Source organism: Bacteroides sp. OF03-11BH (assembly GCF_003604005.1).
Classification (GTDB): domain Bacteria; phylum Bacteroidota; class Bacteroidia; order Bacteroidales; family Bacteroidaceae; genus Bacteroides; species Bacteroides ovatus.
Window position 1 is genome coordinate 1 of record NZ_QTMW01000018.1, and the last position, 57,671, is coordinate 57,671.

General features: G+C 41.3%; 46 protein-coding genes and 2 tRNA genes (1 of these 48 running past the window's edge). 23 read left to right on the forward strand and 25 right to left on the reverse strand.

What is annotated here, in order from left to right; translation table 11 throughout:
* Positions 1–162: 162 nt before the first annotated feature.
* Positions 163–957, forward strand: coding sequence for an NAD(+) diphosphatase (nudC, locus tag DXA54_RS14490; protein WP_255342290.1), 795 nt, complete (start codon positions 163–165; stop codon positions 955–957).
* Positions 958–1,063: 106 nt separating this feature from the next.
* On the forward strand, positions 1,064–2,239 hold the full coding sequence (locus tag DXA54_RS14495; protein WP_007749594.1) for a DUF418 domain-containing protein: 1,176 nt from the start codon (positions 1,064–1,066) through the stop codon (positions 2,237–2,239).
* Between the two features lie 389 nt (positions 2,240–2,628).
* Here DXA54_RS14495 and DXA54_RS14500 read toward each other — a convergent pair whose 3' ends face one another.
* The 3 genes from DXA54_RS14500 to DXA54_RS14510 form a co-directional block, all read right to left on the reverse strand.
* The gene (locus DXA54_RS14500; RefSeq protein WP_120079835.1) at positions 2,629–4,374 is read right to left on the reverse strand and encodes a phospho-sugar mutase; all 1,746 of its coding nucleotides are present in this window, start codon (positions 4,372–4,374) and stop codon (positions 2,629–2,631) included.
* Between the two features lie 159 nt (positions 4,375–4,533).
* On the reverse strand, positions 4,534–6,177 hold the full coding sequence (locus DXA54_RS14505) for a C69 family dipeptidase (RefSeq protein ID WP_032849015.1): 1,644 nt from the start codon (positions 6,175–6,177) through the stop codon (positions 4,534–4,536).
* A 28-nt stretch (positions 6,178–6,205) separates the two neighbouring features.
* Entirely contained in the window at positions 6,206–7,858 is a 1,653-nt protein-coding gene (locus DXA54_RS14510) for a M23 family metallopeptidase (protein ID WP_032849014.1), read from the reverse strand.
* 198 nt (positions 7,859–8,056) lie between these two features.
* On the opposite strand from DXA54_RS14510, the gene DXA54_RS14515 reads away from it, so the two are divergent.
* From DXA54_RS14515 to ald, 5 genes are all read left to right on the forward strand, one after another.
* Entirely contained in the window at positions 8,057–10,690 is a 2,634-nt protein-coding gene (locus DXA54_RS14515) for a zinc-dependent metalloprotease (protein WP_004321434.1), read from the forward strand.
* Positions 10,691–10,722: 32 nt separating this feature from the next.
* Positions 10,723–14,070, forward strand: coding sequence for a SusC/RagA family TonB-linked outer membrane protein (locus tag DXA54_RS14520; RefSeq protein WP_120079837.1), 3,348 nt, complete (start codon positions 10,723–10,725; stop codon positions 14,068–14,070).
* 10 nt (positions 14,071–14,080) lie between these two features.
* Entirely contained in the window at positions 14,081–15,418 is a 1,338-nt protein-coding gene (locus tag DXA54_RS14525) for a RagB/SusD family nutrient uptake outer membrane protein (protein WP_004304248.1), read from the forward strand.
* A gap of 440 nt (positions 15,419–15,858) precedes the next feature.
* Complete coding sequence (locus DXA54_RS14530) at positions 15,859–16,542, forward strand: WG repeat-containing protein (protein WP_004311339.1); 684 nt, start codon at positions 15,859–15,861, stop codon at positions 16,540–16,542.
* Between the two features lie 129 nt (positions 16,543–16,671).
* On the forward strand, positions 16,672–17,778 hold the full coding sequence (gene ald / locus DXA54_RS14535; RefSeq protein ID WP_120079839.1) for an alanine dehydrogenase: 1,107 nt from the start codon (positions 16,672–16,674) through the stop codon (positions 17,776–17,778).
* A 148-nt stretch (positions 17,779–17,926) separates the two neighbouring features.
* Here the strand turns inward: ald and DXA54_RS14540 are convergent, their stop codons facing one another.
* The 7 genes from DXA54_RS14540 to DXA54_RS14570 form a co-directional block, all read right to left on the reverse strand.
* Complete coding sequence (locus DXA54_RS14540; RefSeq protein WP_120079841.1) at positions 17,927–18,865, reverse strand: NAD(P)H-dependent flavin oxidoreductase; 939 nt, start codon at positions 18,863–18,865, stop codon at positions 17,927–17,929.
* A gap of 169 nt (positions 18,866–19,034) precedes the next feature.
* A complete protein-coding gene (locus tag DXA54_RS14545; RefSeq protein WP_120079843.1) occupies positions 19,035–19,760 on the reverse strand; it encodes a DUF4858 domain-containing protein in 726 nt (241 codons plus the stop codon).
* Positions 19,761–19,937: 177 nt separating this feature from the next.
* Complete coding sequence (locus DXA54_RS14550) at positions 19,938–20,462, reverse strand: DUF4943 family protein (protein WP_004304253.1); 525 nt, start codon at positions 20,460–20,462, stop codon at positions 19,938–19,940.
* 11 nt (positions 20,463–20,473) lie between these two features.
* Positions 20,474–21,523, reverse strand: a complete 1,050-nt coding sequence (locus DXA54_RS14555) for an outer membrane beta-barrel protein (RefSeq protein WP_004304254.1) — start codon at positions 21,521–21,523, stop codon at positions 20,474–20,476.
* Positions 21,507–22,058 (reverse strand): RNA polymerase sigma factor, encoded by a 552-nt coding sequence (locus tag DXA54_RS14560; RefSeq protein WP_004300758.1) that lies wholly within the window; start codon positions 22,056–22,058, stop codon positions 21,507–21,509. Before DXA54_RS14560 ends, DXA54_RS14555 begins: the two co-directional genes overlap by 17 nt.
* Before the next feature lie 249 nt (positions 22,059–22,307).
* Positions 22,308–23,156: a carboxylating nicotinate-nucleotide diphosphorylase gene (gene nadC / locus DXA54_RS14565; RefSeq protein WP_008648774.1), complete on the reverse strand. Its 849-nt coding sequence runs from the start codon at positions 23,154–23,156 to the stop codon at positions 22,308–22,310.
* On the reverse strand, positions 23,149–23,541 hold the full coding sequence (locus tag DXA54_RS14570) for a DUF4783 domain-containing protein (protein WP_004326554.1): 393 nt from the start codon (positions 23,539–23,541) through the stop codon (positions 23,149–23,151). The genes nadC and DXA54_RS14570 overlap by 8 nt, the downstream gene beginning before the upstream one ends.
* A 127-nt stretch (positions 23,542–23,668) precedes the next feature.
* Between DXA54_RS14570 and rlmH the strand changes: the two genes are divergently transcribed.
* Positions 23,669–24,142 (forward strand): 23S rRNA (pseudouridine(1915)-N(3))-methyltransferase RlmH, encoded by a 474-nt coding sequence (rlmH, locus tag DXA54_RS14575; RefSeq protein ID WP_008648776.1) that lies wholly within the window; start codon positions 23,669–23,671, stop codon positions 24,140–24,142.
* 60 nt (positions 24,143–24,202) lie between these two features.
* On the opposite strand, the gene DXA54_RS14580 is transcribed toward rlmH, so the two are convergent.
* The 5 genes from DXA54_RS14580 to DXA54_RS14600 form a co-directional block, all read right to left on the reverse strand.
* Positions 24,203–24,838 carry an HD domain-containing protein gene (locus tag DXA54_RS14580; RefSeq protein ID WP_004321440.1) on the reverse strand — a complete coding sequence of 212 codons (636 nt, stop codon included), beginning with the start codon at positions 24,836–24,838 and terminating at the stop codon, positions 24,203–24,205.
* Between the two features lie 37 nt (positions 24,839–24,875).
* The gene (gene queF / locus DXA54_RS14585; RefSeq protein WP_004321441.1) at positions 24,876–25,331 is read right to left on the reverse strand and encodes a preQ(1) synthase; all 456 of its coding nucleotides are present in this window, start codon (positions 25,329–25,331) and stop codon (positions 24,876–24,878) included.
* Between the two features lie 580 nt (positions 25,332–25,911).
* Positions 25,912–26,571 carry a 7-cyano-7-deazaguanine synthase QueC gene (gene queC / locus DXA54_RS14590; RefSeq protein ID WP_004300765.1) on the reverse strand — a complete coding sequence of 220 codons (660 nt, stop codon included), beginning with the start codon at positions 26,569–26,571 and terminating at the stop codon, positions 25,912–25,914.
* 8 nt (positions 26,572–26,579) lie between these two features.
* The gene (locus DXA54_RS14595; RefSeq protein WP_004304261.1) at positions 26,580–27,260 is read right to left on the reverse strand and encodes a queuosine precursor transporter; all 681 of its coding nucleotides are present in this window, start codon (positions 27,258–27,260) and stop codon (positions 26,580–26,582) included.
* A gap of 238 nt (positions 27,261–27,498) precedes the next feature.
* Entirely contained in the window at positions 27,499–28,005 is a 507-nt protein-coding gene (locus tag DXA54_RS14600; RefSeq protein WP_004300768.1) for an RNA polymerase sigma factor, read from the reverse strand.
* A gap of 163 nt (positions 28,006–28,168) precedes the next feature.
* Here DXA54_RS14600 and DXA54_RS14605 point away from each other — a divergent pair, with 163 nt between their 5' ends.
* Positions 28,169–29,458, forward strand: a complete 1,290-nt coding sequence (locus tag DXA54_RS14605) for a DcaP family trimeric outer membrane transporter (RefSeq protein ID WP_004321443.1) — start codon at positions 28,169–28,171, stop codon at positions 29,456–29,458.
* Between the two features lie 83 nt (positions 29,459–29,541).
* Here DXA54_RS14605 and DXA54_RS14610 read toward each other — a convergent pair whose 3' ends face one another.
* Positions 29,542–30,987, reverse strand: coding sequence for an OmpP1/FadL family transporter (locus DXA54_RS14610; RefSeq protein WP_008648779.1), 1,446 nt, complete (start codon positions 30,985–30,987; stop codon positions 29,542–29,544).
* A gap of 208 nt (positions 30,988–31,195) precedes the next feature.
* On the opposite strand from DXA54_RS14610, the gene DXA54_RS14615 reads away from it, so the two are divergent.
* The 6 genes from DXA54_RS14615 to DXA54_RS14640 all read left to right on the forward strand — a co-directional run bounded on the left by DXA54_RS14615 (position 31,196) and on the right by DXA54_RS14640 (position 35,991).
* The gene (locus tag DXA54_RS14615; RefSeq protein WP_004300772.1) at positions 31,196–32,197 is read left to right on the forward strand and encodes a 2-hydroxyacid dehydrogenase; all 1,002 of its coding nucleotides are present in this window, start codon (positions 31,196–31,198) and stop codon (positions 32,195–32,197) included.
* Positions 32,198–32,260: 63 nt separating this feature from the next.
* Complete coding sequence (locus tag DXA54_RS14620) at positions 32,261–32,965, forward strand: pirin family protein (RefSeq protein ID WP_120079845.1); 705 nt, start codon at positions 32,261–32,263, stop codon at positions 32,963–32,965.
* A 43-nt stretch (positions 32,966–33,008) separates the two neighbouring features.
* Positions 33,009–33,656 (forward strand): pyridoxamine 5'-phosphate oxidase, encoded by a 648-nt coding sequence (gene pdxH / locus DXA54_RS14625; RefSeq protein ID WP_120079847.1) that lies wholly within the window; start codon positions 33,009–33,011, stop codon positions 33,654–33,656.
* A gap of 67 nt (positions 33,657–33,723) precedes the next feature.
* The gene (locus tag DXA54_RS14630; protein WP_120079849.1) at positions 33,724–34,455 is read left to right on the forward strand and encodes an MBL fold metallo-hydrolase; all 732 of its coding nucleotides are present in this window, start codon (positions 33,724–33,726) and stop codon (positions 34,453–34,455) included.
* Positions 34,456–34,468: 13 nt separating this feature from the next.
* Entirely contained in the window at positions 34,469–35,599 is a 1,131-nt protein-coding gene (locus tag DXA54_RS14635) for a DUF4468 domain-containing protein (protein ID WP_120079851.1), read from the forward strand.
* A gap of 14 nt (positions 35,600–35,613) precedes the next feature.
* Positions 35,614–35,991: a VOC family protein gene (locus tag DXA54_RS14640; protein ID WP_004304308.1), complete on the forward strand. Its 378-nt coding sequence runs from the start codon at positions 35,614–35,616 to the stop codon at positions 35,989–35,991.
* Between the two features lie 218 nt (positions 35,992–36,209).
* Here the strand turns inward: DXA54_RS14640 and DXA54_RS14645 are convergent, their stop codons facing one another.
* Complete coding sequence (locus tag DXA54_RS14645; RefSeq protein WP_004300779.1) at positions 36,210–36,395, reverse strand: hypothetical protein; 186 nt, start codon at positions 36,393–36,395, stop codon at positions 36,210–36,212.
* 95 nt (positions 36,396–36,490) lie between these two features.
* Between DXA54_RS14645 and DXA54_RS14650 the strand changes: the two genes are divergently transcribed.
* Positions 36,491–37,222, forward strand: coding sequence for a class I SAM-dependent methyltransferase (locus tag DXA54_RS14650; RefSeq protein ID WP_022200195.1), 732 nt, complete (start codon positions 36,491–36,493; stop codon positions 37,220–37,222).
* A gap of 144 nt (positions 37,223–37,366) precedes the next feature.
* Here DXA54_RS14650 and DXA54_RS14655 read toward each other — a convergent pair whose 3' ends face one another.
* Positions 37,367–37,969: a TlpA family protein disulfide reductase gene (locus DXA54_RS14655; protein ID WP_004300781.1), complete on the reverse strand. Its 603-nt coding sequence runs from the start codon at positions 37,967–37,969 to the stop codon at positions 37,367–37,369.
* A 94-nt stretch (positions 37,970–38,063) separates the two neighbouring features.
* On the opposite strand from DXA54_RS14655, the gene DXA54_RS14660 reads away from it, so the two are divergent.
* Positions 38,064–38,137, forward strand: a tRNA-Thr gene (locus DXA54_RS14660).
* Positions 38,138–38,196: 59 nt separating this feature from the next.
* On the opposite strand, the gene DXA54_RS14665 is transcribed toward DXA54_RS14660, so the two are convergent.
* The 6 genes from DXA54_RS14665 to feoB form a co-directional block, all read right to left on the reverse strand.
* The gene (locus DXA54_RS14665) at positions 38,197–39,075 is read right to left on the reverse strand and encodes a DMT family transporter (protein WP_120079853.1); all 879 of its coding nucleotides are present in this window, start codon (positions 39,073–39,075) and stop codon (positions 38,197–38,199) included.
* Between the two features lie 40 nt (positions 39,076–39,115).
* Positions 39,116–42,139 (reverse strand): PAS domain-containing protein, encoded by a 3,024-nt coding sequence (locus DXA54_RS14670; RefSeq protein WP_120079855.1) that lies wholly within the window; start codon positions 42,137–42,139, stop codon positions 39,116–39,118.
* A gap of 200 nt (positions 42,140–42,339) precedes the next feature.
* Positions 42,340–42,873: a hypothetical protein gene (locus tag DXA54_RS14675; RefSeq protein ID WP_120079857.1), complete on the reverse strand. Its 534-nt coding sequence runs from the start codon at positions 42,871–42,873 to the stop codon at positions 42,340–42,342.
* A 220-nt stretch (positions 42,874–43,093) separates the two neighbouring features.
* Positions 43,094–43,165: transfer RNA gene (locus DXA54_RS14680), tRNA-Cys, on the reverse strand.
* Between the two features lie 51 nt (positions 43,166–43,216).
* A complete protein-coding gene (locus tag DXA54_RS14685) occupies positions 43,217–43,432 on the reverse strand; it encodes a hypothetical protein (protein WP_004300786.1) in 216 nt (71 codons plus the stop codon).
* Complete coding sequence (gene feoB / locus DXA54_RS14690; RefSeq protein ID WP_004311369.1) at positions 43,429–45,915, reverse strand: ferrous iron transport protein B; 2,487 nt, start codon at positions 45,913–45,915, stop codon at positions 43,429–43,431. Before feoB ends, DXA54_RS14685 begins: the two co-directional genes overlap by 4 nt.
* Positions 45,916–46,060: 145 nt before the next feature.
* On the opposite strand from feoB, the gene tilS reads away from it, so the two are divergent.
* Positions 46,061–47,341, forward strand: a complete 1,281-nt coding sequence (gene tilS, locus DXA54_RS14695; protein WP_008999886.1) for a tRNA lysidine(34) synthetase TilS — start codon at positions 46,061–46,063, stop codon at positions 47,339–47,341.
* On the opposite strand, the gene DXA54_RS14700 is transcribed toward tilS, so the two are convergent.
* Positions 47,326–48,162, reverse strand: a complete 837-nt coding sequence (locus DXA54_RS14700) for a 4Fe-4S binding protein (RefSeq protein WP_032843782.1) — start codon at positions 48,160–48,162, stop codon at positions 47,326–47,328. The two genes, tilS and DXA54_RS14700, sit on opposite strands and share 16 nt — an antisense overlap.
* A gap of 236 nt (positions 48,163–48,398) precedes the next feature.
* Here DXA54_RS14700 and rho point away from each other — a divergent pair, with 236 nt between their 5' ends.
* The 5 genes from rho to DXA54_RS14725 all read left to right on the forward strand — a co-directional run.
* Positions 48,399–50,696, forward strand: a complete 2,298-nt coding sequence (gene rho, locus DXA54_RS14705; RefSeq protein WP_120079859.1) for a transcription termination factor Rho — start codon at positions 48,399–48,401, stop codon at positions 50,694–50,696.
* A gap of 284 nt (positions 50,697–50,980) precedes the next feature.
* Positions 50,981–52,447: a sulfatase gene (locus tag DXA54_RS14710; protein WP_004311373.1), complete on the forward strand. Its 1,467-nt coding sequence runs from the start codon at positions 50,981–50,983 to the stop codon at positions 52,445–52,447.
* Positions 52,448–52,537: 90 nt separating this feature from the next.
* Positions 52,538–54,388, forward strand: coding sequence for a sensor histidine kinase (locus DXA54_RS14715; protein ID WP_004311374.1), 1,851 nt, complete (start codon positions 52,538–52,540; stop codon positions 54,386–54,388).
* A complete protein-coding gene (locus tag DXA54_RS14720; RefSeq protein WP_120079861.1) occupies positions 54,385–56,340 on the forward strand; it encodes a sensor histidine kinase in 1,956 nt (651 codons plus the stop codon). The genes DXA54_RS14715 and DXA54_RS14720 overlap by 4 nt, the downstream gene beginning before the upstream one ends.
* 39 nt (positions 56,341–56,379) lie before the next feature.
* Positions 56,380–57,671: the 5' portion of an MATE family efflux transporter gene (locus tag DXA54_RS14725; protein WP_004300795.1), read on the forward strand. Its footprint extends 31 nt past the window's final position; the window shows 1,292 of its 1,323 coding nt (coding positions 1–1,292); the start codon lies at positions 56,380–56,382; the stop codon falls past the right edge of the window.

Below are 57,671 nucleotides of genomic sequence, written 5' to 3' on the forward strand. Positions count from 1 at the left end.
TCACCACCCCTCACCCTGGACCCATTCATTAGCGCAACGTTTAACTCGTTTCTGCACAGTTATGAATCAAATTTTGGTGCGGTTGCACTGTATTTTATCTGATAAGTCTAAATATCAATCTAGTTTTTTTATAACTTCGCAGCGCGAAGATCAAGAATTAGAATTAAAATGAATCAGACAGCACAATCATGGTGGTTTATCTTTTACAAAGACCAACTGCTTCTTGAGAAAAAAGAGGATGGTATATATACCGTCCCGTGTGGAGAAAGCTCTCCTATTGTTATTAAAGAAAAAACAACCGTACACAATATCACCACACTAGAAAGGAAAAACTGCAAGGCTTTCTCCCTCTCCTCTCCCATTGAAGAATCGGAGCAATGGATCATGATAGGGCTTCGTGCCTCCTATGAATATCTTCCTTTGTCTCATTATCAGACAGCAGGAAAAGCACATGAGATTCTGCATTGGGATAGAAACAGCCGCTTTTGTTCCGCCTGCGGCACGCCTATGGAACAGAAAGAATCTATCATGAAGCGTTGTCCGAAATGTGGCCGGGAGGTATATCCTTCCATTTCCACAGCGATTCTTGTATTAGTGAGAAAAAAAGATTCACTACTTTTAGTGCACGCCCGCAATTTTAAAGGAACATTCAACAGTCTCGTTGCCGGATTTCTGGAAACCGGAGAAACGCTAGAAGAATGTGTAGCACGTGAAGTGAAAGAAGAAACCGGACTGGATGTAAAAAATATCACTTATTTCGGTAATCAGCCCTGGCCTTATCCCAGCGGACTAATGGTCGGCTTTATTGCCGATTATGCCGGAGGGGAGATCAACCTCCAAGATGAAGAATTGAGTTCGGGAGACTTTTATACAAGAGACAATTTACCCGAACTTCCCAGAAAACTTAGTCTTGCCCGAAAGATGATTGATTGGTGGATAGAGCATCCAAATGAATAAATCAAACATGGAAAATATCATCAAAGGAATCCGTCAGTATGTTCCCGAAGCCTGCTTAGAGATGGGTAAAATGAACATTTACTAAAAACAATCATAAATTAGCCCCATGGAATTATCAACAAAAACACCCCGAATTGAAGTAGTAGATGCTCTTAGAGGATTTGCTGTAATGGCCATCCTTCTGGTTCATAACCTGGAGCATTTCATTTTCCCCGTATATCCGGAAAGTTCTCCTGAATGGCTCACCATTTTGGATGCCGGAGTATTTAATGCGACATTTTCACTGCTTGCCGGAAAGTCTTATGCCATATTCGCTCTGCTTTTCGGATTCACTTTCTATATCCAGTCGCACAACCAGCAGTTGAAAGGAAAGGACTTTGGTTACCGCTTTTTATGGAGAATGATATTGCTGGCAGGATTCGCTACTTTGAATGCTGCTTTCTTCCCGGCAGGAGATGTCCTGCTTCTGTTTGTTGTAGTCAGTCTTGTACTATTTATCGTACGTAAATGGAGTGACAAAGCGATTCTAATCACCGCCATCTTGTTTTCACTGCAACCGATTGAATGGTTTCATTATATAATGAGCCTTTTCAATCCTGCCTATACCCTACCCGATTTGAATGTCGGAGCCATGTATGCTGAAGTAGCGGAATACACCAAAGCCGGAAACTTTTGGGATTTTCTGATAGGTAATGTTACGCTGGGACAGAAAGCAAGCCTGTTTTGGGCTATCGGTGCCGGACGTTTCTTGCAGACTGCCGGACTTTTCCTGTTTGGCTTATATATCGGACGCAAAGAATTGTTCGTAACTACCGAATCTCATTTGAAGTTCTGGATGAAAGCACTTATTATTGCAGCTATCAGTTTCGCGCCACTGTATTCTCTGAAAGAACAGATCATGCAAAGTGACAGCAGTTTAATTCAGCAAACGGTAGGTACTGCCTTTGATATGTGGCAGAAATTTGCATTTACGATTGTACTCGTTGCTTCCTTCGTGTTGCTTTATCAGAAGGATCAGTTCAAGAAAACTGTATCTAATCTGCGATTCTACGGAAAAATGAGCTTGACCAATTATATTTCTCAATCTATTTTGGGAGCCATTATCTATTTCCCATTCGGATTCTATCTTGCTCCTTACTGTGGATATACTCTTAGCCTGATTATCGGTATTATTCTTTTCCTGGCACAGGTTCGGTTCTGCAAATGGTGGCTGTCTAAACATAAACAAGGACCATTGGAAACAATATGGCATAAATGGACTTGGATAGGCACGAAGAAATAACAGAAAAAAAAGAAACAGTACTGACTGAAGAATAGACTAAGAAAGCAGGCCACGAAATACACATAACTACAAACGAACAACTTACGAATATGAAACTGAACGTATCACTCTAAAGCATCAACAAAACTTGTGTATCCGCAGCCTGCCTGTTGAAATTGAGATGATGCCAATACAACAAGATTCGGGCAAGAAGGATTAGCAAGTGGACTTAAAGAATGCAAAGGAAATGAAAGAACTGTGCCAAGTTGGGGAAAAAGCCCGAAAATAGGCAGAATCAGGGCTATGTATAGAGAAAAAGAAGCGCCTCCATAATCTTCGAAAAGACCATGGAGGCGCTATTTATTATTTATCTTTCGTTATCTATATCTGAAATTTCAGAAGAAACAAAATCAGATACCCAATGATTTCTTCACTGCTTCAATCTTTTCCATTGCGGCAGATTCGGCAGAAGCATAACAATTGCGGCAACCCATTTCACCCTGAACTTCCATATAGAACTTAATCTTAGGTTCTGTACCTGAAGGACGAACGGAAACTTTGCTACCGTCTTCAGTGAAATATTGAAGTACGTTAGATGGTTCCGGCATATCGATTGCAGTTACGTTACCTTTATCATCTGTCTGTTTCAGTGTCTTATAATCTTTGCTCAAGATCACTTTAGAGCCACCCAATTCTTTCGGAGGATTGGCACGGAAGTTCTCCATCATAGCTTTGATTTCTTCTGCACCGCTCTTACCCGGTTTCACTACGTTTACAGTAAACTCTTTAGAGAATCCGTATTCTACGTAGATATCCAGCAACAACTGATACAAGGATTTACCATTATCTTTTGCCCATGCAGCAACTTCAGCAATCAGACAGCAAGCTGATACAGCATCTTTATCGCGAACGAAATCTTCGGCAAGGAATCCGTAGCTTTCTTCACCGCCACCGATATATTTCTGTTTGCCTTCACGCAGACGGATTTCACGGGCAATCCATTTAAATCCGGTGTAGCAGTCAAGCATTTCGATGTTATTCTTATCTGCGATCTTCTTGATTAGTTCAGTTGTAACGATTGTCTTCACGCAGAACTCGCCACCTTTAATCTTACCCAGTTGTTTGTACTGTGTCAGAATATAATAAAGGTACATCATACAAGTCTGGTTACCGTTAATCAGTACCCATTCGCCTTTATCATCCTTACAAGCAATACCCACACGGTCAGCATCCGGGTCGGAAGCCATAACGAGGTCAGCATCAATTTCTTTGGCAAGGTTTACAGCCATAGAAAGAGCTTCCGCGTTTTCCGGGTTCGGAGATACGACAGTCGGGAAGTTACCGTCCTTAATCATCTGTTCGGGCACAGTAAATACGTTTTCGAATCCCCACATTTTCAATGCACGAGGAATCAACATCATACCTGTACCGTGGATCGGAGTATAGACAATCTTCATGTCTTTGTGACGGGCGATAGCTGCCGGATCAATAGAAACAGTTTTCACCATATCCAGATAAATCTTATCGATGTCTTCACCGATAATCTGAATCAAATCCGGATTTCCCTGGAATTTAATATCGGCAGCAGAAGCAATTGCATTCACTTCGTCGATGATACCTTTATCGTGTGGAGCCAATACCTGTGCACCATCGTCCCAATATGCCTTGTAACCGTTGTATTCCTTCGGATTGTGAGAAGCAGTCAGGATGATACCGCTCTGGCAACCGAGGTGACGGATGGCGAAAGACATTTCCGGTGTCGGACGCATGTCGTCAAACAGATATACTTTAATACCATTGGCAGAGAAAATATTAGCAGAAGTTTCCGCAAACAAACGGCTGTTATTGCGGCAATCGTGACCTACTACTACAGAAATCTGCGACAGGTCTTTGAAGTTCTTTTTCAGATAGTTGGAAAGTCCTTGAGTGGCAGCACCTACCGTATAGATATTCATACGATTGCTACCTACACCCATAATACCACGCAGACCACCAGTACCAAATTCAAGATCTTTGTAGAAAGCTTCAATTAGTTCGGTTTTATCATCGTTTTCCAACATACGCTTCACTTCAGCCTGGGTTTCAGCATCATAAGCCGGGGTTAGCCATTTTTCGGCTTTTTCAGTGACCTGTTTAATAAGTTCCTGATTTTCCATTTCGATTGTTATTTATTGGTTAATGAATTATTTATTATCAATTTCTTGAGCACACAAATGTAAAATAATAAGTTTATAATTCCTATTCTTTTAATTGAAATTTGAGAATTAAGAATTAAAAAGCGATATACTTAATACCTAATATCTCATACTTAATATCTATTCTTGTGGCACTTTATATCTGTCACCAGTCTGCTTGACATATTCCTGCAAGAATTCTTTCGGATATCCGGGACGCATCACTCCGGCAGGTTGTCCAATAGAATTACGCTCAAACTGACCGTCTTTAACACGTTTCACCACTCCATCATTGTACTTCACAATCAAGAATGTACCCAATTGTTTCCAAGTATCGAAAGTGCTCTGTGCGGTCATATTTGTATAGTTTGTCAGAAAGTCAACCGCTGCGTTCTTATCTTTTGCCAGCAGTTTGGCAGCCATTTCTTCAATGCCTTCCTGTGCATTGTTGAAAGTAGTTTCCATTTCTTTCTGCGCTTCCCGTACATCACCGATCATCAAATCATAACGCGGATAGACCATATTAGATACCCAGTTGAAAATCCAGAAAGCAGAATTCCAGGAGAAAGTAATATAATCGGCCCCATCTACACGGGTATAACATACCGGCACTTTAGTAGCACAACAATAAACCGGGGTAAATACAGCCATGTTCGCATCATCCACACCAAACCAAAGTACACCGCCTATCGGGTCCGGCTTATGAGCCCGCATTTGTGCAACAAATACAAACCCGCTTTGTTGAGTGGAAATCGGACGTTCGTTGAAATATTCCTGGCCATCTACCTTGAAGTTCAGAGGAGAAAGACGGTAAGGTGTCTTATAAGGTCCGGCTCCAAAATCATTGGAGATGTCAAGGGGCGTTCCTTCATAATGGTCGCGCATCATATCTTTCACATCTTGCACGGATAACTTATGTTTCGGTTTCACAAAAAGAGGCATCGGCGTATTGGTCTTTCCCTCAATGTAAGGAAGATAATCTTTTCCGTTATCTGTGAACTTATTAAAATAGCTCCACACACGAGCCTCACAAAAACGGCGGGCACCAAAATCAAGAGGCGCATAAGCTAATGAAAAGCTAAAGTCTTTGTTTACTCCATTAAAATATCCCTTCTCGCGGGCAAAAGAAACGACATCCGGAGAGTACATGCAGTTTTCCTTGTCGTTCATATCAAACTGGTGGATACGTGACTGGTTGGCATGGGCCGAAATGCAATCATCGGGCACACGTACAGCTACCCAAACTGCTCCACGGATGCCGGGACCTTTACCAATCATTTCCATAATCCATATTTCGTTCGGATCGGCAATAGTAAAGGATTCTCCTTCGCTATAATAGCCGTATTGCTGCACTAAGTCGGTCATGATCTTAATTGCTTCACGGGCAGTGCGCGAACGTTGCAAACCGATATAAATCAGACTTCCGTAATCGATAATCCCTGTAGAATCGGCCAATTCCGGACGTCCGCCGAAAGTTGTCTCACCAATGGTAACCTGATATTCATTCATATTACCGACTACATTGTAAGTCTGGCGTGCCTGCTCTATTTCTCCCAGATACTTGCCGGTATCCCATTCATAAACTTTCAGCATCGTACCTTTTGGATAGGTAGCAGCCGGATAATGATAAAGTTCTCCGAATAAGCCATACGAGTCGGCAGAATAGGAAACAATCGTCGAGCCATCGGCAGACGCATTTTTTCCGACAATCAGGTTGGTGCAGGCGAAGGTGTTCGCCACAGCCGCCATCAATACGGCGGCACAAAGAATAATTCTTCTCTTCATAATAAATATATGATTCACTTTTAATAATTTACCAAATAAAGCTTTCACGGGCCACTGTTTCATTCCCACAATAGTCGGTCACTGTAAATTCAACAGTATGCTTGCCTCCTTTCTTTACGCGTTTGGGGTCCAACGTACATTCCCAGTATGATTTCACAATATTGGGACGTCCGAAAAGCGCATACTTTCCGTCAATCGTTCCACGATAGGAAGCAATTCCCGCGCCCTGATCTTTCAAACGATAGACAATTTTTCCGTTTCTTCCCCACTGATTCTTGTTGACAGGGATAATCTCCGGCGGGATGGTATCGATGGCAACAGTGTAAGTTCCCAACTCCCGGATAGATGCTTTCATGTATCCGTCTTCATACTTTCCGCCTACGCTGTACTTTCCTCCTTTGGGAGTTATGCGGGCCACATAATATTTCGTCGTATCGGCAATTGGTTTTCTACGCAACCCGATACACAACTCACAAGCTGCATGCAGCGGAACCGCCTTATCATTCAGCTGATAAGTAAAAGCAACGGCACCACTATCCGCCTTCACCTGATAATTGAGGGGAACATCATCATACAACATTCCTTTCGGAACAACCAAGTTCAATCCCGGTTCTTGCAGATAATTAGTCTTATTCCAGGTAAAATAATATTTCTCCCGATGATTCAACGGTTCAATCGGTTGCTTCCGACCCCGTACGGTGAAACTATATTTGGAAGTGTTTCCGAAAGCATCTTTTAATGTATATAAGAACTGATAGTCCCGTTCCTCATCAATCGTCACCAAGCCACGGTTATCATTCGATGCTTTTAGCAGACGCAAAGTGTTACCCGGATCAATGAAAGATTTCATATATTGCCCGTAAGTCCAGGAATTAATCATCCGGTTCTCTTCCTGCGAGAAGCGATCTACGGTGCTGCGAAATATTTCATTTCCATCTACCGTAAGCACAACTGAATAAACTCCATAATGGTTATTCACTCCATCCATGTAATCGTATGCTTTGATCCCCACACCTATCACTCCCCATGCTTCCACCGGACGCTCACTATTAGGAAGGATGATTTTATTCTCTTGCTTTCCATCCACTACTCCTTTACCCAGTTGTGGAAAAAATAGAATGCCATCCGCTTTCGGAGCACGCGTATCTTTTATTTTCGATTGAAAGAAAGGCATAGGGTCAATATAATCTCCCGATTCCGTTTCAAATACATCCAGGTGAAGATGCGGACCGAACGAATATCCGGTGTTTCCGCTCCATGCGATCTGCTGGCCTCCTTTTACCGGATATTCTCCCGGTTCGGGAACAATCTCTACTTCCCAGCTTTCTTCTTCATATTGAAGTTTCTCCACCCTTTCGGCAATGGGAGAAACAAAACCACTCAAATGGCGGTTGATCGTTGAATAGCCATTGTGATAACAGACATCAAGTACATATCCCGAACCATTCGTGACGCGAATACGCGAAATATAGCCATCAGCGAGAGCACGAACGGGTTTACCGATAACTCCGCCTGTCTTAAAATCCAGTCCGCCGTGGAAGTGATTGGAGCGGATTTCTCCAAAGTTCCCACTCAATGTAAGAGGAAAGTCAAAAGGAGGTACAAAGGTTACTTGCTTCTTCTCTTGTCCATACCCTCCGATGCAGCAAGCCAGCATCAAAGCAGTGATATATCGTCTCATCATTCCGTTCACTTTTTTACTCCCGCAAATGTACACTATTCCCACTAAACTATGAAATATCCGAGGAGAATGATGACCGTAGATACTAGTTAATATTTCTTTTTAATGTTATATTCATTGCAAATTAGTAGTCATTATGTTATTTATATTAGTACTTTTGTAGCCGTTTTTTAATTATAATTAAAAGTTAGAAACTCAATGAGAATGTATGTAAAAGTAATGGCAGCGGTCATTGCATGTATATTGCTGAGTGGAGAAGCGCTCTCGGCATTTGCAACTACCCCCGCTACAGAAAATCTGAGTTGGTTTAAAAAGAAAAAGAAAAAACCAGAAGAGAAAGAAGAGAAGAGTAAAAGCGACTACGAGAAATTAGTGGAAGACAGTAAAACGACCAAAGGGATGTTTGCTGTACATCAAAAGAAGAATGATTATTATTTTGAAATTCCCACCTCACTTTTGGGACGTGACTTATTAGTTGTCAATAAGCTGCAACGAGTTCCTACCGAACTTAATGATGCGGGTGTAAACCGCGGAGTAAACTATGAAAACCAGATGGTTTGCATGGAATGGGACAAAGCGACGGGCAAACTAATGTTACGCCAACAACGTCCATTACCTCTGGCCCCCCAAACGGACGCTATCTTCCGTTCGGTAAAGGATAATTTTATCTCTCCGCTGATTGCCGCATTCAAGATCGAAGCAGTCAATGCAGATTCTACGGCATTAGTAATCAAGGTGAATGATATTTATGATGGTACGGAAACCAGTATCAATAACGTATTTACCAATATTAATCTGGGTACTTCGGCTATCAAGAATTTATCACGTATTCTATCCATCAAATCCTTTTCAAACAATGTCGTGGCAACTTCCGAGTTGACTACCCGGGTAACGGAAGGTACTACTACTGTTTATGTAACGGTGGAAGTTAGTTCTTCTATTCTCTTATTACCCGAGAAGCCGATGATGGGACGATTCGACAATCAGAAGGTCGGTTATTTCACGAATCCGTTATTAAGTTTTAGTGATGCGCAGCAGCGTACGGATAAGACACAGTATATCACCCGCTGGCGTATGGAACCCAAACCGGAAGATCGGGAGGCTTATCTGAAAGGTCAGATGGTAGAACCTGCCAAACCTATTATCTTCTACATTGACAATTCAACTCCTTACCAATGGCGTTCGTACATTAAGAAAGGTATCGAGGACTGGCAGATTGCCTTTGAAAAGGCTGGTTTCAAGAATGCGATTATCGCCAAAGAAATCACGGACAGTATGCATGTAGACATGGATGATGTCAATTACTCCGTACTGACTTATGCTGCTTCGGAAAAGAAAAATGCAATGGGACCTTCTCTGTTAGATCCCCGTTCCGGAGAAATCCTGGAAGCTGATATTATGTGGTGGCACAATGTGCTTTCTATGGTACGTGAATGGATTACTGTCCAGACCGGAACTGTGTGTCCGGAAGCACGCAATGTACAATTGCCTGATGCTTTGATGGGAGATGCCATTCGATTCGTCGCCTGTCATGAGGTAGGCCACTCATTGGGACTCCGTCACAATATGATGGGATCATGGGCTTTCCCGACGGATTCATTACGTTCCGAAGCATTCACTTCCAGAATGAATTCTACCGCTTCATCTATCATGGATTATGCACGATTCAATTATATCGCACAACCAGGAGATGGCGTGAAAGTTCTTTCTCCGCATATCGGTCCTTATGACATGTTTGCTATCGAATATGGTTATCGTTGGTACGGAAAGAAGACTCCGGAAGAAGAAAAGGATGTTTTATTCGATTTTTTGAGCAAACATACTGATCGTCTTTATAAATATAGTGAAGCACAGGATGTACGTGATGCGGTAGATCCACGTGCACAGAACGAAGATTTAGGTGATGATCCGGTTCGTTCTTCTTTACTTGGCATTGAGAATCTGAAACGTATTGTTCCGCAAATTCTTCAATGGACTACTACCGGCGAGAAAGGACAAACTTATGAAGAAGCATCACGCCTCTACTATGCAGTAATCAACCAATGGAACAACTATTTATATCATGTCCTTGCCAATATTGGCGGTATCTACATTGAAAATACAATTGTTGGAGATGGCGTCAAGACTTATACATTCGTTGAGAAAGAGAAACAACAAGCTTCACTAAAATTTCTGATGGATGAAGTATTAACATATCCTAAATGGCTGTTTGACACGGAAGTAGGACAATATACTTATCTACTTCGTAATACTCCCATCGGAAAACAGGAGAATGCTCCTACGCAAATCTTAAAGAACGCCCAAGCCTATATCCTTTGGGATTTACTAGGCAACACCCGTTTGATGCGTATGATAGAGAATGAGTCTGTCAACGGGAAAAAAGCCTTCACAGTAGTGGAGCTTATGGACGGACTTCATAAAAACATTTTCGGTATTACCGAACGTGGTGGCATCCCCAACGTAATGGAACGTTCTTTGCAGAAAAACTTCCTCGATGCATTACTTACAGCAGCCGCAGAACCCGAAGCTGTAAAAATCAACAAGAAGATTGCAAATGAGCATTTCCTGCTTGACCATGCCACTCCTTTCTGCAGCTGTTATGCAGCCGAACAACGGGCACTTCGCCAAGAAGACCGAATGGGCGCTCCACGTGTGCTTAACTTCTATGGCAGTCAGCTCAACCGTATTTCTGATGCTATCTCGGTGAAACGCGGAGAGCTATTACGTATCAAGAAATTGTTGCAGAGCCGTCTCGGCACTTCTGATACTGCTGCACGCTATCATTATGAGGATATGATTCTACGTATTAATACGGCTTTGGGAATCAAATAAAACAAAATCAATCACTTTAACAATCTATATTGATGAGAAAAAAATATTTATACGTTCTTATATGTTTTCTTGTTAGCACGTTGGCTACAGCCAACGCTGCTAATCGCACAATCACCGGAGTCGTCATATCCGGTGAAGACAATGAACCTCTAATCGGTGCTTCTGTATATGTTAATGCAGACGATTTGAAAAAAGCCGGAGTATCACAGACTTCTCTAGGTACTATCACTGATATGGATGGTAAATTCTCCATTTCCATTCCGGAAAAGGTGACCAGACTACATTGTAGTTATATAGGTTTTGAAGAACAAAACATCATATTACAAACAGGAAAAGATACTTATCGTATTGTACTTCAAGCTTCATCACACACATTAGGAGACGTAGTAGTAACTGGTTATCAAGAACTGGAACGTCGTAAACTGACTGCTGCCATTGCCAAAGTAGATGTTACAGATGGAATGGTAGGTGCTGCAAAAAGTATCGATCAGGCGTTAGCAGGACAAATCGCCGGTGTAGCTGTTACGACAACTTCTGGTGCACCGGGAGCTCCAGCACGTATTCGTATTCGTGGTACGGCTTCATTAAATGGAACACAAGACCCATTATGGGTATTGGATGGAATACCTTTGGAGGGGACAGATATTCCAGAGATTAACAAAGATAACGATAATGACATTGTAAATATGTCACAATCTTCTATCGCAGGTTTGAGCCCAAACGACATTGAAAGCATTACGATATTAAAAGATGCAGCTGCTACTGCCATTTATGGCGCACGTGCTGCAAATGGTGTAATTGTGGTAACAACCAAAAGAGGAAAAACCGGAAAACCTGTTATTAACTTCAATACTAAATTGACTTATACTCCAAATCTCAATACTTCACGGCTCAACTTACTAAACTCGGAAGAGAAAGTCGATTTGGAACTTCAATTATTAAAAGAAGCACGGTTTGACATATTATGGGGATTAACAGATCCGATACCGGTATTTCCTGAAAAAGGAAAAGTTGCTGCTATCATGAAACAATATAACTTAATAGACATCTATAAAGAACAGGGGTGGAACGGACTGACACCTGAAGCCCAAAATGCTATAAACAAACTGAAAACAATCAATACAGACTGGAATGATATATTATTCAGAGATGCTTTCACGCAAGAATATAACTTTAGCATTTCCGGTGGTAGCGAAAAGGTTACTTATTACAACTCACTTGGTTATGTCAAAGAAAACGGAAATGTACCAGGTGTAAGCATGAGCCGTTTTAATCTGACCAGTAAAACGTCTTACCAAATCAACAAAATATTAAAAATTGGAATGTCTATTTTTGCCAACAGACGCAAGAATAACACATTTATGACTGATACTTACGGACTTATTAACCCTATATATTATTCACGTATCGCCAACCCTTACTTTGCTCCGTTTGACGAACAAGGAAACTACCTTTACGATTACGACGTAGTCAGAAGTAATGAAACAGATGAAAAGCAAGGCTTTAATATATTCGAAGAACGAGCAAACACCAATAAAGAATCTGTCACCACAGCCATCAATTCTATCTTTGATGTTCAGCTACGTTTTAACGATCAGTGGAAAGTTTATTCACAGATTGGTGTGCAATGGGATCAATTGTCGCAAGAAGAATATGCCGGGATAAATTCATATAATATTAGGAATATACGTGAAACCAATAAATATTGGAAAAATGGTGTACAAACCTATCTTATACCAGAAGGAGGCATGCTTAAAACAACTAATAGTACAACCTCACAACTCACATGGAAAATCCAAGGAGAATACAAAAACACATTTGGGGATATACATGACATACAAATAATGGCTGGTTCGGAAATTCGCAAAAACTGGGTAGACAACCAAGCCTCAACCGGATACGGATATGATCCCAAGAAACTAACATTCCAGAATCTCATATTTAAAGATGAAGCACAAGCCAATGATTGGAATCTAAAAACTAAATCGTACAAGGAAAACGCTTTTGCTTCTTTCTTTGCCAATGGTTCATATACTTTAATGAATCGTTATACATTGGGAGGAAGTGTGCGCATGGATGGTTCTGATTTATTCGGAGTAGATAAGAAATACCGTTTCTTACCAATCTATTCGGTAAGCGGTTTGTGGCGTTTATCTAATGAATCGTTCATTAGACAATACAAATGGATTGATAATTTAGCTCTTCGCCTTTCTTATGGCTTACAAGGAAATATTGATAAGGGAACCTCTCCATTCCTAGTCGGAAAATATGATAATGTGAATATTTTACCAGGTTACAGTGAAGAAAATATTATTATCAATAGTGCTCCCAACAGTAAATTACGCTGGGAAAAAACAGCATCTTACAATCTAGGAATAGATTTTTCTGTACTCAATCAAGCCATCAATCTTAGTGTAGATTACTACTATAGAAAAGGAACAGACTTAATTGGTTCTAAAGCATTAGCTTTAGAAAATGGATTCACTAATATGTCTATAAACTGGGCTAGTATGGAAAATAAAGGTGTAGAAATAAACCTGCAGACACGTAATATCACCACTAAAAACTTCTCTTGGTACACTACTTTCAACTTCGCATATAATCAAAATAAAGTACTAAAAGTACTTACAGATAAAAGCCAAGTGACTCCTAGTCTGGAAGGATATCCTGTAGGTGCAATCTTTGCACTAAAAACAAAAGGTATAAATCCTGATACAGGACAAATCTATCTTGAGAATAAAGAGGGAAAAGCTGTCACTGTAGAAGAGTTATTCAGAATGACATCGAATGAAGATGGTCTTGGCACTTACCAAATAGGACCAAGTACTGAAGAACAAAGAGACTTTTACAGCTATGTTGGAACGTCAGATGCTCCCTACACGGGCGGTTTTCTAAATACGTTCAATTACCGAAATTGGGAACTGAATCTGAATTTTTCATATAATTTTGGAGCACACGTAAAAACAACTCCAAGTTATAATGTATCTGACTTAGACCCAGGGCGCAATATGAATAGAGACATACTGGATAGATGGACACCGGAAAATACAACAGGAAAGTTCCCTGCATTAGCAACGTACAATTACAATCCGGCCGACTACTACTTGTTCAGTACTCGAAATGACATTTACAGATCACTGGATATCTGGGTAAAAAAGCTAAGCTTTGTACGTCTACAAAATATACGTCTTGCTTACCGGGTTCCATCCGAATGGCTTCATAAACTAAGTATCGGCGGAGCAACTGTAGGATTAGAGGCTCGTAACCTATTCGTTATCAGCTCTAATTATGATAATTATATGGATCCGGAATCAATGGGCAACCTATACTCTACCCCAGTTCCCAAATCCATTACCTTCAATCTAAGTCTTAACTTTTAAAAAATATATTATGACAAAGAAAATATATTATATATTCACATTAATAGGAAGCCTGTTATTATCTTCCTGTGATAGTTATTTGGACATACAACCAGTAGGCCAAGTAATTCCCAATACGCTAGCTGAATACAGAGCTTTATTCACAACAGCTTACAATACAGCACTCAATGACAGAGGAATATGCGAAATCAGAACAGATATCGCAACCATATTACAGTCTGATGCCACTTCCAAAAATTCTTTAGGAGATGTTGAAAAATGGAATGATGTTAATCCGAATGCAAGTACGAGACAATTTGGATGGGCGGCCTATTATACCAATATCTATTATGCCAACGCAATCATAGATAAAAAAGATGAAATATCAGAAGGAAGCCAAGAAGATATTAATCAATTAGTTGGAGAAGCTTACCTCATGAGAGCATATATGCATTTCATATTGGTCAATCTTTATGGACAACCTTATACAGCTACCGGAGCATTAGAAACCAAAGCAGTTCCTCTAAAACTCAATACTGATTTAGAAGAAATACCATCAAGAAATACTGTAAAGGAAATATATACCTCTATTTTATCTGATATAGAAACAGCACGGAAACTGATTAATAAAAAAGAATGGGAAATTCAATATTCATACCGTTTTTCAACATTATCAGTAGATGCTATGGAATCACGGGTATATTTATACATGGGTGAATGGAGCAAATCTTATGAAGCTTCGGAACGTGTATTAGCCGGAAAATCGACATTGGTAAACCTAAATGATGAAGGAGGCAAACTTCCTAATGAATTTACATCTGTAGAAATGATCACTGCCTATGAAGTTTTTCCAAATAGCGATTATGCCGGATCACTCTTACTTTACCCTTCATTTTTACAAGAATATGAGGAAGGAAAAGATCTACGTCCAAACAAGTATTATCAAGCAAATAAAAATGGAAATTATACTTCCATCAAAAGTGGTGAATCTAAATTCAAATGTACTTTCCGCACCGGAGAGCTTTATTTAAATTCAGCAGAAGCTGCTGCACATTTAAACAAATTACCTGAAGCACGTACCCGGCTCTTGAAACTAATAGAGAATCGTTATACATCAGAAGGTTATGAGCAGAAAAAGAATGAAATAAACGCGATGAGCCAAGAAAAGCTAGTCACAGAAATTCTGAAAGAACGTGCTCGCGAGCTTGCTTTTGAAGGCCATCGCTGGTTTGATTTACGCCGAACTACCCGACCGGAAATCAAAAAAGAAATTGAAGATGTAACCTACACACTTGTACAAGATGATTCCCGTTACACATTGCGTATTCCACAAGATGCAATTGATGCTAATCCCGGACTTTTAAACTAATAACCAAGCATTTTTCATAGAAACAAACCGCCTGACATCATAGACTAAAAAGCTCCCTTTACCTAAAGCGTAAAAGGAGCTTTTTTTAATCTATCTACTAGCCATTTCTCATTTTGTACACCTACCTCATTCACCATTAAATCTTTATCCCCTAAAAGCATTGTTCTTTAACAAGAAATCCGTATCTTTGTAGCGACTTATTACGATTAATAACGTAGAAGCGTTTAGAATATTATCTCTATTCAGAATCTGGTAAATTCTTTAATTGGGGAGATAATGGCAACTAAGCGTTCACGTCTTTGTTATATGCAAGGGCGTGGACTCTGTTGTTCATTTCCCAATAGGTTTACCAGAGCCTTGAATAGAATGAACTAACGACGTCCACGCTTCTCTTGTATATATATGGTATCCGGACGCTTACCACACAAACAATAAAGGTAATGAGCAGCACTATTACAAAGTTCTTCGCTTCTTTTTTAGCTTATGGGGTAGCTAATAAGAAAAAGCGCTTCTCGGCAATTGGCCGTTTCTCCGAAGGATTGGCTCCGGTAAAAGGAAAAATCCAATGGGGATACATCAATAAAGGATATGACGTTGTCATTCCTCTAATGTACGAACGGGCTTTCTCTTTTAAAGAAGGATTAGGGATGGTAGTACTCAATTCTCAATACGGATTCATCGACCATACCGGACAAATACAGATTCCGTTTAAATACACAGCCGCTCACTCGTTTGAACAAGAATGTGCACGGGTATGCCACGATGGATTATGGGGATTGATTGACAGACAAGGAAACTACATTCTTCCACCGACTTACAGTCAAATAGAACAATTCGCGGAAGGATTAGCTCTCGTCTCGCTACACAATAAGATAGGATTCATTAACAAGAAAGGAGAAGTTGTCATTCCCCTGGAATATGATAATGGACGCTCTTTCTCTGAAGGATTGGCTGCTGTTTGTATTGAAAGTCAGTCGTCCAAGTGGGGGTATATAAACAAAGACAATGAAGAAGTACTTCCTTTTAAGTACGATATTGCAGAACCCTTTTACAACAACATAGCTCGAGTGGGTCTCTATGGAAAAAGCATGAAAATCAACAAACAGGGCAGTGAATGTCTATAAAACAACCACTCTACGCATTTATTCATCTCAACACGCAAGGCATTCTGTTCTAAAACATCCCCTTACGAATAACAACGTAAGGGGATTTTTCGTACTTTCGAACATGTTAAATCTTTAATACGTAACATTATGATTATCGGAGTACCAAAGGAAATCAAAAACAATGAGAACCGTGTAGGCATGACACCTTCAGGAGTGGCCGAAGTGGTAAAACAAGGGCACCGGGTGTTTATCCAACATACAGCGGGAGTAAATAGCGGTTTTCCGGATGAAGCATATCAAGCTGTCGGCGCACATGTCCTGCCAACAATAGAAGATATTTACGCCACTGCTGAGATGATAGTAAAAGTGAAAGAACCGATAGTCACTGAATATAACTTAATAAGAAAAGGACAGTTACTATTCACTTATTTCCATTTTGCTTCCGACAAGGAATTAACCCTTGCTATGCTCTCTAACAAATCAATATGCCTGGCTTATGAAACTGTAGAAGAAGCAGACCACTCATTACCTTTATTAATTCCCATGAGTGAAGTTGCCGGACGTATGTCTATCCAAGAAGGCGCCCGTTTTCTGGAAAAACCGCAAGGCGGAAAAGGTATCCTTTTGGGAGGTGTACCAGGTGTTAAACCAGCTAAAGTATTAATTTTAGGAGGTGGAGTTGTAGGTAGCAATGCCGCACAAATGGCTGCTGGAATGGGGGCAGATGTCACTATTACAGATATAAATCTGGCACGTCTGCGCTATTTGAGCGAGACACTGCCGAAGAATGTAAAGACATTGTACGCATCCGAACTAAGAATCAGAAAAGAATTGCCGGATGTAGATTTAGTTGTCGGCTCTGTACTGATTCCCGGTGATAAAGCACCACATTTGATTACCAAAGAGATGCTTTCAATGATGCAGCCCGGCACAGTATTAGTAGATGTAGCAATCGATCAGGGAGGATGTTTTGAAACCTCTCACCCGACCACTCACAGTGCACCGACCTATATTGTAGACGGAATCGTTCATTATGCAGTAGCTAATATTCCGGGAGCCGTACCTTATACTTCCACTCTTGCACTAACCAATGCTACCCTCCCCTATGTGATAGCTTTAGCAAATAAGGGATGGAAAAAAGCCTGCAAAGAGAATCCAGCATTAGCACTCGGATTAAATATCGTAGAAGGAAAAATCGTTTATAAGGCCGTTGCCGACGTATTTGGTTTGAAGTACGATCCTATCAACCTGTAACTATGCATTTTCACCATACAGTAATATAAAGTCTTACAGAGTTCTTTCTTTTTTTCAAAGTAAGGCTATCTCAATGTCTTACGTCTTCGATTGATAACCTTTAAAAAACTCTGCAAGACTTTGTATTACTCTGTGATGAGCTATATCTTTAAAATAAATAATCTTTCTTTGCCGCCCGTTGATAAGCCGCTACCAATTCGTTCATTACTTCTGCCACAGACTGCCGACGGGATATGATTGCCGAAACTTGTCCGATCTCCAATTCCCCTTCTTCCAGATCACCTTCAAAGATTCCTTTTTTAGCACGCCCCCGTCCTAATAAAGTTCTCAAATCTTCAGCACTAGCTCCACTATCTTCAGCCTTCTCCACCGCTTCGCGGAAAGCATTCTTTACCAAACGTGTTGGAGCCAGCTTTTTCAACAACAACTTAGTATCCCCTTCTCTGAGACTCAAGCAATAATCTTTAAATACCGAACTCGCTGAACTCTCTTCAGTAAGAGCAAAACGGGTTCCTATCTGCACCCCTTCGGCTCCCAACACCATAGCAGCCAATACTCCTTCCCCTGTGCCGACACCTCCTGCAGCTATCAAAGGTAATGTTGTAGCCTCACGTACAGCCGGAATCAAACAGAAAGTCGTTGTTTCTTCGCGTCCATTATGCCCTCCGGCTTCAAACCCTTCTGCCACTACCGCATCTACTCCAGCCTCCTCACATTTTACAGCAAAACGGGAAGAAGAAACAACATGAACAACCGTTATTCCACGTTCTTTCAACCACCCAGTCCACGTTTTCGGATTTCCGGCAGAGGTAAAAACAATCTTCACTCCCTCTTCCACCACAATATTCATAATCTCTTCTATCTGGGGATACATCAAAGGAATGTTTACACCAAAAGGTAATTTCGTGGCCGCATTACATTTACGGATATGCTCGCGTAAAGTGTCCGGATGCATGGAACCGGCACCGATCAATCCCAGTCCACCGGCATTGCTCACAGCAGAAGCAAGATGCCAACCGCTGCACCACACCATACCACCTTGAATAATAGGATACCGAATACCCAGAAGAGAAGTAATTCTATTCATAACCAATAATTTATCTATGTGTTAATATACTAAGATACCAATAATAGTGACAGAGCTATATAACAATGCGCCAACATAACAACACACAAATATACTAATTATTCAATTACAAACATTCTCTAGTCAGCACATTAGCGCATTGCTACATCAACACATCATTATAACGCCTTCAACGGGCAATCTGTTCAATTGGTTTATTTATCAACACAGTGGTAGAATCTCCATAAGTTCTCAACACTTCCAATGTGCGGGCACGGTTATCCCGTCCCGTCTTATTCCAGAAATCTTTTGTAAAGACAGCCATCAGGTCAAGTCTGCCGATAGTTCCACCATTGATATACACTCCACTCCCACCAAACAAGGGAATAGGTGCATCCATCACTACCGTGTTCACCATCATTCCGTTAGCACGTTCACCCAACTGACGGAAACGTACCCCACTCGCCTGTATCTCATCCAACGACTTACGCATTCCCTTTGCCATCGGATTGCGTGCCCAGTTTGAATAAGATCTTTGATGGCGTATCTCGTAGAAAGGATCACCCCGCCAGGTATTTTTATCGATCTTTATCTTCTTCTGATAGATGGGATCCCAGTTATAGCGGGTATTCGCTTTATATGGCATCAGAGTCAACATCACTTTCGGTTTAGGCAACGCTTCAGGAAGCGATTCGTCAGGCATCATCCAGCTTTTCTCCTCCGACATCCGGGGAGTACCCACTGCGCTTCCGAAATCAATCGACTTCACAGCATCCATATTTAAATGCAACTCCTGGTCACTCTCCAGCAATTTCTTCAAATGCAAAGAATCTTGCGCCGTCCATACTTGCGAATATGCAAATACAGCGGTCAGGCACAGTGCCATCGTTGTTATAACCCGTTTTAATCCATCCATTCTTTTTACTCTTTCATTACCTATATTTCGGAGCACTTCATATACATTTGTACGTATAAGAGGCTATCTTTTGAGCGTAATAATCCCCCTGTCAGCAGCAAAAGACTACTGATACAAACAAATATTCCCACATGAATGTTTCCTATTTTTTACTTTCCGAAGGCTCCTCCCCCTTTATTACCACCAACGATAACCCGATCCGCAAAGCGGCTCATCGTAGCACGGATCAATTGTCCATCTCGTTTTCGGATATTGGCGTTCTTCCCACCAACTACGATAACAAGCGGCTGCATCGAGTACTTCCTCATCGGTCAGGAAATAGATTGCTTCATAATTTTCAGCATTCGCCAATACCATTTTGCAACCTAATGACGGAGGTGTGCCCTGACGGATAGATTCAATCACCCAAAGCATACACTCACCCAACCGAATCTTACCGTTGTTCATATTATAAACCGACGGAAAAGAAGGGATAATAGTCAGATCTTCTGCATATTTTAAAAGTTCGGGGATATCCTCTTCCGTGAAATGAGGAACCTCCACCACCCCTTTTTCATTCTTCATCTTGTACGTACCCGACTTCAATTGCTTCACAAAAAGAGCAACATCCGGATTGTTATAATCCATTTCTTCGCTGGTGCATCCTGTAAAGGATACGATCAGGCAAACAGCCATCCACAGCATTAGTAGTGTTTTTTTCATTTTCATAAGGATTAATACGTCATGCGGAGTCCGCAAAGTAAATTAAAATTAGTCGGCCGTTTTGTTCGTACCGTAGCCAATTTCGAATCTGTCTTAAAATGATGCGAAACTCCGGGTTCGGCAAAAACAGCAAGTCGGTCATTAATCTTATAGTTGATTCCAATACCGGCAGTCACTGCCAGCTGGATAGGTTCTTCTTTAAAACTGTTGTCCGGTGCACCGGCAATACATTTATCGGCTATTCCTCCTACAGTAGCGTAAAGGTCGATTTTTTTCGTATCTACCAACGTCACGTTCACTTTAACGGGGATTCCCAGATAGTGCAAGTGCTGCCCTGCAGAACGAAGGTTCGAATAGAGCAATCCGGTTTCTATGCCAAGAAAATCGTTCAACTTACGCTCTACCGTCACCCCTGCGGAAACCGGCATTTTATAAGTACCGTTATCTGCCGGAAGTGCTGTACCCACTTGAACTTTCATCGCCCAGCGATGCTTTTTCACTGCTTTGGGTTGAGACATATCGACATTCGACTGTTCTTCCGAAGCGACAGATGATCCTGTATTACCGTTTGTTGCCTGCCAATAACCATTATGCCCCTGATTACCATATCGGTTGCCATTTCCCGTAGAAGTAGTGGAAGAAAAAGAAAACGACATAGAGAAAGTGATAGAAAGAGAATCTTCTTCCTCCGTATATTGCGACAGCATACCGTAAGATTTCGGAGCCGGTTTCGGCAACACCGGTTCTACCGGCAACGGCAACTGATTGACGCGTATTCCATCTCCATCCATCTGTCCTCCATTCGTCACGGCTATCTTTGTAAATGCTTCTTCCATTTCCTCCTTTGGAGAGAAATACAAGAAAGTAGCCGACGAGGCTGCCAAAACAAGCAATACAGATGCCGCAGCCGCTACACGGAAGAGCAGAATCCGACGACGATGCTGGCAAGCCACAGGAATTTCCTGCGAGAGCTCTTCCCAAAAGCCATCCCGTACACTCATCCCGGCATCAGCGAGACGCGTGCGAAACAGATCGGTTATTTCATCATTTTCTTTCTTCATGATTTCTATACTCTTTAATTCTTTTTGCTAACAAATATTTGGCCCGGTGCAGCTGCGAAGTAGATGAATGCTCTTTAATATGAAGCATCTTGGCTATCTCCTTGTGCGATTTCTCTTCAAACACATAAAGGTTGAAAACGGTTCGGCAACCATCCGGCAATTCGGCAATAAAAGCCATCAACTGCTCTTCGGAGATTCCAGCCCCTCCTCCCGAATCCGATATATCCGGTATATCGGGAAGCTGCTCTTCATGCACTACCAACTGGCTGACTCGCTTCTCCCGTCGCAGGAAATCGAGTGATTGAGTAACCATCACCCGGGTAATCCATGTACAAAGTGAAGACTCACCCCGGAACGAAAAGTTGGTAAAAATCTTGATGAAACCGTCATGCAGTACATCGTGCGCCGCATCCATATCGCCCGTATAGCGGAAACATACCGCCAGCATCTGCTTGGAATAGAGAGTGTAAAGTTCCTTTCGGGCTGAATCCTTTCCTGCCCGACAGCCCTTTATCAGTTCTATCTCGTTTTCCAAAGTCAATTACTTTTTTTTAAAATCGAACGTATGTCTGCGTCGTTTGCTCATTAGACGCGAGAGTTTGAGGAATGCTGCAAGGAATATTGCTAAAAGAAGTTAAAGGATAGATAATAATAAACGGGAAAGAAAAAACGATGAACGATAAACGGTAAATGATGAACAAAGCTGCGCATAATCATGCTACAAAATATCCACCGTTTACTGTTTATCGTTCACCGCTTACAGTTCACCGCTTATTATATACTATCAGCATGCTTTGAAACTCATGTCCAGCCCTTTCACTGAATGAGTCAAAGCTCCTACAGAGATGAAGTCTACGCCACATTCGGCATACTCACGAAGAGTATCAAAGGTGATACCACCCGAAGATTCGGTTTCGTATTTGCCTGCTACCATCTCTACTGCTTTCTTTGTCATTTCGGGAGTGAAGTTATCAAACATGATACGGTCTACTCCGCCGAGATCAAGAACTTGCTGCAGTTCGTCGAAGCTGCGGACTTCTATTTCTATTTTCAGGTCTTTGCCTTTTTCCTTGCAATATTCTTTGGCACGAGTAATGGCTTTGTCGATACCTCCGGCAAAGTCCACATGATTGTCTTTCAGAAGAATCATGTCGAACAGACCAATACGATGGTTTACTCCGCCACCGATTTTCACTGCCATTTTTTCGAGGATACGCATACCGGGAGTTGTTTTGCGGGTATCAAGCACACGGGTATTTGTACCTTCCAATACCTTTGCATATTTACGGGTCATTGTTGCAATGCCGCTCATACGCTGCATCATGTTCAACATCAGGCGTTCGGTTTGAAGTAAAGATTGCACTTTTCCTTCCACTACCATTGCTACATCACCCGGTTTCACTTCTGTTCCGTCATTGATAAACACTTCCACTTTCATGGTAGGATCAAAACGGTTGAAGATTTCTTTAGCTACTTCGATGCCAGCCAACACACCGGCTTCTTTGATAAGCAATTTTGATTTTCCCATTGCCGTAGCGGGAATACATGAAAGGGTGGTATGATCGCCATCACCTATATCTTCTGCAAAAGCAAGATCGATCAACTTGTCGATCAGTTCTTTTTCCTTATTCATTGATCTTGTCAATTCTTATTTGATGTATTAAATATTGATTCTGCACTTTCTTCAGGAAGCAGTTCACACGAAAGTTCCCATTAGTAGTAGCCAACGTACCGATAACGAAACTCGATTCGTCCCGTTTTCCCTGATGGTTCACATTAAATCCGCTGACTTTATTCTTCGTAAAGAATTCCTGCATCGCAGCTGTTGCTTTCTGTTTGTCAACGTTTGTCGAGCGACCTTGGAGCACCAGGTTTACCTTGTCCCCCATATACTTACTTAGCTCTTGCGAGCTTCCTCTTTTAAATGCCGTAATCACTCCTGCCGGTATCTCTTGCGCCATTAGCAACGAGAGGGAAAGAAGCAATGCGGTCATTCCTACGAGCACTCGTTTTTTCATAATTACAAGCTTTTAAGTTGAAGTTTAAAGGCTTAAACTTTCAACTAATGATAGGCAAAGGTAAGCATTAATTGCAGAATAACATAAAAAATGCCTATTTTTGTGCAATAATCAGAATTGTAGACGTATGAGAACAACCTTGCTCGTCGTAGGACGAACCGTAGAACAACACTATATAACTGCTATCAACGACTATATCCAGCGCACTAAACGCTATTTCACTTTTGACATGGAAGTGATTCCTGAATTGAAAAACACGAAGAGTCTTTCAATGGAAGTGCAGAAAGAAAAGGAAGGAGAACTGATATTGAAAGCTCTCCAACCGGGCGACGTGGTGGTATTGCTCGATGAGCACGGAAAAGAAATGCGTTCTCTGGAGTTTGCCGAATATATGAAGCGAAAAATGAACACGGTCAACAAACGACTGGTATTCATTATCGGAGGGCCTTATGGCTTTTCAGAAAAGGTTTATCAAGCGGCACACGAAAAGATTTCAATGTCGAAGATGACTTTCTCTCATCAGATGATCCGGCTGATATTCGTTGAGCAGATTTATCGGGCGATGACTATATTGAATGGAGGGCCGTATCATCATGAATAAACTACATCCACAAAGATGCACCGTGAAAAATGAATTATACAATAAAGAAGATGGATATCATTATCCATTCTTCTCTTCTATATAAAGTTTATTAAATACCTGCCGGAGTTCGTCTTCATTAGTAATCAAATTCCGAAGTTCTGCCAACCGTCCGGCATTATCCGATTGGGGTATCCATAACTTCAGATACCCTCCTTCTGCATATTTTTCAGTTAGATGTTTCCGAAAACGGGCATATTGCTCTTCTTTATCCATCTCCGGATAATGAGACAGCCCATATTGTACGGTACGGCGTAAAGTGACTTCGGGATCAATAATTCGGTCAGCCTCGGCAACAATCATTCCATAGATTGTTCTGGGAGCCTGTTTATTGGAAGCCCGATGATCTTCTATCGCCTCTTTCATCTGCAACAGCTGCTCATCCGTAAACCAACGCCGCAAAGTTTCGTCGGCTAACAACACTTTGCCGGAGGTTATATGATGAAATTCACGTCCTTCATACAACCCCAGGTCATGATAAGCAGCGATGACATAAACCATCGAATAATCGACTTCATAATGCGTCGCTAATTTCAGACTTTCCTCAATTACCTTTTCTACATGGTCAATTTGATGCGCTTTATCAAAGTTAGCGTATTGAGGAATAATACTTTGCCGAACATAGTTTTGTAATTCAGCAGGCACATGATGAGTCATATTCGATCTTTTTAGCTAGTGAATTCTTTTATTTATATTATTCCCGATTCATCAAACGATGTTCTGCCATCTGTTCGAACTTTGTTCCCGGACGACCATAATTGGCATACGGATAAATGGAAATACCACCACGAGGAGTAAATATTCCCGTTACTTCTATGTATTTGGGACTCATCAATCGGATAAGATCTTTCATTATGATATTCACACAATCTTCATGAAAGGCTCCATGACTGCGGAAACTGAAAAGATAGAGTTTCAAACTCTTACTTTCTACCATTTTTATATCAGGAATGTAGCTGATACGTATTTCGGCAAAGTCCGGCTGTCCGGTAATAGGACACAGACTTGTGAACTCCGGGCAGTTGAAACGTACCCAGTAATCATTTTCAGGATGCTTATTATCAAAGGCTTCCAGTACTTCAGGAGCATAATCTTGTTTATACTCGGTTTTTCTTCCTAATAAGGAAAGTTGGTCTTTTAATTCTGTCATTGCACTCATTAACTACAACCTCTACTCTAAACAAAAAAACGCATTTCTTCTTTCACCTATCACCGTCCTGCCTCAAACGCCTTATTCATCGAGGTTTTAGTGGTGAAGGATTCATTTCACAACCTATCACCGCATCTATCACCTATCACCATCAACTCTTATCCTACGTTTGCTTTCTCCTCATCTTACTTGTTACGGTGTGTTTCATTGCCTGAAACAATGTGTTTCCCGCCTTGAAACAAAGTGTTTCATTACTTGGAACAAACTGTTTCAAGTCTTGGAACTTATAGTTTCAAGCGTTAGAAACTTTAGTTTCCTACCGTTGAAACTTTAGTTTCTCACCGATGAAACAACAGTTTCAAACTGTTGAAACTAATCTAAGCCAATACATTCCGGACAGAAACTACTATCATTTATTAATTAGAACTTACCGGTGACAATAGATGTGACGGCAAAATGTCAAATTTAGCTGCTGTCACTACTTGCTGTCACAAACTAAAAATCTTATAATCAAACATTTATCTACAACAATGTGACAGATGACAGCAAAAAAACGCATTTTAATCTCTATGTAGAGATATTATTGATTCTTACTTTTTAAATACTTTTCCAATCCTTCCCGACGCAATGTACAAGCCGGGCAATGTCCGCAACCATCTCCCTGAACGCCATTATAACAGGTCAAAGTCTCGGTGCGAATCAGTTCCAATACCCCCAGTTCGTCGGCCAATGCCCATGTTTCTGCCTTATCAATCCACATCAAAGGGGTATGAATCACAAATTGTTCATCCATAGCCAGATTGAGAGTTACATTAAGAGATTTGATAAAGGCATCACGGCAATCGGGATAACCGCTGAAATCTGTTTGAGAAACTCCCGTTACCAAATGATTAATACCACGTTCACGGGCATATACTGCTGCGATACTTAGAAAAAACAGATTACGTCCCGGAACAAAGGTATTAGGAACGCTATCTGCAGGTTTTTCCTGATCCATCACCATCGTAGTATCGGTCAATGAATTATGACCTAACTGTCCGATAAAGGAAACATCCATCACATCAAATTCCACTTCCGCTTTCCGGGCTATCTCCCGTGCAAGCTCCACTTCTTTCTGATGTTTCTGACCGTAAAGAAAACTCAAGGCATATACTTTCTTAAAGTTGCGTTTTGCCCAAAACAAACAAGTGGTAGAATCCTGCCCACCACTAAACACAACCAATGCTGCTTCTCTATTCATATTCTATATTAAATATCTTTGACTTTCAATACATTATAAGAGATATCGGTGTCATACACATCGCTACCGTCTATCTTCTTAATGGCTTTCACTACACGAATTGTCACCGGAAGGATAATAACTTCATACATGGATTTCAGCACAATCTGAATCCCCATCATGATAAGCAGTTCTTTCCAGGCAATAACTCCACCAAAAGCTACCGGGAAGAAAATCAATGAATCGGCAGTCTCACCTACAACAGTCGACCAGATGGCACGAGCCGAAAAGTTACGCCCCTGACTGGCTACTTTCATCTTACTCATCACATACGCATTGAGAAATGAGCCTACCAGAAAAGCCATCAGACTGGCAGCCACAATACGGGGAGCCATACCGAACACAAAATTGAAATGTTCCTCGCCCTCCCAGAAAGGAGCAGCCGGAATGGCAACAGCTATCAACCCAAGAGCAACCACGAAGAAGTTCATGGCAAAACCGCTCCAAATGATGAGCCGCGCTTTCTTGAATCCCCAAACTTCGGCGATACAATCATTAATAATATAAGAAATAGGAAAAACCAATAATCCGGCTGTCACGGTCAGACTACCTACCTGAATTACTTTTGTTTCAAGAAGATTGGCTGCAATGAGACAGACATTAAACAGAATGCCCAGCAGCATAAAGGGTACAGATACTTTTTCTTTCATAATTCCTGTTTTTTACGTGGTGTTCTAGAATACACGACCGCTATTCACGGCATCATACATTTTTTATTCTTTCGGAGTGCAAAGGTAAAAAATAAAACTGGAATTATCACATTCATCTTACCAGAATCTGTCTTCCCGATAATTGAAGAAAAAATAAGCCTCCTTGTCAGTCGTCGTATTCTGACAGGAAGGCTCATCACTTTGACCTTAAAACACATCACTCAATCAGGCATCTGCATCAGGAGGAGAAATCTTTCAATTCCTCTTTCAACCGCTTACGGATGAAAAACAAACGGCTCTTTACCGTTCCCATCGGCAATCCTAATTTTTCGGCAATTTCTCTATACTTAAATCCGGCTACAAACATCTGAAAAGGCACTTTCATCTCTTCCGGTATGGAATGTATCACCCTGTACAACTGTTTCATATCATACGTAAACTCGAATCTATCAGCATCTTCATCTTCTATCAGATGTTGTTGATTGATGGAGTAACTATCATCAATCAGGTTCATTTCGCGAACTGTGCGACGGTAGTTGTTCACGAAAATATTACGCATAAGCGTATACATCCATCCCTTCAGATTTTTGCTATACGTAAACTTCTCCTGATTATCTAATGCCTGCAACAAACAATCCTGAACCAAATCATTAGCAGATTCGCGGTCTGCCGTCAATTTATATGCGAAGCGATGCAAATCCGGTTGTATCGCTAATATTCCTTGAGTAAAATCAACTTTTTCCATCGTCGTATTTCCTTTATCTAATTAGTACGATACAAAGGTCAGTTTTTTTAGAATCATTATAAATAGCAATTCTTCCGATTAGTTTGGCAATTTTTCCTTTGCCCCTCTCAACCATTTCTTTTTTTAGTTGTTCATTGGGCATTCACCTAAAACTTAACTGATAATGAAAACAAGCTTTAAAATGGTAGCTATGCTACTGGGGATAGGAATTTTCCCCCTCTGTGCCTATGCACAACAGAAGGTAGTCATCGAAGATGAAGAACCGAACTCTATCATGTTTGTTTCGAAAAACAAAGCAGGAGATGAAATCATCCGAATCATGAACGACCGTTCGCAGATGCGTTTCCACGACCCGAATGCTCCCCGTTTCCTGCTAACCGACCAGAAAGGGAAATTTGCCCTGGGTATCGGAGGATATGTTCGTGCAACAGCAGAGTATGACTTTAACGGTATCGTAAATGATGTCGATTTCTATCCGGCATTGATTCCACAACGCGGAAGCGGCAATTTTGCCAAGAATCAATTCCAGATGGACATCACCACTTCTACCCTATTCCTCAAACTGGTAGGACGTACGAAACATCTGGGAGACTTCGTTGTCTACACAGCCGGAAACTTCCGGGGTGACGGAAAAACCTTTGAATTGCAGAATGCTTATGCGCAATTCCTCGGTTTCACGATCGGATACAGCTACGGTTCGTTCATGGACCTCTCCGCACTGCCTCCTACCATCGACTTTGCAGGTCCTAACGGATCAGCCTTTTACCGCACTACGCAATTGAGCTATATGTGCGATAAGTTGAAAAACTGGAAATTCGGTGTTTCGATGGAAATGCCTTCAGTAGACGGTACAACCAACAATGACTTGTCTATCAACACCCAACGAATGCCGGACTTTGCCACTTCCGTACAGTATAACTGGAATAGTAGCAGTCACGTTAAATTAGGTGCCATTGTCCGTAGTATGACCTACTCAAGTAATGTACATGAGAAAGCCTATTCCGCCACCGGCTTCGGTCTGCAAGCATCTACAACCTTCAATATTACGAAGAAATTACAGGCATTCGGACAGTTTAATTATGGAAAAGGTATCGGATCTTACCTGAACGATTTAAGTAATCTGAACGTAGATATCGTTCCCGATCCTGATAATGAGGGAAAAATGCAGGTTCTCCCAATGCTGGGATGGTATGCAGGGTTGCAATACAACCTTTGTCCGAGCATCTTTATATCCGGTACATATAGTTTATCCAGACTTTATTCTGAAAACGGATATCCAAGTGAAAATCCGGAATCCTATCGCAAAGGACAATACCTGGTAGCTAATGCTTTCTGGAATGTAAGCAGTAACCTGCAAGTCGGTGTTGAATATTTAAGAGGATGGCGCACTGATTTCAGTTCCGCAACTCGTCACGCTAACCGGTTGAATATGCTGGTACAGTATTCTTTCTAAATAAACATAGAACAGTAAAACAAAAAAGCCGTCTCAACATCATGTCCGAGACGGCTTTTCTATACATATAAAGGATTAGAAATTTAGAACTTGTAGTTCACGCTCACGCCAAATACTTTATTGGTACGGCTATAAACGTCTTTATCTACTAATGATGCCATTGATTCAGGCAAACCACCCCGTCGTGGATTTTCTTTGGTATAATCACTGTATGTAGTCCAAAAATAAGCAACATCAAGGCTCAATGCCTGTGTGAAATTAATGCGACCTCCGAAACCTACAGAATAAGAATCACAAGAGAAACTTGTATCTGATTGAAAAGCATCGCTCAATCCGTAGTCTGTTTTCTGATAACCTCCACTGACTGTGAACAGTTTATTGATATCCCATTCAACACCGGCCAAGTACTCGTGTGTACCATGTTTCAGTGTCTTCTGTTTGCCATCCGCCATACCGGCATTCTTATCATCAAAGAAATGGTATTCTACCGACGCTCTCAACGATGGCAAAAATTCATAACTTGCTGCTACAGAAAGCATAGAAGGAAGGTCGCTCGGCGTGTTCACACCATTCGCATAAGGTGCCATAAAATCCGCAGCTGCATCCGGAAACTCACGCGTATGCGTATCATTTTCAATATTCATATTAGCCTTAAATTCGTACTTCGCTGCCAAATTCAACTTTCCGAATTTAGCATCTACACCGATAATAGGCGTCAATCCCCAACCTGTCTGGTCACAATCAAGCTCAATCTTTGTATCATCCAGTTTTTGAAGCAAAGGACCCGATTGTGCCTGAGCTGCCAGAGTTGCTTGTTCCAAACTCATACCAGGATTAGCAGCCATGATTTGTTGTACTATAGCAGCACCCAACTGTTGAGCCACACCCTCTTTCAGACTAATATTTAAGTGCCCCTTATATCCACCAGTAAAATAATTCATACGCGCACCAGCAAAAACAGAGAAGTGTTCATTAATCTTATAACTTGCTCCTAACTGAAAACCATAGATGTACTGACGACCTTCCATAGCCGAATTAATATTGTACATATTAGGTTTCAGCATCCCTCCACTCGCAGAATTTGCCAAACTAATAGCAGCCGCATCAAACATAGGCAATCCTGTGTTGAAAGAAGCTTTTCCACCACCACCTACAATGGCAAAGCTACCGGAAAACGCCCAATCACCTTTTTTATAGACAGCATGTATGGAAGGAATAACGGGAGCAGAAGCCGTCCCTTCATAATTACGCACAGTAGTCTGTCCGTCCATGGTCCATAAAGGACTTGTTGCAGCAATATCACGGGTCTGATATGCACTTTGAATAGTAAGTGCTACTTGAAGACCATCTTTGGGAAGAAATGCCAGTCCGGCAGGATTACTATAAACTCCATCAACATCGATGGAAGCGCCGCGGGCTATCATGCGTAAGAAAGCAGCATTCTGATTCGTATTGGTTAGATAATCTCCGGCAAAAGTTGGAATTGAAACGATCAACATTGCAAGACCAATCAACGAAATTTTTCTCATCTAAATCTTTTTTAAAATTATTTCGGCGCAAAGATATAACAATATTGCACAGGGAGCACATATTTGTGCAATTATTTTCATTTATCCGCCATTTTAATTGAAAAATCAAACTGTTTCTAATGAAACAATCTGTTTTTCGAATGATGGATTGATTAAACAAATTCACCTGTTCCAACGTTTAATATTATATAATTTATAGAATAATATTATGGCCTATACAATTGCATTTTTCGGCACAAAGCCTTATGATGAGTCCTCTTTCAATGACAAAAACAAAGAGTTCGGGTTTGAGATACGCTACTACAAAGGGCATCTGAATAAGAACAACGTACTACTGACACAAGGAGTGGATGCTGTCTGCATCTTTGTGAACGACGTTGCCGACGCAGAAGTAATCCGTGTGATGGCAGCCAACGGAGTAAAACTATTGGCACTACGCTGTGCCGGATTTAATAATGTAGATTTAGATGCTGCCGCCGCTGCCGGAATTACCGTAGTACGGGTTCCTGCCTACTCTCCTTATGCCGTTGCAGAGTACACCGTAGCTCTTATGCTATCGCTAAACCGGAAAATTCCCCGTGCTTCCTGGCGTACCAAAGATGGTAATTTCTCCCTGCACGGTCTGATGGGATTCGATATGCACGGAAAAACAGCAGGCATCATCGGTACAGGAAAAATCGCGAAAATACTGATTCACATCTTAAAAGGGTTTGGAATGAACATATTGGCTTACGACCTCTATCCGGACCATAACTTCGCCCGTGAAGAACAAATAGTTTATACTTCACTGGACGAACTATATCACAATTCGGATATCATCTCTTTGCATTGCCCGCTCACCGAAGCGACCAAGTATCTGATTAACGACTACTCTATCAGCAAAATGAAAGACGGAGTTATGATTATCAATACCGGCCGTGGACAGCTGATTCATACCAATGCATTGATTGAAGGGTTGAAGAACAAGAAAATAGGTTCCGCAGGACTGGACGTATATGAGGAAGAAAGCGAATACTTTTATGAAGATCAATCCGACCGCATCATCGACGATGATGTACTCGCCCGCTTACTTTCATTCAACAATGTGATAGTCACTTCTCATCAAGCTTTTTTCACACATGAAGCGATGGAGAATATTGCGGTGACCACCCTGCAAAACATAAAAGATTTTATCAATCATAAGCCTTTGCTAAATGAAGTGAAGAAATAAAACTTTTAAGCTCCTTTCTTTGTTTACAAAACATATAAACAAATAAGAGAAAGGACAGATTTTATGAAAAAAGTAATACATAAAGCAGATACAAGAGGACATTCCCAGTACGATTGGTTGGATAGTTACCATACTTTTAGTTTTGACGAATACTTCGACTCCAATCGTATCAACTTTGGTGCCCTTCGCGTATTGAATGATGACAAAGTTGCACCCGGAGAAGGTTTTCAGACTCACCCGCATAAGAATATGGAAATCATCTCCATCCCTCTGAAAGGACATCTGCAACATGGAGACAGCAAGAAGAACAGCCGCATCATTACTGTTGGAGAAATTCAGACAATAAGTGCCGGAACGGGAATCTTCCACAGTGAAGTGAATGCAAGTCCTGTAGAACCAGTAGAATTCCTGCAAATCTGGATTATGCCGAGAGAACGGAACACCCGTCCCGTTTATCAGGATTTCAGTATCACAGAGTTGGAACGTCCGAATGAACTGGCAGTCATCGTATCTCCCGACGGCAGTACACCTGCTTCCCTTTTGCAAGATACCTGGTTCTCAATCGGTAAAGTAGAAGCCGGGAAGAAACTGGGTTATCACATGCATCAAAGTCATGCAGGCGTCTATATTTTCCTCATTGAAGGAGAAGTTGTAGTAGATGGCGAAGTGTTGAAACGCCGGGACGGTATGGGTGTTTACGATACCAACAGTTTCGAACTGGAGACACTGAAAGATTCACATATTCTATTAATAGAAGTACCTATGTGATTCCATCATTAGAAATTAAGAACTAAAACTGCCAGATAATCTTATGGAGAAATTAAACATAGCAGATATCCGACAGGAATATACGAAAGGCGGGTTGCGGGAAAATGAACTTCCGGGCGACCCGCTTTCGCTTTTCAGTCGTTGGCTGCAAGAAGCAATTGACGCAGAGGTGGATGAACCAACTGCTGTCATTATAGGAACCGTATCCCCTGAAGGGAGACCGTCCACGCGTACCGTATTATTAAAAGGGCTCCATGATGGAAAATTTGTCTTCTATACCAATTATGAAAGCCGTAAAGGCAGGCAATTGGCACAAAATCCGTATATCTCCCTCTCTTTTGTGTGGCACGCCCTCGAAAGACAAATACATATAGAGGGAATAGCGACGAAAGTTCCTCCGGAAGAATCGGATGAATATTTCCGGAAACGTCCTTATAAAAGTCGGGTCGGTGCACGAATTTCTCCCCAAAGTCAACCTATAACAAGCCGAATGCAATTAATACGGTCTTTTGTCAGGGAGGCAGCCCGGTGGATCGGAAAAGAAGTGGAGAGGCCCGATAATTGGGGCGGATATGCCGTTACCCCTACAAGGATTGAATTCTGGCAAGGACGCCCCAACCGTCTGCATGACCGTTTTCTATATACCCTGCAACCGGACGGGGAATGGAAAATCAGTCGTCTTGCTCCTTGATTTCGTCGATTTTTCTTGGCAACTCCAACTAGAATACGTAATATTGCAATTATAAAATAGTCAGCTTATGACACTGGATTATATTTATCACAGCGGTTTCGCCATCGAAATGGAAGGTGTAACCGTTATCATCGATTACTACAAAGATTCTTCCGAAACGGAACATAACCGGGGAATCGTACATGATTATCTCCTGCAAAGGCCGGGTAAACTATATGTATTGGCCACCCATTTCCATCCCGACCACTTTAACCGTGAGATATTGACCTGGAAAGAACAACGCCCCGACATTCAATATATTTTCTCCAAAGATATCTTGAAATCCCATCGTGCCAAAGCCGAAGATGCTTTCTATATTAAAAAAGGAGAAACATACGAAGACGAGACAATTCGTATCGATGCTTTCGGCTCAACGGATGTCGGCAGTTCGTTCTTGCTTCACCTGCAAGATTGGAGTATTTTCCATGCCGGCGACTTGAACAACTGGCATTGGAGTGAGGAATCTACTGAAGAAGAGATCCGAAAAGCCAATGGTGATTTCCTTGCAGAAGTTAAATATTTAAAAGAAAAAGCGCCAAACATCGATTTAGTACTATTCCCGGTGGATCGGAGAATGGGAAAAGATTACATGAAAGGGGCAAAACAGTTCATCGAACAAATAAAAACTACTATATTTGTGCCCATGCACTTCAGTGAAGATTATGAGGGGGGGAATGCGCTTCGTAGTTTTGCTGAAAATGTCGGATGCCGTTTTATCAGCATCACCCATCGGGGCGAAAGTTTTGAGATTACCAAATAAACACATGATAATTATGAATAAATTTACGATTCTGTTTCTTACCCTGTTCCTTGCATTGCCGATGGCGATGAAGGCAGATTCTGCAAAAGAGAAGAAAGACGACACCAGGTACCTTGTAGGAGCTGTTCCTGAAGTAGATGGTAAAGTAGTATTTTCCAAAGAGTTCCAGATTCCCGGAATGAGTCAGGCACAAATCTACGACACAATGACAAAGTGGATGGACGAACGTCTGAAAGAAAATAAAAATATTGATAGCCGCATTGTTTTCTCGGACGAAGCAAAGGGGACAATTGCCGGTGTTGGAGAAGAATGGATTGTTTTCAGTTCCAGTGCTCTGTCATTAGACCGTACACTGGTCAACTATCAGATTACCGTTACCTGTAAACCCGGCAACTGCCTAGTAGAGCTTGAGAAAATCCGTTTCACTTATCGCGAAACAGAGAAATACAAAGCGGAAGAATGGATTACTGATAAATATGCGCTCAATAAAGCAAAGACCAAATTAGTGCGCGGCCTGGCTAAATGGCGTAGAAAAACTGTAGACTTCGCAGATGATATGTTTATGGATGTAGCAGTAGCTTTCGGAGCACCTGATACTCGTCCGAAGACAGAGAAAAAGAAGAAAGAAGAAGAGCAACAAAAACCATCTGTTATGGCCGCTGCCGGCCCGATCGTTATCGGTCAGGGAGGTAAAGTTACCACTACCGAATCTGCTCAAACCACCATTCCTGCGGCTACTTTGACTCCTGCCACTCCGGCTACCACAGTTGCATCCGATGCATCCGGTTATACAGAAATTGATTTGAAACAAATTCCGGGCGAAGTATATGCCTCAATGGGAAGTGGTAAATTAGTAATCAGTATTGGAAAAGATGAGTTCAACATGACCAATATGACTGCAAATGCAGGTGGTGCATTGGGGTATCAATCAGGAAAAGCTGTTGCATATTGCACACTTTCACCCGACCAACCTTATGAGGCAATAGAAAAGGCAGACAGCTATACACTGAAATTGTATGCCCCGAACCAGACAACTCCTTCAGCTGTTATCGAATGTAAGAAAATGCCTTCACAGACAACTCCGCAAGCCGGACAACCCCGTACCTATGTTGGAGAAATTGTGAAACTCTTAATGAAAAAATAAGGAAAATTGCAACAATGGAAATAAAAAGTAAATTTGACCATTTTAATATCAACGTTACAAATCTGGAGCGGAGTATCGCTTTTTATGAGAAAGCACTCGGCTTAAAAGAACATCATCGGAAAGAAGCATCCGACGGTTCATTCACACTAGTTTACCTGACAGATAATGAAACAGGTTTCCTATTGGAATTGACATGGCTCAAAGATCATACTGCTCCATACGAACTGGGGGAAAACGAAAGTCACCTATGTTTTCGTGTAGCCGGTGATTACGATGCAATCAGGGCCTATCACAAAGAAATGAATTGTGTATGTTTTGAGAACACTGCCATGGGGCTTTATTTCATTAATGACCCGGATGATTACTGGATTGAAATACTCCCACAGAAGTGATTTTATATAAAAAGTGGGGGCAGGATAATTATCCTGCCCCCACTTTTTATGTAGAATATATGATCTATCAAACACATAGTATATATACCTAAAACAACAAATACTATAAATATGTATCCGAAAATAAACACCACCTTGCCAGTTGCTTAATCAGAAAAAAGCCACTCCTCAATGATTAAAAGGCAACCGGATTGATGATCCGTTTATTGCTACAGCCTTTATTTTTTATGTCGGCTAGCTCTTTTCTTCCGGATATCTGCTTTCATCTTCGCTGCACCCGAACCATGTTGTCCACGAATATACGTCGCTTTTTTCGCTTTCGTTTTCACCTTTTCCTCTTCTTTGGGCTTATCTTTCTTACCTTTAAAAACGATACCACCCATGATTGCTTCTTCTATACTCATATAATCATTTATTAGTATTCAACATTTCCGATGGCAAAGATAACCCTTTTCTACGGATTTATTTATCTTTGCAAAGTTAACAATCGTAACCACCAATGGCAACAACAATTCTTTCTGCAGAAAAGGACCCGATGGGAGCCGCTATTTCTGACTATTTCAACCATCATAGAGCTGATCGTTTGCGGGTATTTTCTTCTCAATTCGAAGAAGATGAAATTCCCGTCAAAGAACTGTTTCGTAGTATACAGTCTATGCCTATACTAGAGCGTACCGCCCTGCAAATGGCTACTGGACGGATTTTGGATGTAGGTGCCGGAAGTGGTTGCCATGCGCTGGCACTTCAGGAAATGGGAAAAGACGTATGCGCCATTGATATTTCTCCCTTATCTGTCGAAGTAATGAAACAACGCGGAGTGAACGATCCCCGCCTCATCAACCTTTTTGATGAAACATTTTCCGAAACATTCGATACAATCCTAATGCTCATGAATGGTTCCGGAATCATCGGACGGCTGAATAATATGCCCGAATTTTTCCAACGGATGAAACGTATTCTCCACCCCGGTGGATGCATATTTATGGATTCCAGTGATTTGCGTTATCTTTTTGAAGAGGAAGACGGTAGCATAGTCATCGATCTGGCCGGAGATTACTACGGAGAGATCGACTTCCAAATGCAATATAAAGATGTAAAAGGAGACACATTCGACTGGTTATATGTAGATTTCCAGACTCTTAGCTTATATGCTTCCGAATGTGGTTTTAAGGCAGAATTGATAAAAGAAGGAAAGCATTACGATTACCTGGTCAAACTTAGCATTGCTTGAAAATACATCTTCATATAGTGACGGTATACACTCCGGATAGCGTCACTATATAACCAAAATAGTAACGCCATCACATCAGGATAGCGTTACTATTTTTATATACTCATATATGTTCCGTTGGAAACATCTGATGAAGGCTCTCTTTTATTTCAGCATTTCATTAATTGCCTGCACAAGAGAAGCAAACTCTTCCTCATTATATAAACGAGTCAGCTTTACAATTTTCCCTTCCTTATCAATCAACACGTTTCTCGTTATTCCAGATTCACGTAATGCATACTTCGCAAAGATATCAGCTCCCGGATCCAGTCCTAACGGATAAGTGACTCCGGTAGATTTTGCAAAAGCCAGTACTTTGTCAAGCGGTTCGTCACGGTCAATGCCAATCAGAGCAAAGTCTGCATTATTTTTATGCTTCAACCAAATATCCTTCTCGATAAACGGCATTTCTTTACGGCAAACTCCACACCAGCTTGCAGTGAACTGCAACATGACAACTTTACCACGAAGGGAAGATAAACTCACTTGCTTCCCATCTGTCAAGGTAATTGTGAAATCCGGAGCCATCTCTCCTACCCGAACAATATATCCTGTACTATCTGCCTGAACTGATTTTGCATCCGCAGTTACTTCTACACTATCTGTTGCAACTTCAACATTCGCCGTTCCTTTCTTCTGTCCGGAACAAGCCCATATACCTATGGCTAAAAGCGCCACACTACATACATTCATAATTTTCATTTTCATCTAATCATTGGTAACTTTGCAAATATAAAAAAAGTATGCGATGTATTTGCATTTTTAAAAGAAATTCATACCTTTGCACCCGCAAAAGAAAAACGCCTCTTTAGCTCAGTTGGCCAGAGCACGTGATTTGTAATCTCGGGGTCGTTGGTTCGAATCCGACAAGAGGCTCTCCAGAATGAATGCTGTTTATCACATCAGATAAGCAGCATTTTTTATTAATATCTTCTTTAAGATTTTTGCTTACGAAATACTACCATACCCACAGCCAACAAAATCAAAAGAATTCCAATAACACTATTCAGGGTAAACAGTTCTTTAAAAACAAAGACACCGATCACAACGGCTGTCAGTGGTTCCATCGCACCTAAAATAGAAGTCAGTGTAGGTCCCGCATACTTAATTGCCCGTACCAAAGTTATATTGGAAATAGCCGTAGCCGGCAATGCAAGTCCTAAAATAATCAGCCATATATAACCGTCTGTCACCAGATGAAGCCCGAAAGTTGCCATAGCTCCTATCAGATAGAAAACAGCTCCCATCCCCATAACATAACATGTCAGTACAGTGGAATTGATTTGAGCGGCTCGTGCTGTTCGAACCCCAATGATGTATCCTCCGTAAGAAAAGACAGAAATACAAGCCGCCACCAATCCTACTATTGTATCACCACTTTTCGCCTCCAACTCTCCCGATGACAGTAAAGCAGCACCAAACAAAGACATTAAAACAGCAAGCATCACCAAAAGAGATTTCTTTTCATGAAAGAAAAACATCATTGCCAATGATACAGCCAACGGATACATAAAATGAATAGTCGATGCTACCCCCGTGGCTATATTCTGATAGGCAATGAGCAAACTGAATGAGGTGGTTGCCCGCAACAAACTTAATAAAAAAACGACTAACAAATCTTTCTTTGCCAGCCGGAAATTACATCCCGAACACCATCCAAACAGTGTCAATACAATAGCAGCCACTCCCCAACGATAAGAAAGCACCTCGAAAGCCGAAAAACCAGCTAACAACAGAGTTATAGAAAAAAACGGAGCCAGCCCAAAAGTGGAGGAGGATACCGCCGCATAAAGTATACCTTTAATACGATTCATCGATATATTCAACTAATTCCAGATATTCACAATGCAAAGATTATAAATATTTCTTTAATGCCACCATTAATTTCATTTTTTCAAGCGGCTTAACCAGATATTCATTACAGCCGACCTTTATTGCAGCAATCCGGTCAGAATCGAAAGCATGGGCGGTAAGTGCGACGATAGGTAAGCTAGCATTAAACTTACGTATTTCAGCTGTAGCCTTCAATCCATCCAGTACAGGCATTTTCATATCCATCAACAACAAATCGACATGTTGGCTACGCGCTATTTCCACTGCCTTTTGCCCATTCTCCGCATGCAGTAAATCATAATGATCCTTCAGGATAGTAGACACCAGCTGATAATTACTTTGTATATCTTCAGCTATGAGAATTGTTTTCCGACCGGCACTCTTCTCCATCACTTCGTCATTCGCACCAAACTCTCCTCCGGAGATATTCTCTTCTTTCTTCTCTTCTACCATAGAAAGTGTATCGACTTCACAAGGTAAAAATGCCCAAAACAGCGATCCTTCATTGTGTACCGATTCAAAGCCGACTTTACCTCCCATAGCTTCTGCAATTGCCTTGCAAATAGAAAGTCCAAGTCCGGTACCTTGGGCAAACTCATCAAGTTTCTCAAAACGCTGGAATACTTTTCCTTTTTTATCATCAGCTATACCAATACCGGTATCTTTCACATAAAAATAAACGCCTCCATCCTTACATGCATATCTCATTTTAATAGAACCTTTTGAAGTATATTTGATAGCATTAGTGACATAATTCGTTATAATTTGTGCCACGCGATTACGGTCCAGAGTTACCCGACAACAGTGATAAGGATTGATTTCAGTTAACACGATATCCGGATTCTTCAGGCGCTGCTTCATGGAAGTAAACATGTTTTCAAAATGTTCGGATAAGTCGAACGGTTCGTATTTCAGTTCTACCGAACCGGCTTCCAGCTTGGATAAATCAAGTATATCATTTATCAGTTTTAGCAATAACTCATTATTACTATTAATAATCTGGATATAGTCCGCCTTTTCTTCTTCTCCGGCATAAGCCATCAACTCCGAAAAACCTACAATAGCATTCAAGGGAGTACGGATTTCATGACTCATATTCGCCAGGAACGCAGATTTCAATTTATCAGACTGCTCTGCCTGATGTTTGGCTTCCTGCAATTCCTTAATCATTTTTTCACGCTCCGTTACATCATCCACGCGAATTACAACACCATCCACAGATCCATCTTCAAGAACTACGGGAGTGGCAAACACTTCAACGGTATGCGCACTGTCCAACGAAAACTTCATCTGTTCCGTCTGTAATGAAACAAAAGCACGTTGCATCACACAATTTTCACAGGGAGAAGTACGATTATATGTACTTTTATAGCAAAGTTCACCTTTTTTGTAGGCTTCAAAAGAAAGACTTTTTGAACATAACGAAATATTTTCCCATTGAACCATATATTCCTTCGTGATGTAGGCCAACCCTGAATTCGTATTGTTAAGAACCAGTTCATTCTGTCGTACCAAAGCGTCCTGTATTTCTTTATTCTTTAGTAAGGTCAATTCAGTCTGCTTATAGGAATCGATATTTTGCGTCATACCGAACAAATACTTATAAGGAGCATCGTTCAAAGTTGTGGTTTCAACAAGGCCACGCGTTTCCCACCATTGATACATGCCATCTCCTTTAAAGTCAATGCGATATTCCACATCCCATACACCGCTTCCTAGTTCTACCGCCTTTTGCAAAGTTTCAGCAAACTTTTGTCGGTCATCAGGATGTACGAGAGTCAGATATTTCTCGACCGAATTAATTTCTGATGCCTTTTTCCCATTTTTATCAAAACCTTCACCGAAACTCACCCTGTTCTTAGCCGGCTCAAAAAACCAGGTGAAGGCATTCATCGCTTCCATAGTGACAGTTAACAGCTGTGCACGACGCTTCAGTTCATTTTGTAAACTCTGATCCCAGCGGGTATTTAACAGAAAGCGTTTGCCATCATCTTCAATTATACTTTTGCGAACAATAGTATCATAGCTGCGTCCATCCTTCAGTATAATACGTTCCATGCCGAAATAAGGGTTCCCAGTATTGTATACCTCTAAATCAGTCTTCTGAATACGCTCTACTTCTTCTTCACTCAGCACATCATAAGTAGTTTTATCTTCGCTGGTACCAAACATGAGCTTACTCTCTTCATTGCAAAAAACATAGCGGAAATCATTCTCTACATCTTTGATATGAACAGATAACGGAAGATTATTTAATATATTATAGAAGAACTGCTCCTTTTTCTGCACCTCCGTATTATTCTTTCGGGTACCAACATATTTCAATACCTTCTTATTAGAATCAAATTCATAAGGAGCACCGCTTATCGTACAAAATTGCCAGGTTGAGCTATCCGGTAACATAACCCTGCTATCAAAAGAAAAAGAAAAATCTTCCCCATTGCTCATTCTTTCCATTACTTCAGTAACCTGACTACGGTCATCCGGATGCAAAGTCTCCAGATATAGTGCCATACTAACTGGCTTAGACTGATCGTATCCATTCAGCGGTTCATTATCACTATAAAATAATTTGGCCACTGCATCAAATTCCCAAAACATGATGTTGGCTGCCTTCATAGCAAGCTCCGTTTTCCGGCGACTTTGACGGAGTACCTCTTCACTTTTCACCGTTTCTGTAATATCTTCAAAGATAAAAATGTAATTAACAAACTTGCCATCATTGTCATAAAGAGGATTACCATTACATTTCAAATAGCAGGTCCGGGTACGCGTAGAGAAAAAGCGTTTATCGGTTCTCTGTTTATCGAAATCATACAAAAAACTCATCTGTACCGGAACACAACGACGAACTGCTTCCTTCACCACGTCAGGAACCACAGAATTTTCATTTATGTTGAGTTTATTACCAAGAAGCGTTTGCGAGTCAGCGCCAAAAATTCGGCAGAAGCTTTCATTGCATCTTACCAGAGTGCCATCGGCTGTGAAGAAACCTATTCCAACAGGAAGTGAATTAAATACAGTTAGTAATTGTTTGTGTTCCATTTCTTTATCCTTGAATAACTTAGAAATAAATATTTTATCTCCGCACTATGCAAATATATACACTTTTACGATTATAATATGATTTTATAGCGAAAATATTATTGCCAGGTTATAACATACAATAAGGGGCTATCCACGATATTGTGAATAACCCCTATCTCAAATGACATCCCATATATTATCATTTTAAAAAGTACATTTTAATACTCCTCAATGACTGTATTTCCAAAAATATCCTTTTTAATAATTTTCCCATGACCGTTACCATATTCAATTATTTCGTTTCCAAAAATATCTTTTTTAATAGTTGTTCTATTCCCCTTATCATCCTCGATAATAGTATTCCCAAAGATATCTTTTGTAATCGTCTTTCTATTACCTTTGTCATCGCGAATAATAGTATTTCCCAGAATATCTTTCTCTATAGTTTTTCTATTACCCTTATCGTCCCGGATAATGGTATTTCCTAGAATATCTTCTTCAATAGTCTTTCTATTGCCTCTATCATCACGGATAATGATGTTCCCCAAAATATCCTTTTCAATAGTCTTTCTATTGCCTTTATCATCACGAATGATGATATTCCCTAAGATATCCTTTTCAACAGTCTCTCTCCCTTGGTCAACTCCCGAATACTCGTAATTATCTTCAACAAGATTTGCACCATAGCCCTTTATTATATAAGGAGCCAAAATAAACTGGGCAACAAACAGGATAAATAAAATCTTTTTCATGGCGTTTTTCTTTTGGTTTAGAACAAAAGTAACGCAGGAAAATCAGAATTAATAAGTGAATTCCATAATTGTCAGTAGGGAAAAACCTAAAATAAAAAGGATTAGCGCATGCAGTAACGGTATATCCATAATATACTACCTAATTGGTCCCCAGAATGGTCCCCCAAAAAAGAAATTCCTTGAAAGTACTTGACTTTCAAGGAATTCAAAGTGTTACTTGAGGTTCCTGGCGGATTCGAACCGCCGTACACGGTTTTGCAGACCGCTGACTAAGCCACTCATCCAAGGAACCATTATTTCTCGTTTGCGGTTGCAAAGGTAGTACAAATTTTGAAACTACCAACTATCCGCAGCAATTTTTCTTTGTACTTTTTTTCTTTACATCGCACTCTCCGCGTTTCTTGTCCATCATATCCTTTAGTTCACAGCCACTTACACAGCTGTCACAAGGATTCTGATTTTCTCGCGTACGACGAAAAAAACGAAATATTCCATATATGACGCGGGCAATGCAGAGTACAACCAGTACTCCGACTACCCAATCTTGCCAATTATTCATACAAACAATCCTCCAATCTGATAAACAGCAAATGATACAAGCCAAGCCAATCCCGTTGTGTAACAAGCAGCAAAAAGCGCCCATTTCCAACTACCCGATTCCTGTTTTATAGCCGCTATCGCCGCAATACACGGGAAGTAAATCAATACAAACAACATATAACAGAAAGCAACCAATGGAGTAATCGGAATTCGTTCTGCCAAACTTACTGAATCAGCATCCGGATCATCTGCATATAAGACACCTAATGTACTTACTACCAATTCTTTCGCTCCCACACCGGAAAGCAAGCCAATACCTAGTTTCCAATCAAATCCCAGTGGTTTTATAACTGGCTCTATACCACGTCCCAACTGGCCGATATAAGAATTTTCCTGCTGCTCGGCAACTGTTTCATAAGCATCATGATTCGGATAATACCCCAAGAACCAGATTATAATAGAAGCAATCATAATAATGCCTCCCATCTTTTTCAAATACTGCGCTCCCTTTTCCCATGTGTGACGGAAGATCGATTTTGCTGTCGGCATCCGGTAAGGTGGAAGTTCCATCACAAATGGAGTATCATCACCCTTCACCAGAAACTTGCTAAACAAGCGGGCCATTACCACAGCCAGTACAATACCAATCACATAAATACTTAACAACACCAGACTTGCATTGTTCGGGAAGAAAGCACCCACCAACAATAAATAAATTGGCAGACGCGCACTGCAAGACATCAAAGGATTTACCAACATTGTAATAAGACGGCTCTTCCGGTTCTCAATAGTACGGGAAGCTATAATAGCAGGTACATTGCATCCAAATCCCATAATCAAAGGAATGAATGATTTTCCGTGCAATCCCATTTTATGCATGATTTTATCCATGATAAAAGCTGCACGAGCCATATAACCCGAATCTTCCATAAGAGAAATGCAGAAATACAAAATCAAGATATTCGGCAAAAAGACAATAACCGCTCCTACCCCACCAATAATTCCATCAATCAGCAAATCTTTAAATGGACCTTCCGCCATATTATTGCGCAACAAGTCACCAATCTGCTCAACAAGCCATTCAATCCCCATCATCGGATATTCTCCAATGACAAACGTACCTTCAAACATCAGATACATAAAAAGGAAGAAAATAGGAAATCCCCAGACACGGTGAGTTACGATCGAATCCAGCACTTTTGTTGTCTGCGCCTGCTCCAAGTGATTATCTGTGAATGTCTCCTTCAGTGCACCACTGATAAATCCATATTTAGCATCCGTAATAGCCGATTCACAATCCTCATTCATTGTGTCCTGAACACGCTTCGACATCTTATCACGGACATGGAATATCTCATCCGCATTTGGTAATGTCCGCACAATGCGCTCAATGTCAGGATCATTCTCCAACAATTTAATGGATAGGAAACGGGTAGAATATTTATGACGGATAAATTCGTTTTTGGACACTTCACTTTTTACAGCTTCAATCGCTTTTTCGATATCAGGACCATGATTGATATGAATATGCCGGAAGACACGCCCCGTCTTTTTATGTTCACGTACATAATCTTCCAAATGCTCTTCCTCGTGGTTCTTACGATCTTCCAGAGAATCATGCCATTCGGTCAAATCCTTAAGAACTTCCGGATTCATATTTCCCTGTTTATCGAAGAAGTCTACTCCTTCATACAGATTGATAACAACATGAAACAAGGTATCCAATCCACGATTTTTCTTACTGACAGTAGGCAACATCGGCACCCCGAACAACTTACTCAACAGATGATAATCCAATGTATTTCCACTGGCTTCCAACTCATCATAAATATTCAGAGCTACCACCATGCGGACATTCATATCTATCAATTGAGTAGTCAGATATAAGTTTCGCTCCAGATTAGAGGAATCGACTACATTAATAATCACGTCCGGAGTTTCATCGATAATATGACGACGCACATAGATTTCTTCCGGCGTATAAGCAGACAAAGAATAAGTTCCCGGCAAATCGACAATACGGAAATGATAGCCTTCGAAATCAAAATAACCTTCTTTGGCATCCACGGTTACGCCGCTGTAGTTTCCAACATGCTCATGAGCACCGGATGCAAGATTAAATAAAGAAGTCTTGCCACTGTTCGGGTTTCCGACCAAAGCAACATTGATGGTACGGCGTTTACCTAACGCCAACCGTTTCATATCTTCTTCTTTTACTGAAAGGTCTTCAGGTAATCCTTCATGATAAACAGTCTTCTCGGCCAGTTTCTTTGCTTCCTCTTCGCTGATAACTTCGATCATTTCAGCTTCCTGACGACGAAGAGAAATTTCATAACCTAAAACTTTATATTTTATGGGATCTTTTAGCGGAGCATTCAACAGCACTTCAACCGTTTTACCTTTAATGAAGCCCATTTCCACAATACGTTTACGAAAACCACCGTGCCCCAAGACCTTTACAATAACACCTTTTTCTCCTGTTTTTAATTCGGACAAACGCATAACTCTCAAAATTTTTGGCAAAGATAATTCATAACTTCGGAGCATGCAAATTATTTAGAATGTTTTTAAATAGCAGCTTTTTTCATCCTCTAAAAGATTCAGAAAAAATAAAAAAACTTATTGATAAACTCGTATCTTTGCAGGTATGATACAACAACGCGTTACAAAATATATAGAAAAGGAACATTTATTCTCACCGGATGATAAAATCCTGGTCGCATTGAGTGGTGGTGCCGACTCGGTGGCATTACTATATATTCTGCATACAGCAGGCTATCATTGCGAAGCCGCACATTGTAATTTCCACCTGCGAGGCAAAGAGTCAGACCGGGACGAGTTATTTGTCCGCCAACTTTGCGAAAGAATGGAAATCCATTTACATACCATTGATTTCAACACGACCCAATATGCAACGGAAAAACATATTTCGATTGAAATGGCCGCACGGGAACTCCGCTACCAATGGTTCGAGAAAATTAGAAAAGAATGTCAGGCAGATGTTGTCGCTGTGGCCCATCACCAGGATGATAGCATAGAAACTATACTACTTAACCTGATTCGGGGAACAGGAATTACCGGTCTGTTAGGAATCCGCCCCCGTAATGGAACCATCGTACGCCCTCTGCTTTGTATCAACCGGGAAGAGATAATTCGTTACCTGCAAAACATCGGACAAGATTATGTGACAGACAGCACCAATCTGGAAGACGAATATACCCGTAATAAAATCCGACTCAACCTCCTTCCCCTCATGCAGGAAATTAATCCGTCAGTCAAAAACACTCTGATAGATACGAGTAATTATCTGAATGATGTAGCCACTATATATAATAAATGTATAGAGGAAACTAAAAAGAAAATCATTACGGCAGAAGGTATCCGAATCAGTGATTTAGTAAAGGAACCGGCACCCGAAGCCATCTTATTCGAAGTCCTGCATCCTCTAGGATTCAATTCCGCACAAATCAAAGATATCACCCATTCGCTTCATAGCCAACCGGGCAAGCAATTCTGTAGCAAAGAATGGAGAGTGATAAAAGACAGAGAATTCCTATTAATAGAAACAGCTGAATCTGAAAATGAGACTCTTCCTCCTTTTCAAATTATCAAAGAAGAAAAAGAATACACCCCGGATTTTCTCATTCCACGTGAAAAGGAAATTGCCTGTTTTGATGCCGACAAACTGAATGGAGAAATTCATTACCGGAAATGGCAGCCGGGAGACACTTTTATTCCTTTTGGAATGAAAGGAAAGAAAAAAATAAGCGATTATCTGACCGACCGCAAATTTTCTATCAGCCAAAAAGAACGCCAATGGGTACTCTGCTGTGGAGAACACATCGCATGGCTGATAGGCGAACGAACAGACAACCGCTTTCGTATTGATGAAACGACTAAGCGCGTCGTGATTTACAAAATAGTCTGAGGCAACTTCTGTTTCTTGAAACAATCTGATAACAAAGCTGCAAAAGGAGTTTCATACACCCTTGCTTTCCTAACGCAAGCTTTTACACAAGCGCAACATTTGATACATTTAGCCTCATCCGTATGTAGCTCATCCCCTTTCGTTATAGCCCCTGCCGGACAACGGACCACACATAACCCGCAATGGGTACACAAATCCTCATCTTCCACCCAAGGAACGCGGGGAAGCGGTGTACCACTTTTACGTAACTTGATGACTTTCCTCAAAAAACGGAACAAAGGAAAGAATGGTTGACTCGGACGTTTGATAGTACGTACATCCACCGGATAAAGGGTATCCATACTATCAGCTGTCTGTATTTTTTCCATGATTTTCTTCCCAAACTCCGCAGCAAAGGCTAAATCCGATTCATCAGGACGTCCCACTGCAATCGGGTATTTGTCGGTACTATATGAATGTTCTCCAATAAAAGTTGCCCCGGCAATTACTTTAAATCCATGAGGAATAGCAAAAGCATCCAATTCCATTAAAGCTTTTTCATAAGCGCGATTTCCGTAAACCACTACCAAAACGGTAGGAGTATCCACTCCACGGATATACTGTAAACGTTCCATTGCCAAAGGAGCGACATGTCCTCCATACACAGGCACTACAATAATAGCCAAAGAAGATGTAGGAATCACAATTTCATCCGCAATCTGCTGCGTCACATTAATAGGAAAAATATTTTTTATGCCCGTCCCGTGAACAATCGCCTCCGCAACTTGTTTAGATGTGTGTGTAGGCGAAAAATAAATTAAATGAGCTTCATTTACTGTCATACTATTTTCTTTTATGTAGCAAAGATACACTTTTACGTGGAAAAAAATGTTTGATTGTTCATGAAACCAAAAAAAATTATTATCTTTGCCCCGTTGAAACATTCTACGATTCAACATATACATCCCTAATTCAGAATAAAAAACAAAACGTATGCTCGCATATCTGTAGCCATGAGCTGTAGTAATGCTGTCCATAATTCAGCAAAAAAAGAAATATTAATAACTTACCATACTATATGTATAACATTATCCAATTAAACGACAAAAATCTGTCGGAACTTCAAGTTATTGCCAAAGAGTTAGGCATAAAAAAAGCAGACTCATACAAAAAAGAAGACCTTGTTTATAAAATACTCGATGAACAGGCCATTGTAGGAGCTACAAAGAAAGTTGCCGCAGATAAGCTAAAAGAAGAACGCAAAAATGAAGAACAAAAGAAAAAGCGTTCACGGGTAGCTCCTACCAAAAAAGAAGACAAAGTGGTTTCCGCAACAAAGAGTGAAGAGGTTAACAAGACAAAAGAGACCGCTCCTGTAAAAGCTGCACCACAACCTTCCAAGAAAGAAGAAAGTACAAACAAAGAAAAAGAAACTGTTGTTGTAGAAGCTAAAGCGGAAAACACTGCTACTCCCAAGCGTAAAGTAGGCCGTCCTCGTAAGAGCTCTGATGCAGAAGAGAAAAAAGAAGTAGAAAATGCAAAACCGGCAGCACCCAAAGTAGTGGAACCTAAACCTGTTGTTGCAGAGAAAGCTACTGGTGCTACGGAAAAGCCAGCTCCGGTACAACAGCAAACAGCTGAGAAGAAAGCAAAAAACAAACCAGCTGCAGAAGCAAATAAGCCTGTTGCAGAAACAAATAAACCGGCTACTGAACCTAACAAACCTGTTGTAGAGAAAAAGGTAATAGATAAACCACAAAAGAAAGCTGCACCCGTTATCGACGAGGAAAGTAATATCTTATCCAGCGTTGACGACGATGATTTTATTCCAATCGAAGATCTGCCTTCTGAAAAAATAGAGCTTCCTACCGAATTATTCGGAAAATTCGAAGCTACTAAAACAGAATCAGCACAGACAGCACCGGAACAGCCATCTCATCCTCAACAGCAACAACAATCTCAACAGCAGCAGTCCCAGCAGCAACGTCCGCGTATTGTTCGCTCACGCGACAATAACAACGGTAATAACAATGCTAACAACAATGGAAATAATGGCAATAACGCCAATAATAATTTCCAGCGTAACAACAATAACCAGAATCAGGTTCAGAACCCAAATCAAAATCAGAATCAGAACCAGAACCAACAACGCTTACCGATGCCACGTGCCGCTCAGCAGAACAATGCGGGTGAAAATCTTCCGGTACAACAGCAGCAGGAACGTAAGGTTATTGAACGCGAAAAGCCTTATGAATTCGACGATATTCTCAACGGAGTAGGTGTTCTGGAAATTATGCAGGATGGATACGGATTCCTCCGTTCTTCCGACTATAACTACCTTTCTTCTCCGGACGATATTTACGTATCACAGTCTCAAATCAAACTATTTGGTCTGAAAACCGGTGATGTAGTAGAAGGAGTTATCCGTCCACCCAAAGAAGGAGAAAAATATTTCCCATTGGTAAAGGTTTCGAAGATCAACGGACGTGATGCAGCTTTCGTTCGCGACCGTGTTCCTTTCGAACATCTGACACCTCTCTTCCCGGATGAAAAGTTTAAACTTTGCAAAGGCGGTTATTCAGACTCTATGTCTGCCCGTGTCGTCGATCTTTTCGCTCCTATCGGTAAAGGCCAGCGTGCATTGATCGTTGCCCAGCCAAAGACAGGTAAGACCATCTTAATGAAAGATATCGCAAACGCTATCGCAGCCAACCACCCGGAAGTTTACATGATTATGCTGCTGATTGACGAACGCCCGGAAGAAGTAACAGACATGGCGCGCAGCGTTAATGCAGAAGTAATTGCTTCTACTTTCGACGAACCGGCAGAACGCCACGTAAAAATTGCAGGTATCGTATTGGAAAAGGCAAAACGTCTGGTAGAATGTGGTCACGACGTAGTTATCTTCCTTGATTCTATTACTCGTCTGGCTCGTGCATACAATACAGTATCTCCTGCATCCGGTAAAGTTCTTTCCGGTGGTGTGGATGCAAATGCACTTCATAAACCTAAACGCTTCTTCGGTGCTGCCCGTAATATTGAAAACGGTGGTTCACTGACTATTATTGCTACCGCATTGATCGATACCGGTTCTAAAATGGACGAAGTTATCTTCGAAGAATTCAAGGGTACAGGTAACATGGAGTTGCAGCTCGACCGCAACCTGTCCAACAAACGCATCTTCCCGGCAGTCAACATTACCGCATCCAGCACTCGTCGCGACGACCTGTTGCTTGATAAAACAACCCTTGACCGCATGTGGATATTGCGCAAATATCTTGCCGACATGAATCCGATCGAAGCAATGGACTTTGTTAAAGACCGTCTGGAAAAAACCAGAGACAACGACGAATTCCTGATGAGCATGAACAGCTAATCAACAGCAAACTTATAAATGAACGGTGAACAAACTGCGCCATAACAAGTGCAGTTTATTCACCGTTTTCTTTTTCGATAACCCATTTTATGACTTATCACCTGCCGTTTATCACTTATCATTCAACTCCCATCACCGATAGTTACCCCTAACCGCTTGCCACACCTTTCATTTTTGTACAAAATACTTTCATTTGCGTCCAAAACTACTACCTCGCCCTTTTTTACGTTTCCTTTTTTCCTACTTTTGCTTCCAAATCAAATATTACTTAATTCTAACCAGTAATGAAAACTATTTATCCATTCATGGGATTAGCCCTGTGCAGCGTGACAGCGCAGGCCCAAGAAAAGCCCAATTTCCTGATTATCCAGTGCGACCATCTGACACAACGCGTTGTGGGAGCTTACGGACAAACACAAGGCTGCACCCTCCCTATTGACGAAGTCGCTTCACGAGGAGTTATCTTCTCCAATGCTTATGTAGGCTGCCCTCTCAGCCAACCCTCACGCGCTGCTTTATGGAGTGGCATGATGCCTCATCAAACCAATGTACGTTCCAACTCCAGCGAACCTATCAACCCACGTATTCCCGAAAATGTACCGACATTAGGAAGTCTTTTTTCTGAAAACGGTTACGAAGCCGTACACTTCGGAAAAACGCATGACATGGGTTCACTTAGAGGATTCAAGCATAAAGAACCAGTAGCCAAGCCATTCACTGATCCGGAATTCCCGGTCAATAACGACAGCTTCCTGGATGTAGGAACATGCGAAGACGCTGTTGCTTATCTAAGTAATCCGCCGGAAGAACCATTCATCTGTATCGCAGATTTTCAGAACCCTCACAATATCTGTGGATTTGTAGGAGCGAACGAAGGAGTACATACCGACCGCCCCATTAGCGGAACCCTTCCGGAACTACCAGCCAATTTCAATGTAGAAGACTGGAGCAATATCCCTAAACCTGTACAATACATCTGCTGCAGTCATCGCCGCATGACCCAGGCCTCTCATTGGAATGAAGAGAATTACCGTCATTACATTGCTGCTTTCCAACACTATACCAAGATGGTTTCCAAGCAAGTAGACAGCGTATTGAAAGCACTTTACTCCACTCCTGCCGGAAAAAACACAATCGTTATTATCATGGCTGACCATGGTGATGGGATGGCTTCACACCGCATGGTGACCAAACACATCAGCTTCTACGATGAAATGACCAACGTACCGTTTATCTTTGCAGGTCCCGGCATCAAACAACAGAAAAAGCCCATAGACCAAGTATTGACACAGCCTACACTGGATCTTCTGCCTACCCTTTGTGATTTGGCAGGAATTCCTGTTCCGGCCGAAAAACCGGGAATCAGCCTTGCACCTATATTAAAAGGAGAGAAACAGAAAAAAACTCACCCTTATGTCGTTTCCGAATGGCATAGCGAATATGAATATGTCGTTACTCCCGGACGTATGGTACGCGGACCGAGATACAAGTACACTCACTATCTGGAAGGTAACGGAGAAGAGCTATATGATATGAAAAAGGATCCGGGAGAACGCAAGAATCTCGCCAAAGACCCTAAATACAGTAAAGTCCTCGCCGAACACCGTGCCATGCTTGATGATTACATCGCCCGCACCAAAGACGATTACCGGAGTTTGAAAGTAGATGCCGATCCACGATGCAGAAACCATACTCCCGGCTACCCCAACCACGAGGGCCCTGGGGTACGAGAGATACTCAAAAGAAAATAAATTATAAAAAAGAGTGAAGATTTCTTTGTAATCTTCACTCTTTTTAGTTCTTTTGCAGATAAACTTACAAGCAAGCAATTCTTATATCAGGTGAAAAAACACAGACGTCATATAATTGCAATAGTCGTAACCGCATTAATATCGGTCACCTTATATGCTGCACGTACAAATTCAGATCGTCTTTCTTTATTACAACCTTTACTTGAATACAATCATCCATTTAGTCCGGACGCCCCTGTCGACAGCATCATTGCCTGGGAAAAACTTTTAGAACCGGAATTACAAAAGGAACAACAATACCCACTCCTATTCCAGATAAATCTGCTGACCGTTCAAGCCTTAATCACAGAAGGCAACATCAGTCTCGCCATCAACCAGGCCAATCAGATGTACCAGAAAGCCAGAGAAATGGACTATCCTTTGGGAACAGCACTCGCATTACACGCCATTGGAAATACCTATTTAAGTTCGTCAACACCACAAGTTGCCATCAAATCGTATAAGGAAGCATTAGAAATCATTCAGAAACTCCCTCATGCCAACCAATATATCAAAACGATCTTGTCCCAATTTATCCTGACGAAGCTCAACTATCACCAAATGACAGATATAGAAGACAATATCCGGGAACTCGAATCTGTTATCAACAAGGATACGAATCCCCAAGACGATTTCCACCTTGTTTATTGTCAGGCATTCTATCGCATCCAGATGCATCATCTTCCGGAAGCATTAAACTATATACGACAAACCGAACAAATCAGCCGGCAACACCAGTACCCATATTTTCATTTAATGATTAAATACCTGTATTCACGCTACTACACTGAATCCAAAGAATACACGCAGGCACTAACCACACTTGACGAATTACTTTCGCATACCAAAGCAGCCAACTCATACAGATCCCTGCAAGTACTGAAAGATCGTGCACACATACTTACACTAATGGGAAACAGCAAGGAAGCATGTGAAGCTTATGAAATATTCAATACGTACAAAGACTCTTTGGACGCAATGAATTATATTCGCCAAATCAATGAATTGCACACCCTCTACCAAATAGATAAAAATGAACTGGACAACTTAAACAGACAGAAGACAATCCTCTACTGGAGCTGGTTCACCATCCTATTCATAGTCATACTGATTGTATTTTTCATCCTTTTGGTCAGACGAGGAAATAAAAAACTGCGCCAATCACAGCAGGAACTGGAAAAAGTGAAAAAGCAAGAAGAAAATTCCATCCGAACAAAGAGCCTTTTCCTTTCCAACATGAGCCATGAAATTCGCACGCCGCTCAATGCGTTGTCCGGCTTCTCCTCCATCCTGACGGAAGAATCCATCGACAACGAGACCCGGAAACAGTGTAGCGATATTATTCAGCAAAATTCAGAACTGTTACTCAAGCTGATTAACGACGTAATCGACTTGTCCAGTCTCGAAGTAGGCAAGATGAAATTCAAATATGAGCGATGTGATGCAGTGGCAATATGCAGAAACGTTATCGACATGGTTGAGAAAATAAAACAAACGAATGCTAACGTCCGTTTTTCGACCTCTCTCCATTCATTAGAATTGACGACAGACAATGCAAGGTTACAACAATTATTAATCAACCTTCTCATCAATGCAACCAAATTTACTCCGCAAGGTTCCATCACCATGGAACTGGAAAAACAGACAGAAGACATAGCACTGTTTTCCGTGACCGACACCGGTTGCGGTATCTCTCCGGAGAATCAGAATAAAATATTCAACCGTTTTGAGAAACTGAATGAAAATGCTCAAGGGACAGGACTCGGTCTGTCTATCTGCCAACTCATTATCGAGCAGCTGGGCGGCAAAATATGGATTGACTCCAATTATGAGGAAGGAGCCCGTTTCCTGTTCACACACCCCATTTACCATGAGCAACAAGGAAAGGAGGAAGCCGAATGAAACAAGTCCTGCTCCTGATCCTTCTATTATGCTGCACCCTCACCGGAAAAGCCAGCACCGAGATTGTTTTGGAATCCGACAGCCTGATAAAGGTGTTGGAAACATTACCGTACGATACGACACGGCTGAATGTTCTCAATCAAATCATCAGAATAGAACAAAACAACCAGCAATGTATCCAATATTCGGATGCATTAATGAAAGAAGCATTGCAACTGGGAAATGACAAATATGCCGCTCTGGCTGCTTACTACCATATTTTATACTATTACAATCGTAATAATCAAGACAGTGTAGCCAAATGGCTCACCATAATGGAGCCTCATGCCCGGAAATCAGATTTATGGAATTACTTCTTTGATGCCAAACGTTTCCAGATAGACCTGTACACATTCAACGAACAATACGAACTTGCTATCAACGAATCTCAAAAGATGCAACAGCAAGCCTCCCAAATGAATAGTAACCGGGGTAGTATGGCTGCCTATCAATGCTTGAGTAATGCATATATCGGCAGCCAGCGCTGGGATAAAGGAATAGAAGCACTGGAGGCTGCCTACCAGCTACTCACTCCGACAGAAAATCCGGTGGTCCGTATCTCGGTATTGTCACAGTTAGTATCCGTTGTCAAAGAAAAGAAGGATAATAAAAAACTACTCAAATATTTGCAGGAACTGGAAAACACTCTTCATAACCACATCAGTGCAAACCCATCCTTAAAAGCGGGATTTGCCGATGTATACCTGTTCAATGAACTGTTCTACAGCTATTATTACCTGAATACCCATCAGCCGCAACAAGCCTATGAACATCTCGTAAAATCTAAAGAATATCTGGACGAGAATACTTATTTCATGTATAAAGTACTCTATTTCGACACATTTGCCAAATATTACCAGGCAATTGGAGCCTACCAACAGGCATCGGATTATATCGACACGACACTGACGATGTTGAAGAAAGACTTCACAAGCGACTATGCCGAACAGCTACTCGAAAAGGCCAGAATATGGAAACAGGCAGGGCAAAGCGGAAAAGCCATCCCCCTGTATGAGCAGGCACTTGCCATCAAAGACTCGACAGCCACTGTACTCTCAAACAATCAGATGGCACAGATACAAAGCAAATACAATATCGAAAAAACAGAACTGGATCAAAAAAGGGAAAACAACCGGATCCAGCTCACCTATCTGATCTTTATATTTGTTATCCTGATTCTGCTTTTTATCTTTATGGCACGACTCTTTATGGTACGGAAGGCACTCAAATACGCGGAAAACGAAATCCGGAAAACAACAGAAAACGTGCGGAAGACCAATGAAATAAAAAATCGCTTCCTGTCCAACATGAGCTATAACATCCGTACCCCACTCAACAATGTGGTCGGTTTCTCACAACTCATAGCCAGCGAACCCAATATAGACAAGGAAATAAGGCAAGAATACTCAAACATCATCCACAAAAGTTCGGAGAAGTTAATGAGACTTGTCAATGACGTTCTCGACTTATCCCGTTTGGAAGCTCAGATGATGAAGTTCCAGTTGCAAGACTATGATGCCACTACCCTATGCAAGGAAGCATGCAGCATGGCGCAGATGAGGAACGAAGAAACAGGTATCCAGATTGAATTTTCCAGCGAAACGGACGCCCAAATTCATACCGATATAATGCGACTGACACAGGCCTTGATTAGCGTACTGGTGTACCCACAAGAACACCGGCAAGCACGAATCATCCGGTTCACATTAAGCCAGAATGAAGACATGCTTTGTTTCCGGATCACTAATTCACCTTTGGCAGACCATGCATTCGTATCACAGGAAACCATCATCCGGCATGATATCAACCTGTTGTTACTAAAACATTTCGGAGGAAACTATCTCGTCAACAATAAAACTCCCGAAGGTCCGGAAATTGTTTTCATCTACCCCATCGTTTCCGAATCGAAATAAAGCACTATCTTTGCAAAGTGTAAACTTAAACACTTAATTATGTACACCAACAAACAGATTTGGAGTGTCAGTTATCCGATACTACTAAGCTTGCTGGCACAAAATGTCATCAATGTCACCGACACAGCATTCCTCGGACACGTGAGTGAAGTAGCCCTTGGAGCATCAGCTATGGGCGGGTTATTCTATATATGCGTATTCACCATCGCATTCGGATTCAGTACCGGTTCGCAGATAGTCATCGCACGACGCAATGGCGAAGGACGCTATTCGGATGTCGGTCCCGTCATGATTCAAGGAATCATGTTCCTGTTCGTCATGGCCCTGCTGCTATTCGGATTCACCAAAGCATTCGGCGGAAACATCATGCGTTTGCTGGTTTCTTCAGAATCCATCTACGAAGGAACAATGGAGTTTCTGAACTGGCGTATTTACGGATTCTTTTTCTCTTTTATCAATGTCATGTTCCGGGCATTGTACATCGGCATTACACGCACTAAAGTGCTAACCATCAATGCTATTGTCATGGCATTAACTAATGTCGTACTGGACTATGCATTAATTTTCGGAAAGTTCGGTTTGCCGGAAATGGGTATCAAAGGGGCTGCTATTGCTTCCGTATTGGCAGAAGCCTCCTCCATTCTCTTTTTCGTCATCTATACGTATGCCACGGTCGATTTAAAGAAATACGGTATGAACCGCCTGCGCACATTCGACCCAGCATTGCTGATGCGGATTCTTAGTATCTCCTGCTTCACCATGCTGCAATATTTCCTGTCGATGGCTACCTGGTTCGTTTTCTTCGTAGCCGTAGAACGGTTGGGACAACGGGAACTGGCGATTGCCAATATCGTCCGGAGTATTTATGTCGTATTGCTGATTCCGGTCAACGCACTGGCTACGACTACCAACAGTCTTGTCAGCAATGCTATTGGTGCAGGAGGCATCCAGCACGTGATGCCGCTCATTAATAAAATTGCGCGTTTCTCCTTTTTCATCATGCTGGGGTTAGTAGCGGTATCGGCACTGTTTCCGCAATTCCTGCTCTCCATTTACACTAGTGAAGCTGCGCTCATTACGGAATCCGTACCCTCGGTATATGTGATTTGTTGCGCCATGCTTATCGCATCCGTAGCCAACGTGGTGTTTAACGGTATCTCCGGAACAGGAAATACACAGGCAGCCCTGTTGCTCGAAACGATTACAATTATCATCTACGGATCATACATCATTTTCATCGGAATGTGGCTGAAAGCACCGATCGAAATTTGCTTTACGATTGAGATTGTGTATTATAGCTTGCTGTTGATAACAAGTTATATTTATCTCAA

Bases quoted from the DNA above. Each gene is read 5' to 3' on its own strand.
- ald (WP_120079839.1), top strand. From the start codon at position 16,672: ATGATTATCGGAGTACCAAAGGAAATCAAAAACAATGAGAACCGTGTA.
- DXA54_RS14600 (WP_004300768.1), bottom strand. From the start codon at position 28,005: ATGGAAAAAGTTGATTTTACTCAAGGAATATTAGCGATACAACCGGAT.
- DXA54_RS14605 (WP_004321443.1), top strand. From the start codon at position 28,169: ATGAAAACAAGCTTTAAAATGGTAGCTATGCTACTGGGGATAGGAATT.
- DXA54_RS14570 (WP_004326554.1), bottom strand. From the start codon at position 23,541: ATGAAAAAACGAGTGCTCGTAGGAATGACCGCATTGCTTCTTTCCCTC.
- DXA54_RS14520 (WP_120079837.1), top strand. From the start codon at position 10,723: ATGAGAAAAAAATATTTATACGTTCTTATATGTTTTCTTGTTAGCACG.
- DXA54_RS14550 (WP_004304253.1), bottom strand. From the start codon at position 20,462: ATGAAAAAAACACTACTAATGCTGTGGATGGCTGTTTGCCTGATCGTA.
- DXA54_RS14630 (WP_120079849.1), top strand. From the start codon at position 33,724: ATGACACTGGATTATATTTATCACAGCGGTTTCGCCATCGAAATGGAA.
- DXA54_RS14650 (WP_022200195.1), top strand. From the start codon at position 36,491: ATGGCAACAACAATTCTTTCTGCAGAAAAGGACCCGATGGGAGCCGCT.
- DXA54_RS14525 (WP_004304248.1), top strand. From the start codon at position 14,081: ATGACAAAGAAAATATATTATATATTCACATTAATAGGAAGCCTGTTA.
- DXA54_RS14640 (WP_004304308.1), top strand. From the start codon at position 35,614: ATGGAAATAAAAAGTAAATTTGACCATTTTAATATCAACGTTACAAAT.
- nadC (WP_008648774.1), bottom strand. From the start codon at position 23,156: ATGAATAAGGAAAAAGAACTGATCGACAAGTTGATCGATCTTGCTTTT.
- DXA54_RS14615 (WP_004300772.1), top strand. From the start codon at position 31,196: ATGGCCTATACAATTGCATTTTTCGGCACAAAGCCTTATGATGAGTCC.
- DXA54_RS14620 (WP_120079845.1), top strand. From the start codon at position 32,261: ATGAAAAAAGTAATACATAAAGCAGATACAAGAGGACATTCCCAGTAC.
- DXA54_RS14670 (WP_120079855.1), bottom strand. From the start codon at position 42,139: ATGGAACACAAACAATTACTAACTGTATTTAATTCACTTCCTGTTGGA.
- DXA54_RS14720 (WP_120079861.1), top strand. From the start codon at position 54,385: ATGAAACAAGTCCTGCTCCTGATCCTTCTATTATGCTGCACCCTCACC.
- DXA54_RS14545 (WP_120079843.1), bottom strand. From the start codon at position 19,760: ATGGATGGATTAAAACGGGTTATAACAACGATGGCACTGTGCCTGACC.
- DXA54_RS14685 (WP_004300786.1), bottom strand. From the start codon at position 43,432: ATGAATAATTGGCAAGATTGGGTAGTCGGAGTACTGGTTGTACTCTGC.
- DXA54_RS14580 (WP_004321440.1), bottom strand. From the start codon at position 24,838: ATGACTCATCATGTGCCTGCTGAATTACAAAACTATGTTCGGCAAAGT.
- DXA54_RS14665 (WP_120079853.1), bottom strand. From the start codon at position 39,075: ATGAATCGTATTAAAGGTATACTTTATGCGGCGGTATCCTCCTCCACT.
- DXA54_RS14635 (WP_120079851.1), top strand. From the start codon at position 34,469: ATGAATAAATTTACGATTCTGTTTCTTACCCTGTTCCTTGCATTGCCG.
- queF (WP_004321441.1), bottom strand. From the start codon at position 25,331: ATGACAGAATTAAAAGACCAACTTTCCTTATTAGGAAGAAAAACCGAG.
- queC (WP_004300765.1), bottom strand. From the start codon at position 26,571: ATGAATAGAGAAGCAGCATTGGTTGTGTTTAGTGGTGGGCAGGATTCT.
- DXA54_RS14505 (WP_032849015.1), bottom strand. From the start codon at position 6,177: ATGAAGAGAAGAATTATTCTTTGTGCCGCCGTATTGATGGCGGCTGTG.
- DXA54_RS14495 (WP_007749594.1), top strand. From the start codon at position 1,064: ATGGAATTATCAACAAAAACACCCCGAATTGAAGTAGTAGATGCTCTT.
- rlmH (WP_008648776.1), top strand. From the start codon at position 23,669: ATGAGAACAACCTTGCTCGTCGTAGGACGAACCGTAGAACAACACTAT.
- DXA54_RS14655 (WP_004300781.1), bottom strand. From the start codon at position 37,969: ATGAAAATGAAAATTATGAATGTATGTAGTGTGGCGCTTTTAGCCATA.
- pdxH (WP_120079847.1), top strand. From the start codon at position 33,009: ATGGAGAAATTAAACATAGCAGATATCCGACAGGAATATACGAAAGGC.
- DXA54_RS14710 (WP_004311373.1), top strand. From the start codon at position 50,981: ATGAAAACTATTTATCCATTCATGGGATTAGCCCTGTGCAGCGTGACA.
- rho (WP_120079859.1), top strand. From the start codon at position 48,399: ATGTATAACATTATCCAATTAAACGACAAAAATCTGTCGGAACTTCAA.
- DXA54_RS14645 (WP_004300779.1), bottom strand. From the start codon at position 36,395: ATGAGTATAGAAGAAGCAATCATGGGTGGTATCGTTTTTAAAGGTAAG.
- DXA54_RS14510 (WP_032849014.1), bottom strand. From the start codon at position 7,858: ATGAGACGATATATCACTGCTTTGATGCTGGCTTGCTGCATCGGAGGG.
- feoB (WP_004311369.1), bottom strand. From the start codon at position 45,915: ATGCGTTTGTCCGAATTAAAAACAGGAGAAAAAGGTGTTATTGTAAAG.
- DXA54_RS14555 (WP_004304254.1), bottom strand. From the start codon at position 21,523: ATGAAGAAAGAAAATGATGAAATAACCGATCTGTTTCGCACGCGTCTC.
- DXA54_RS14675 (WP_120079857.1), bottom strand. From the start codon at position 42,873: ATGAAAAAGATTTTATTTATCCTGTTTGTTGCCCAGTTTATTTTGGCT.
- DXA54_RS14610 (WP_008648779.1), bottom strand. From the start codon at position 30,987: ATGAGAAAAATTTCGTTGATTGGTCTTGCAATGTTGATCGTTTCAATT.
- DXA54_RS14530 (WP_004311339.1), top strand. From the start codon at position 15,859: ATGAGCAGCACTATTACAAAGTTCTTCGCTTCTTTTTTAGCTTATGGG.
- DXA54_RS14500 (WP_120079835.1), bottom strand. From the start codon at position 4,374: ATGGAAAATCAGGAACTTATTAAACAGGTCACTGAAAAAGCCGAAAAA.
- DXA54_RS14700 (WP_032843782.1), bottom strand. From the start codon at position 48,162: ATGACAGTAAATGAAGCTCATTTAATTTATTTTTCGCCTACACACACA.
- DXA54_RS14515 (WP_004321434.1), top strand. From the start codon at position 8,057: ATGAGAATGTATGTAAAAGTAATGGCAGCGGTCATTGCATGTATATTG.
- DXA54_RS14595 (WP_004304261.1), bottom strand. From the start codon at position 27,260: ATGAAAGAAAAAGTATCTGTACCCTTTATGCTGCTGGGCATTCTGTTT.
- DXA54_RS14540 (WP_120079841.1), bottom strand. From the start codon at position 18,865: ATGAATAGAATTACTTCTCTTCTGGGTATTCGGTATCCTATTATTCAA.
- tilS (WP_008999886.1), top strand. From the start codon at position 46,061: ATGATACAACAACGCGTTACAAAATATATAGAAAAGGAACATTTATTC.